Annotated in this window: 42 protein-coding genes and 2 tRNA genes (1 of these 44 running past the window's edge); 15 read left to right on the top strand and 29 right to left on the bottom strand. The window is 56.8% G+C overall.

Features of this window, described 5'->3' with window-relative positions:
- The first annotated feature begins 23 nt into the window (after nt 1-23).
- Both CSQ86_RS07820 and CSQ86_RS07825 read left to right on the top strand, forming a co-directional pair.
- A complete protein-coding gene (locus tag CSQ86_RS07820) occupies nt 24-1472 on the top strand; it encodes a flippase (RefSeq protein ID WP_100494564.1) in 1449 nt (482 codons plus the stop codon).
- Between the two features lie 128 nt (nt 1473-1600).
- Nucleotides 1601-2494: a DUF2806 domain-containing protein gene (locus CSQ86_RS07825; RefSeq protein WP_100494565.1), complete on the top strand. Its 894-nt coding sequence runs from the start codon at nt 1601-1603 to the stop codon at nt 2492-2494.
- 144 nt (nt 2495-2638) lie between these two features.
- Here the strand turns inward: CSQ86_RS07825 and CSQ86_RS07830 are convergent, their stop codons facing one another.
- Together CSQ86_RS07830 and CSQ86_RS07835 are read right to left on the bottom strand one after the other, a co-directional pair.
- Nucleotides 2639-3859 carry an ATP-binding protein gene (locus CSQ86_RS07830; protein WP_100494566.1) on the bottom strand — a complete coding sequence of 407 codons (1221 nt, stop codon included), beginning with the start codon at nt 3857-3859 and terminating at the stop codon, nt 2639-2641.
- Between the two features lie 129 nt (nt 3860-3988).
- Nucleotides 3989-5374, bottom strand: coding sequence for a hypothetical protein (locus tag CSQ86_RS07835; protein WP_100494567.1), 1386 nt, complete (start codon nt 5372-5374; stop codon nt 3989-3991).
- A 196-nt stretch (nt 5375-5570) separates the two neighbouring features.
- On the opposite strand from CSQ86_RS07835, the gene CSQ86_RS07840 reads away from it, so the two are divergent.
- The 3 genes from CSQ86_RS07840 to CSQ86_RS07850 all read left to right on the top strand — a co-directional run bounded on the left by CSQ86_RS07840 (nt 5571) and on the right by CSQ86_RS07850 (nt 9302).
- On the top strand, nt 5571-6116 hold the full coding sequence (locus CSQ86_RS07840) for an IS1/IS1595 family N-terminal zinc-binding domain-containing protein (RefSeq protein WP_100494568.1): 546 nt from the start codon (nt 5571-5573) through the stop codon (nt 6114-6116).
- Between the two features lie 511 nt (nt 6117-6627).
- Entirely contained in the window at nt 6628-6810 is a 183-nt protein-coding gene (locus CSQ86_RS07845) for a type II toxin-antitoxin system RelB/DinJ family antitoxin (RefSeq protein ID WP_100494569.1), read from the top strand.
- On the top strand, nt 6807-9302 hold the full coding sequence (locus tag CSQ86_RS07850) for an N-6 DNA methylase (protein WP_100494570.1): 2496 nt from the start codon (nt 6807-6809) through the stop codon (nt 9300-9302). The genes CSQ86_RS07845 and CSQ86_RS07850 overlap by 4 nt, the downstream gene beginning before the upstream one ends.
- Nucleotides 9303-9426: 124 nt before the next feature.
- Here the strand turns inward: CSQ86_RS07850 and CSQ86_RS07855 are convergent, their stop codons facing one another.
- On the bottom strand, nt 9427-10032 hold the full coding sequence (locus tag CSQ86_RS07855; RefSeq protein WP_100494571.1) for an arsenate reductase/protein-tyrosine-phosphatase family protein: 606 nt from the start codon (nt 10030-10032) through the stop codon (nt 9427-9429).
- Nucleotides 10033-10317: 285 nt separating this feature from the next.
- On the opposite strand from CSQ86_RS07855, the gene CSQ86_RS07860 reads away from it, so the two are divergent.
- Together CSQ86_RS07860 and CSQ86_RS07865 are read left to right on the top strand one after the other, a co-directional pair.
- Entirely contained in the window at nt 10318-11961 is a 1644-nt protein-coding gene (locus CSQ86_RS07860; RefSeq protein WP_423734813.1) for a sugar transferase, read from the top strand.
- Nucleotides 11962-12247: 286 nt separating this feature from the next.
- Nucleotides 12248-13825, top strand: a complete 1578-nt coding sequence (locus CSQ86_RS07865) for an MDR family MFS transporter (protein WP_243387754.1) — start codon at nt 12248-12250, stop codon at nt 13823-13825.
- A gap of 81 nt (nt 13826-13906) precedes the next feature.
- On the opposite strand, the gene CSQ86_RS07870 is transcribed toward CSQ86_RS07865, so the two are convergent.
- The 3 genes from CSQ86_RS07870 to CSQ86_RS07880 form a co-directional block, all read right to left on the bottom strand.
- Nucleotides 13907-15178, bottom strand: a complete 1272-nt coding sequence (locus tag CSQ86_RS07870) for an Nramp family divalent metal transporter (RefSeq protein WP_243387781.1) — start codon at nt 15176-15178, stop codon at nt 13907-13909.
- Nucleotides 15179-15571: 393 nt separating this feature from the next.
- Nucleotides 15572-16342 (bottom strand): HNH endonuclease family protein, encoded by a 771-nt coding sequence (locus CSQ86_RS07875; protein WP_165773802.1) that lies wholly within the window; start codon nt 16340-16342, stop codon nt 15572-15574.
- Between the two features lie 168 nt (nt 16343-16510).
- Nucleotides 16511-17380 carry an aldo/keto reductase gene (locus CSQ86_RS07880; RefSeq protein ID WP_100494574.1) on the bottom strand — a complete coding sequence of 290 codons (870 nt, stop codon included), beginning with the start codon at nt 17378-17380 and terminating at the stop codon, nt 16511-16513.
- Nucleotides 17381-17699: 319 nt separating this feature from the next.
- Here CSQ86_RS07880 and CSQ86_RS07885 point away from each other — a divergent pair, with 319 nt between their 5' ends.
- Nucleotides 17700-19604, top strand: a complete 1905-nt coding sequence (locus CSQ86_RS07885) for a sugar porter family MFS transporter (RefSeq protein WP_243387756.1) — start codon at nt 17700-17702, stop codon at nt 19602-19604.
- A gap of 32 nt (nt 19605-19636) precedes the next feature.
- Here CSQ86_RS07885 and CSQ86_RS07890 read toward each other — a convergent pair whose 3' ends face one another.
- The 6 genes from CSQ86_RS07890 to CSQ86_RS07915 all read right to left on the bottom strand — a co-directional run bounded on the left by CSQ86_RS07890 (nt 19637) and on the right by CSQ86_RS07915 (nt 29197).
- A complete protein-coding gene (locus CSQ86_RS07890) occupies nt 19637-23614 on the bottom strand; it encodes a thiol reductant ABC exporter subunit CydD/CydC (protein WP_100494575.1) in 3978 nt (1325 codons plus the stop codon).
- 329 nt (nt 23615-23943) lie between these two features.
- The gene (locus CSQ86_RS07895; RefSeq protein WP_100494576.1) at nt 23944-24753 is read right to left on the bottom strand and encodes an ABC transporter ATP-binding protein; all 810 of its coding nucleotides are present in this window, start codon (nt 24751-24753) and stop codon (nt 23944-23946) included.
- The gene (locus tag CSQ86_RS07900) at nt 24750-25577 is read right to left on the bottom strand and encodes an ABC transporter ATP-binding protein (protein ID WP_100494577.1); all 828 of its coding nucleotides are present in this window, start codon (nt 25575-25577) and stop codon (nt 24750-24752) included. The genes CSQ86_RS07895 and CSQ86_RS07900 overlap by 4 nt, the downstream gene beginning before the upstream one ends.
- Nucleotides 25574-26383 (bottom strand): ABC transporter permease, encoded by an 810-nt coding sequence (locus tag CSQ86_RS07905; RefSeq protein ID WP_100494578.1) that lies wholly within the window; start codon nt 26381-26383, stop codon nt 25574-25576. The genes CSQ86_RS07900 and CSQ86_RS07905 overlap by 4 nt, the downstream gene beginning before the upstream one ends.
- Nucleotides 26380-27369 (bottom strand): ABC transporter permease, encoded by a 990-nt coding sequence (locus CSQ86_RS07910; protein ID WP_207761566.1) that lies wholly within the window; start codon nt 27367-27369, stop codon nt 26380-26382. The genes CSQ86_RS07905 and CSQ86_RS07910 overlap by 4 nt, the downstream gene beginning before the upstream one ends.
- Nucleotides 27370-27622: 253 nt before the next feature.
- The gene (locus tag CSQ86_RS07915) at nt 27623-29197 is read right to left on the bottom strand and encodes an ABC transporter substrate-binding protein (RefSeq protein WP_100494579.1); all 1575 of its coding nucleotides are present in this window, start codon (nt 29195-29197) and stop codon (nt 27623-27625) included.
- Between the two features lie 389 nt (nt 29198-29586).
- Here CSQ86_RS07915 and CSQ86_RS07920 point away from each other — a divergent pair, with 389 nt between their 5' ends.
- The gene (locus CSQ86_RS07920; protein ID WP_207761567.1) at nt 29587-30756 is read left to right on the top strand and encodes an ATP-binding protein; all 1170 of its coding nucleotides are present in this window, start codon (nt 29587-29589) and stop codon (nt 30754-30756) included.
- 208 nt (nt 30757-30964) lie between these two features.
- On the opposite strand, the gene CSQ86_RS07925 is transcribed toward CSQ86_RS07920, so the two are convergent.
- On the bottom strand, nt 30965-32422 hold the full coding sequence (locus tag CSQ86_RS07925; RefSeq protein ID WP_100494580.1) for a glycoside-pentoside-hexuronide (GPH):cation symporter: 1458 nt from the start codon (nt 32420-32422) through the stop codon (nt 30965-30967).
- Between the two features lie 587 nt (nt 32423-33009).
- Between CSQ86_RS07925 and CSQ86_RS07930 the strand changes: the two genes are divergently transcribed.
- The gene (locus tag CSQ86_RS07930) at nt 33010-34833 is read left to right on the top strand and encodes an AMP-dependent synthetase/ligase (protein WP_100494581.1); all 1824 of its coding nucleotides are present in this window, start codon (nt 33010-33012) and stop codon (nt 34831-34833) included.
- Nucleotides 34834-34961: 128 nt separating this feature from the next.
- On the opposite strand, the gene araA is transcribed toward CSQ86_RS07930, so the two are convergent.
- The 12 genes from araA to CSQ86_RS07990 all read right to left on the bottom strand — a co-directional run bounded on the left by araA (nt 34962) and on the right by CSQ86_RS07990 (nt 49992).
- Nucleotides 34962-36479 carry an L-arabinose isomerase gene (gene araA / locus CSQ86_RS07935; RefSeq protein ID WP_100494582.1) on the bottom strand — a complete coding sequence of 506 codons (1518 nt, stop codon included), beginning with the start codon at nt 36477-36479 and terminating at the stop codon, nt 34962-34964.
- Nucleotides 36480-36729: 250 nt separating this feature from the next.
- Entirely contained in the window at nt 36730-37422 is a 693-nt protein-coding gene (locus CSQ86_RS07940; protein WP_033891525.1) for an L-ribulose-5-phosphate 4-epimerase, read from the bottom strand.
- Nucleotides 37423-37464: 42 nt separating this feature from the next.
- Nucleotides 37465-39111, bottom strand: a complete 1647-nt coding sequence (locus tag CSQ86_RS07945; protein WP_100494583.1) for a xylulokinase — start codon at nt 39109-39111, stop codon at nt 37465-37467.
- A 171-nt stretch (nt 39112-39282) separates the two neighbouring features.
- Entirely contained in the window at nt 39283-40398 is a 1116-nt protein-coding gene (locus tag CSQ86_RS07950) for a LacI family DNA-binding transcriptional regulator (RefSeq protein ID WP_100494584.1), read from the bottom strand.
- 152 nt (nt 40399-40550) lie between these two features.
- Nucleotides 40551-41261 carry a ribonuclease HII gene (locus CSQ86_RS07955; RefSeq protein WP_100494585.1) on the bottom strand — a complete coding sequence of 237 codons (711 nt, stop codon included), beginning with the start codon at nt 41259-41261 and terminating at the stop codon, nt 40551-40553.
- 3 nt (nt 41262-41264) lie between these two features.
- The gene (gene lepB, locus CSQ86_RS07960) at nt 41265-42176 is read right to left on the bottom strand and encodes a signal peptidase I (protein ID WP_100494586.1); all 912 of its coding nucleotides are present in this window, start codon (nt 42174-42176) and stop codon (nt 41265-41267) included.
- 179 nt (nt 42177-42355) lie between these two features.
- A complete protein-coding gene (gene rplS / locus CSQ86_RS07965; protein ID WP_033891529.1) occupies nt 42356-42721 on the bottom strand; it encodes a 50S ribosomal protein L19 in 366 nt (121 codons plus the stop codon).
- 405 nt (nt 42722-43126) lie between these two features.
- Nucleotides 43127-44455: an ABC transporter substrate-binding protein gene (locus tag CSQ86_RS07970; RefSeq protein ID WP_100494587.1), complete on the bottom strand. Its 1329-nt coding sequence runs from the start codon at nt 44453-44455 to the stop codon at nt 43127-43129.
- 159 nt (nt 44456-44614) lie between these two features.
- Nucleotides 44615-46672, bottom strand: coding sequence for a glycoside hydrolase family 43 protein (locus CSQ86_RS07975; RefSeq protein WP_100494588.1), 2058 nt, complete (start codon nt 46670-46672; stop codon nt 44615-44617).
- Nucleotides 46673-46682: 10 nt separating this feature from the next.
- Nucleotides 46683-47483 (bottom strand): carbohydrate ABC transporter permease, encoded by an 801-nt coding sequence (locus CSQ86_RS07980; protein WP_100494589.1) that lies wholly within the window; start codon nt 47481-47483, stop codon nt 46683-46685.
- A 15-nt stretch (nt 47484-47498) separates the two neighbouring features.
- Entirely contained in the window at nt 47499-48494 is a 996-nt protein-coding gene (locus CSQ86_RS07985) for a carbohydrate ABC transporter permease (protein WP_100494590.1), read from the bottom strand.
- Nucleotides 48495-48963: 469 nt separating this feature from the next.
- The gene (locus CSQ86_RS07990; RefSeq protein WP_100494591.1) at nt 48964-49992 is read right to left on the bottom strand and encodes a LacI family DNA-binding transcriptional regulator; all 1029 of its coding nucleotides are present in this window, start codon (nt 49990-49992) and stop codon (nt 48964-48966) included.
- A 403-nt stretch (nt 49993-50395) separates the two neighbouring features.
- On the opposite strand from CSQ86_RS07990, the gene CSQ86_RS07995 reads away from it, so the two are divergent.
- Both CSQ86_RS07995 and CSQ86_RS08000 read left to right on the top strand, forming a co-directional pair.
- Nucleotides 50396-51613, top strand: coding sequence for an ATP-binding protein (locus tag CSQ86_RS07995; protein ID WP_100494592.1), 1218 nt, complete (start codon nt 50396-50398; stop codon nt 51611-51613).
- 131 nt (nt 51614-51744) lie between these two features.
- Nucleotides 51745-52575, top strand: a complete 831-nt coding sequence (locus CSQ86_RS08000; RefSeq protein WP_100494593.1) for an aldo/keto reductase — start codon at nt 51745-51747, stop codon at nt 52573-52575.
- Nucleotides 52576-52593: 18 nt separating this feature from the next.
- Here the strand turns inward: CSQ86_RS08000 and CSQ86_RS08005 are convergent, their stop codons facing one another.
- The 4 genes from CSQ86_RS08005 to pgi all read right to left on the bottom strand — a co-directional run bounded on the left by CSQ86_RS08005 (nt 52594) and on the right by pgi (nt 56492).
- The gene (locus CSQ86_RS08005; protein ID WP_165773803.1) at nt 52594-53022 is read right to left on the bottom strand and encodes a DUF1893 domain-containing protein; all 429 of its coding nucleotides are present in this window, start codon (nt 53020-53022) and stop codon (nt 52594-52596) included.
- A gap of 6 nt (nt 53023-53028) precedes the next feature.
- A complete protein-coding gene (locus tag CSQ86_RS08010) occupies nt 53029-53613 on the bottom strand; it encodes an ECF transporter S component (protein ID WP_100494595.1) in 585 nt (194 codons plus the stop codon).
- 24 nt (nt 53614-53637) lie between these two features.
- Nucleotides 53638-54546: a DUF362 domain-containing protein gene (locus CSQ86_RS08015; RefSeq protein ID WP_207761568.1), complete on the bottom strand. Its 909-nt coding sequence runs from the start codon at nt 54544-54546 to the stop codon at nt 53638-53640.
- Nucleotides 54547-54791: 245 nt separating this feature from the next.
- Nucleotides 54792-56492, bottom strand: coding sequence for a glucose-6-phosphate isomerase (gene pgi / locus CSQ86_RS08020; RefSeq protein ID WP_100494596.1), 1701 nt, complete (start codon nt 56490-56492; stop codon nt 54792-54794).
- Between the two features lie 457 nt (nt 56493-56949).
- Between pgi and CSQ86_RS08025 the strand changes: the two genes are divergently transcribed.
- From CSQ86_RS08025 to CSQ86_RS08035, 3 genes are all read left to right on the top strand, one after another.
- Nucleotides 56950-57022: transfer RNA gene (locus CSQ86_RS08025), tRNA-Thr, on the top strand.
- 79 nt (nt 57023-57101) lie between these two features.
- Nucleotides 57102-57182 (top strand) — tRNA-Leu (locus CSQ86_RS08030).
- Nucleotides 57183-57485: 303 nt separating this feature from the next.
- On the top strand, nt 57486-57671 hold the beginning of the coding sequence (locus CSQ86_RS08035; protein WP_100494597.1) for an AEC family transporter. It continues 816 nt past the right edge of the window; 186 of the gene's 1002 nt are visible here — the first part of the coding sequence; its start codon is at nt 57486-57488; its stop codon lies off the right edge, out of view.

Raw genomic sequence — 57671 nt, forward strand, 5'->3', positions numbered from 1 at the left:
GCATCTAATTTCTTCTATTAAAAATGAGTACTCGTATTCGTTCTTTGAAGTTTAATGCGGTGATGAACATGATTCTCGTGTCGTCGTCGTTCATCTTCCCGCTGATCACGGTGCCCTACGTGTCCCGCGTCCTCAACCCCTCGGGCATGGGCGCGGTGGCCTTCGCCCAGAGCATCGTCTCCTACTTCTCACTGGCCGCGCTCCTGGGCATCTCCACATACGGGGTACGCGCCTGCGCCCAGGTCAGGGGCGACCCGGAGGAGCTCTCCCGCACCGTCGAGGAGCTCCTCGTCATCCTCGCCGCCTCCACCACCCTGACCTTCGCCGCATACCTGCTCGCACTGCAATTCGTGCCACGACTGGCCGGCGACAAGCCCCTCTTCCTCATCTTCGGAACCGCCCTGTGGCTCGCGTCCTTCGGCGTGGAATGGTTCTACCAGGCCATCGAGCAATACGGGTACATCACCATCCGCAGCATCGCCGTCAAACTCATCGGACTCATCCTGATGTTCGCGTTCGTCCACCAGGCATCCGACTACCACGTCTACGGCATGATCGTCGTGTTCACCGGATACGGGGCCAACATCCTCAACATGCTCCGACTGCGCGCATTCATCAGATTCACGCCGCTGAACCAGCTGAACATCACACGGCATTTCAAGCCCATGGCCTCGTTCCTCGTCTCCAGCGTCTCCTCCGGCATGTACGCGCAGGCCGACATGGTCCTCCTCGGATTCCTCGCCACCAACCACGTCGTCGGCATCTACCAACTCGTCGCCAAGATCAAGACCATGCTCGTCATGGCCATCAACTCCGTCGTCAACGTCATGCTCCCCAGACTCTCCTACTACGCCAGGAACTCCCGGGAGAAATACCACGACCTGCTCGTCAAGAACATCGACTTCGTGCTCCTGTTCGCCTCCGCCGGCATCGCCTGCGCCGCACTCTGCGCCGACGCCATCATCGACATCCTCGGCGGCAGCCAATACAGGAGCGCCGCCCTGCCCCTCCTATGCATCCTGCCAGCACTCCTGTTCGTCTCCCTGAACACCGTCCTGTCCCAATACCTCATCTCCTCCGGGCACGAGAGGCAATACGCCATCGTCAACTTCACGGGACTCGTCTCCTCGATCCTCTACTGCCTCATCCTCATCCCACCGTTCGGAGCCACGGGAGCCGCCCTCAGCTGCAGCCTCTGCGAACTCACCGCGCTGCTCATCCGCTGCTGGTACGCACGCGACTTCATCACAACCATCCGCAAGGACCTGCAAATCATCCCCGCACCCATCGCAGCTGCAACCGCCACGGGCATCATCCTCCTCATACGCATCGCATGGTGGCCGACGCGCCCCCTCCCACAGATCATCGCGACCGGAACCGTCTTCACCATCCTCTACACCGCGATGCTCCTGCTCCTCAAAGAAAGAACAACCATTTCAATCATGAGAAAAATCACCTACAAACATTATTAATCATCACACTCATGAACTTGTAGAAATCACTGCTAGTAAATCTAGTTCAGCAAACGCTATGAACAGAATCCTCCTGTCTCTTACGCGAACACCATAGCAGCACTTGGAACATCACTTATAATTATCGAATGAGTTCAAATGAAATTGATAGCATTGCCGCAGAATCCAGTAAAGCTATAAGCTCTGTTGCCCAAAGCATTAATCTATTGTTCCCCGGCATTCGTCGTTCTAGTCTACGTCGAGCCGAATCAAAGGATTATGCTTGCGGGATTGCAGATTTAAATCATGTGCTCACAGAATCTGGAATTTCAAAAGAAATTATTGACGTAATAATTCTCTCTTATACTATAAAGACAAAACACCTCGATAATCTTGCTGAAGTACTCGAATTAGCCAGCACAACACATCTTGGGGGAAAACCGACACCAGATAATACAAAATTACCAGAGTCCGATTGGTGTGACTTATTCACCGAAAAAGCCTCACACGCCTATGATGAAAAAGCAAAAATGATGTGGGCAAAATTATTGGCAGAAGAAATCAACCAGCCCGGCCTATTCTCCAAACGGACGTTACGTGTACTAGGCGATCTCAGCTCAGATGAGGCAAAATTATTCGAGCAATTATGTGCATGGAGTGTTGAACTCCCGACACCAGAGGGAACATGGCTTCCCATACCACTGCTCGCTACAAATAGTGAGGAAAAATATGCGGGAGGTCTTTCCTGGCACGATGTTGCCTCATTAGAAGATGCAGGGCTTGTCACACAATCGTCAGCACATGGTCTTATTGCACACCTTGAACCGAAGGCTGAAGGTAAGATACAAGTCAACGGACATGTAATAATGATTACAAACCATTTCGCATATGCTGTTGAGTTTCGTCCAGACTGTTCATTCACTAAAACAGGCTGTGAACTTTTAACGTTATGCGATATAGGGGTGGCACCAGTGAATTGGGCAGAACTGATAGAATCCAGAATGACCCCTTGGCGAGCAGCGCAAATGCAAACATTGCATTAACGCACTTTGCGTTCTATGTCCTATAGACAGAAACGAAATTATATCTTATCGTTCCAAGAAGTCAAAACCCAGAATTCGTTTTTTGCAAAAATCTTTTTGCCTATGTTGGTTGGCTCTTTCGTACAAGGCCAACCAACAACCCCGCTACGCACACAGCCAGTCGATTACGTTGGTGATGGTAATGCCTTCCGAGGTAACGCCACTGCTGTACCAGTCAAGCGTAAGTACAAGTCTCGGGAAAGCACTATCGAGATTCTGCAACGGCGCGAGTTCGCGTTGACGAGTATGTGCCTCCGTCATATTGAGCGTGACCTGGATATATTGTTTTTCCGCATTGCGTTGCGCAACAAAATCAATCTCTCCGCCAGGCAAAGCGCCGATACTAACTCTGTATCCACGGCGCTTCAGCTCCATGAATACAATGCCTTCCAATTGAGCACCACGATCCGATCCATTAAACCCAGAAGTCAGATTACGAAGCCCGTTATCCACCGGATAGTACTTTCGTTGCGGGCGCAGTAGTTCTTTGCCACGTATGCGAGACTGCTCCGCAGCGTATACGATGAATGCCTTCTCCAAGGCATCTATTTGGTTATCCACGGTGGCGTACGTTACATTTAACCCCGTGCTTTTCAGTGTCTTTACCACGTTGTTCACAGAAAACAGGCTTCCTGAAGTCGAGAATAAGTAACGGGAAAGCTTCTCCAAAGTCGCCAAATCACGAACGCCGTAACGCCGAGCCACGTCTTTAACCACCACGGATTCGTATACTGCAGTGAGAATTTCCGTGGCCTTTGCTTCATCCGGCAAACCTGTTGCGAACAAACCAGGCATACCACCAAACATCATGTACTGAGCAAACAGTGAATCCACCGAATCGCTTGCACCTTGGAATTGCCTATATTCTCGATATTCGGCAAAAGACAGCGGATACACCGGTATGGCAACATATCGCCCAGCCAAATATGTGGCGAGCTCCCCAGATAGCAACCATGCATTCGATCCGGTGATATACACATCTGTATCTTGTCTGGTGTGCAATCGGCGAACCACTTCTTCCCAACCCGGTACATCCTGTATCTCATCAAGGAAAACATAAAACGACCCCGGCTGGGCTTGCGCAATGGCATGGGTCAAATCGGACTGCAAATCTTTGGCCTCGTAGCCAATTGGCACGTCGAACGCATCAAATCTCTTTGCAAAGATGTTCGACTTCGGCACTCCGCTTTGTTCGACGAGCTCAGCGTATTTTGCCAACAGAGTGCTTTTGCCGCAACGCCTCACGCCTGTGAGCACCTTGACTTCAGGAGAATCACGGTGTTTCAACAATGAAGCAATTAACTTTTCACGTTTAATAAAATTCATACGCTTTCACCTCTCTGATTTCTAGTATACTCGAAATCAGAGAGGTGAAAGCATTGCGATTTTCAGTAAATCAAAAAATCGGAGCGCATTCCGGCAGACAAGGACGAATATCCACTTAGCGACCAGCTTTTACTGCGGCCCGCCCGCAATCGAACCCAGCGGCCGCACTTTAATGGCGGCCACGGCCCACAGAAGCAGCGGTAAGGCATAGAAGGCGTAGCCTTCGAACTGGATGTAGAGATACACCACGAGCAGGAACCAGCAGACGGTGGTCTTGTTCCAGGCATGGTTGCGGCTCACATGCCATAGCACCATCACCACCAGAAGCACCGAGGCGATCAAGCCGAATTCCACGAAGAAACTGGTGTAGGCGCTCATCGTGAACATGTTCATCGGCGTTACCTGCGCATACCAGCCCTTGGGAGCGGAAGCATTCAATCCCAGACGTTCCAGCGCGCGCACGGCGGCGTCGGCACCTTGATGCGTGGCATCGGAGAGGTTGCCGGCACCATAGCCGAGCAGCAACTGCTGCGGATGCTTCAACGCGCCGGCACCAGGACCGAGCGACTGCCAAAGCCTGGCGTAGAACGAACCGTCACCGTCAAAACCAAGCTCGGCGATGGAACTCAGGCGATGGTTCACGGCCACGCTCAGCGCACCCACTCCCCCGGTGACCACCAACTCACCGAATGCAATCAGCCTGCCCTTCCATGTGCGCCAACCATTCGCCTCGATAATCACAAAGACCAGCGCAATGATTGAATCGAGAATGATGCGCACACCGGCACCCATCAACACCGAACCGGCGGCGAACACAACAATCAGCACGCGCAAACGATTCACGCGTTTGCGGTCGCGCCCACGCACCAGCCAGACCAACGGCAGCAGCACACCGAACAGATGCATGCCGATGTAGCTTGGTTCGGCGAACAGGAACTGCGGGCGTCCGCCACCCCACTTGGAGGTACTGCTGATGTACTGGCGGCTCATCAAACGAATGAAGAAGTCACGAACCGTGGTCCATTCAAGCATGATGGAGAGTCGCTGCACCACGCCTACCAGGAACGCAAACCAGTAGACCAGAATCAGCAAATCCAACATGCGGCGCCACGAGAGGCGTTTGACGCTCAGAGCGATGTCCAACGAGACCAGACAGGCCAGCGCACCGAATACGCCGGAGAACGAAATCATGGCCGGCAAGCGGTGGAAACCGACCAGCTGCCAGTCAAGCAGGGAAAGCACCACGAGCAGCACGGGGAACAGGAAGAATACACGGAATCGATGCCAGACCTGCGGTAGAGCACGCCAGTTCGCCACTGCGTATGCCAGGAACAACCATGGTGAAAGCGGCGTCCAGAACGGCATATACGGGCCCGCCACCGTGCCATCAATGGGCAGCATGGCCAGTGCAGCGTAGAAGATGAAGTCGGAAGCATCGGCAAGAATCGGCCGATCATCGTCCAGCGTAACGCCTGCTTTGCTGAAGTCTGCTTGTATTATGTCTGAATTTGTCACTCGTCAGTCCCACCGTTCACAGTTGACTATCCTCAGAGAACTCGCAGGCGCCAACTATAGCGCTGGAAACGTATCACAGAGTGACGGGCTTGTGGGAGAGACGTAAAAATTAGGCTCTGTTAAACCAGCTTTGACATAGTGATTTCATGTCCAATACTGTAGTTACACTGAGATTACAGTATTGGAGGTGGTAGCGATGGGGCTCGTCGACGAAGTGCGCAACCGGCTCAGGGACATGAACCCGGTCGAGCGCGAGAACGCGGTACGTGAGCTGCGCGAGGTCATCTACGAGGACGCCTACGAGAGCATCGCCGACCACGACGATATTCTGGCGTGCCCGCGCTGCGGCTCCTTCTCCATCATGAAGAGGGGACACAATCCAAACGGCGCCCAGCGCTGGCAGTGCAGGGATTGCAAACGCACGTTCTCGCAGGTCCGTGACACGTTGATCGGACGGTCGAAGCTGCCGGTCGCCAAGTGGATGATGTACGTGGAGTGCTTCGTGGACTATCTCGCCCTGCGTGAGTGCGCGAAGCGTTGCGAAGTATCGCTGCGCACCGCATGGCTCATGCGCCGCCGCCTGCTCAAATGCCTCGAACGGTATCTGCCGAAGTTCACGGCCGGCGCGGGCGTGTCCGTCCAGTTGGACGAGACGCATCTGCGTGAGAGCTTCAAAGGCAACCACAGGAAGGGGAGGTTCGTACTGCCCATCGAGGAGGCTCCCTGCACAAGCGGGGACTGAGCAAGGAGTAGATCTGCGTGATGACCGGCGTCACCGACTCGAACACGGCGTTCGCCGTGCTGAGCGGCCGCGGCATCATCTCCAAGCGGCGAGCCATCGAATCGCTCGCCGGGCGTATCGGCCGTGGCGCTCACGTCATGGCGGACGAGGCCGCCACCTATCCCGGCGCGATGGACGTGTTGGGTGCCGTGTTTCGAGCGGGTGGATGCGAAGTCGCATCGCATCAATCGGATCAATATGCTCCACTCGAACCTCGACGGTTTCCTCGCAGGATTCAAGGGCGTGAGTACGAAGCATCTGCAAAGCTATCTGACGTGGTTCCTGTGGCGGCATTCGTTCCGCGACGACAGGGACGGCAGCATCATCCGTCAGGTGGACGCGCAGCCGTGTCCCGGCGTGACCCGCGACTGGAACGGCGTCATGCCGCCATACATGGAGTTATTGGGGCATGGCCGCATAACGATGCAAGTACACTGTACATATCCGATATCGCAAGGAAAGGAGGAACGGCATGGCGAACACACCGACCACGACCATGCGCCTCGACCCCGAATTGAAGGACCAGGCCATGAAGGTGCTGGAACCATTGGGCTTGAACATGACCGGAGCCGTCACCATCTTCCTCAAAGCCGTAGTCAGGGAGAACGGACTGCCGTTCGATATGAAGATGGGAAGCGAGGGCAAGGAAGAATGAACCGCCATCAGATAGTTGAAACGATTGGCGCGGAATATCATCGCGCGAATATAGAGGAAGACGAGTGGAGTTATGCCAAAGACGCGGGCACACTCGGTGATCTCGCTCAAGCGCTTGGTGGGCACAAACCATTACATTTCAAACTCGATCGTCGCTTCATTCTTGAAGACGATACGGGAACCTATGCCGTTCTTGTCGAGACGAAACAGAACTTCGTAAAAGACGACGAGAACCAATTACGAGCCTACGTCGAAGAAGAATATGCGCTGCATCGTGGAACCAAGGTTATAGCCATACTTGCGAACACCAATGATGATCGAATTCGCGTCTGGAAATCGGAAGTCGATGACGAACATCTCCTTTCCAACGAAACGGTACTTGATGACATGTCGCACTATCGGCACCTGTTTTCAATCGAAAGACAAAATAATCGAGAAGAAGTTATGCGTAACACCTACGCTTTGAACGAACTGCTGCACCGAAAAGGCGTGAAGGAACGCAATCGATCACAATTCGTAGGAACGTGTCTTCTTTATGTCAAAGATGAGGTGTCGAAACGTTGCCACGGTGGCCGAATCACCAAGCAAATGAATGAGGATCTTTGCAATCGATGGAACCAGTTCTCCGCAAAACAGATGCGCGAGGGAATCAGCGAGGTTCTTGGTAACTTGCTTGATGGGTCAAAAAACAAGACAAAGAAGATTCAGCTTCTTAATCGAGATGTCCTTGACGACCAACACGTAAGGTCACTATCCATTTCCGATTGGGTAGAGGTTCTGTCGTTTATTCTCATGCGGATTTACCGTTACATTGACTCTGACTCATCAGAGGGTCAGGATATTCTCAATCTGTTTTTCATTACGTTTAACAAATATGTAGGAAAAGCAGACAAGAATCAAGCCTTCACCCCAGACCACATTACTGATTTCATGACGAAGCTCACTGAAGTCACATTTAAGGACGTCGTTCTCGACGAATGTTGCGGCTCGGGTTCGTTCCTTGTACAGGCGATGGTGACGGAACTTGCCGCAGCACGACGGGGACATACCGACAAGGAATACAAGAAACTTGCCGATGATATTAAACAGAAGCATATTTTCGGTATCGAGTCTGAAGAAAAAGCCTATGGATTATCTACAACGAACATGCTTATACACGGGGATGGAAACAGCAATGTTGAATTCGGATCATGCTTCGACAAAAGACAATTCATTGCCGAAGCCCATCCGACCGTCATCCTCATGAATCCCCCTTACAACGCGCTGCCCAAAGATATCCCCGCTGAGTATAAGAACGATTGGAACGCGAAGGAGAAAAGCGGCAAGTCCGAACCCACCAAAGGGTTCGTCTTCGTGAAATATCTCTCAGATATCGCCAAAAGAGAAGACTGGGATGGTGTTCGTCTCGCGGTGTTATTGCCGATGTCAGCCGCAATCGGGACCGGCAAGCGCCTTTCAGGAATGAAGGAAACGCTTCTACATGACAACACCTTGGAAGCTGTGTTTTCACTCCCCGCGGAGATATTCTATCCGGGTGCCTCAGTGCAGGCATGCTGCATGCTATTTACACTCAACCGTTCCCATTACGATGCTGAGGGCATTCCCCGCAAGCAGACTTTCTTCGGTTATTACAAGAACGATGGATTCATCAAACGCAAGAACCTCGGACGCGTTGAACAGTTCGACGTCGAGGGGCATAGCCTATGGAAGAAGATCGAAAAAGAATGGCTCACTCTTTACCGGAATAAGACTGTGAAAATCGGACTTTCGGCTATGAAAAACGTTACTGGAGCGGATGAATGGCTTGCCGAAGCATATATGGAAACCGATTATTCGACATTAACCGAAGCTGATTTTCGTCATACCATTAACGACTATCTCTCCTATCTTGTAAAAAGTGGCCATATTTATGAAAATGCTCCAAACTGGGAATGGATGGGGAACTATATTAAGGCTCTTTGCTCCGAATTATCAAACCGCTCTCGTCGTTCATCAGTATCTTCTTTGAAAATTGATGATTGGGCCCGATTCAAGGTCAGCGACGTATTCATCATCCGCAACGGAGCCGGTATTACTCAAGATGAAATCGATGAACATCCCGGTAGTTTTCCGGCAGTGCAGAGCGGCGAAAACGACAATGGTGTGATGGGACTGATAGATGAATCATATGTTCGTCAATGCGACTATACGTATACACAACAACCTTGTTTGACAGTCGCCCGGTCCGGTACGGCTGGGTGTGTCCATTTTTTTGGATCTGGATGTGTAGTCGGAGATAGCGCCAAAATTCTGCAATTGAAAGAGAGGCAAGGAGAGTATGTATATCTCTTCTTACACACTATCCTTTCGCATCTTCGATATAAATACTCTTATGGGCGCAAAGTCACTGAAGGCAAATATGGCGATGAGATAATCTGGCTACCTGTCACACACGAAGGACACCCGGATTGGCGCACAATGGAGCAATATATCAAGGCATTATCCGAGCAATGAGCTTCATATCAGTTTATGGGCCTTTAATTCTTTCAACAGCCCATAAACTGATATGGCCATATAAATGGCGAATAGTTGCCCTGTCAATTCTGGTTTAACAGAGCCAAAAATTAAGCGAACAGGCTCACACGGTATAAGCGAACTGACGCGTGATTTGGGGACGCACGGGGGCCTCCTCCACGCGGTAATGCTTGCGCATACTGGTCAGGATCGTACGCAGCGCCTTGTTCGTCTGCTCAGCGGCAAGACGGAATTTCGCATACTCCTTACCATGCGGATCCTCGATATCATCCGGAGTGGGAAGCATCGGTCGAATAATGGACGAGGAATCGATTACCGACTGCAATCGTTCCTGGATAGTCAGACCTTTGACCAGACCATTGCGAGCGCAGTACTCGCACATATTAGCAAAATCATTGAGCAGGAACGTATAACGAACCGCAGTAGGGGCCAGCGTCACAATATCCTTGCGCTGGTCCTTTTCAAAGCACAGAATCAAATCCGCTGATTTGGCCATCTGCTGCGTAAGCCTGCGGGAGCGGAACCCGCTCGGCTCGATGTTCACACTTCGCATCAACGAGGCGCTGGAGGGGTCCATCTGATGCATGGGCAAACCGTGCGTGCCGGCGCTGGAGACCTGGACCGTGGTGCCGGCAAGGTATTTGGTCAGAAGCAGCTCTCCCATGGGGGAACGACAGATATTGCCGGTGCAGACGAACATAATATGCATGGGGTCAATCTCTCATTCTCTCGACGCCGCTTTGCGGTTTTGGTAATCGCTGTCTAACTGGCCATTCTACTCAAAAGTTACGGACGAATGGCGTGCACCCAAATCTAATGAGAAAACTATAGGGGGGAAAGGATTAAGTGATATGGTGTCAGAAGCATCGAATTGTATGTTTGGGGTGCGGTTTATCCCCGAGAGAGAAGAGAAGGAAGAGTTCTCGGTATGTCGGAAGGTACGAGCTTAGCGTCACCAAGCTTGGACGAGAACAAGGGCACGGATACCGTGAACATGTCGCAGGTAAGAATCAGCGCGAGCCGTGCATCAAATGCCCATCATGACCACATTGGTTCTGGAGCCGGCAGCGCCCCTACATTCTTTGACGGCACATATTTCTCTTCCGCACCGGAGGGGAACGTTTCTCCTTCCGATAACGCCGCGCATGTGGTGACGGGATATTCGGTTCCGGCCTGGCGCTACCTCTATAACGGCACGTTGATTGCACTGGACCTGCTGATGACCATCATCGCCACGTGTCTGGTGTTCCTTCTGAGGCCATCTTCGTATATCTACGTGCAGAATATCGGTCCGGGCCAATACGGCATGATCAGCTTCCTCGCGTTGGCTTGTGTCTCCTGGGTTATCAGCCTGTATGCAGCACGCAGCTACGAACGCCACACGATGGGCGAAGGCTACGCCTTGTACGCCAAGCTGCTCAACGCCGCATTCATCGACTTCATCATGCTGTGCACGCTGGGGTATCTCTTCCATCTCAATGTGCCCCGTTCTCTGAATGTTTTCATTCCTTTGATTTCACTGGTGCTCGTAATTCTGGAACGGTGGCTGATGCGCCGCGCTCTGCATCGCAACCACATGAAGGGTGAATTCAACTACCCGACTGTGGTGGTGGGGTCTCCCGAAGGGATTCATAAAACTCTGCAGCAGTTGGATCAGTCTCGCAACCTCGGTTACGCTCCGATTGCGGTTTGCCCAATCGAATCGGTTGAGAACGAGGAGGATCCGAATCAGCCGCAGCATCTGATTGCGGTGCCGTTCACCCCGCTCAATGATGCCGAAGCTCGTCTGAAGGTGCTGTCGCTGAATTCCCATCTGCCGCAGACCGCCAAGCGCATGAAGGCGCGTACGGTGCTCGTCACCGATGTGCTTACGCGCGACTCGGAAACAATGCGCACACTGTCTTTGGCGGTGGAATCCATGGGCATCGAGCTCGCCATGACCACTTCGGTGGCCGATCTGAGCGGCGCCGATTTGCATTTCCGCAATGACCCAAGCATACCAATCGTCACCGCGCAGCTTTCGCAGTACTCCACCATTACCCGCATCCTGAAGCGTCTGTGCGATATCGTGCTTTCCTCGGTGGCCATCATCCTGAGCTCGCCGATTATGCTGTGGGTGGCTTACAAGGTGAAGCGTGAGGATGGCGGCCCGGTGTTCTATTCGCAAACTCGCGTGGGCATTTACGGCAAGCCGTTCACCATGTACAAATTCCGTTCCATGCGCACCGACGCCGATAAGATCAAGGCTCAGCTAGCCAAGGAACGCGGCATCGAAGACCGGTTCATCTTCAAGCTCAAGGATGATCCGCGTGTGACCAAGATCGGACACTTCATTCGCAAGACCTCGCTGGATGAGTTTCCACAGTTCTTCAATGTGTTCAAGGGCGATATGAGCTTGGTGGGACCGCGCCCGCCGCTGCCGGAAGAAGTGGCGAAATACAATATGCTGTATTCCACCCGTCTGCTGGTCAAGCCCGGCATCACCGGCCCATGGCAGATTTCCGGTCGTAGTGATCTTTCGCAGGAGCAGTCGGAATATGCGGATGTCTCGTATATTCAGGATTGGTCGATCACCGGCGATATCGCGATTCTGTTCAAGACCGTGGGAGCGGTGCTGAAGGGTACTGGATCGTACTAGTCTGCGGCCTGCTATTCAGCAGTTAACAGGGAGAAAGGGATAGGGGCTTTATGTCGTGTCGGCATAAAGCCCCTTTGTGCGTCTGTTCGTCTGTTCATGCTTGGGATGCATTTCGCACCCCATATTGCGCACCGCGCACCGCTTCACCTGATCCGCATCAATCCGCATCAATCCGCATTAATCGCAGTGAGCTGAAGCCTGGAACAGACGGGGGATGGGAGTAAGCTTTCCTCGGATTGATATGCGAATCCATCGATGGATGTATCGGCAACAGAATGGGGTTTGTGTGGCCGGAACTAGCGGAATCAAGAATCGTACCAGTGAACTGCAGCGAGCGTTGAGCCAAGCGGAATCATATGTAGACGGCAAACTGAGCCGGGCCGCATTCGTATCCATCGCCATTCTTACCTTCATCACTTTCGTCGGCAATTTCGCGCAGTTGCAGTTGAGTTCGGCGCTGCCGATCATCGTCTCCGAGTTCGGTATTTCGGTGACCACTGGCCAGTGGCTCACCTCCGTGTTCCAGCTGGTGATGGGCGTTATGGTGCCGCTCACCGCGTTCCTGACCCGTAGATTCTCCACTCGCCAGATCGTGATCACCTCCATGGCGGTGTTCACGCTGGGCTCCGTCATGTCGTGGTTGGCGCCGAACTTCATCTGGGTGTTGGCCGGGCGTGTGCTCGAGGCGGCCGGCACGGGCGTGATGTGGCCGGTGCTGCAAATCACCGTGTTCTCCATTTACCCGTTGTCGCGGCGAGGCTTCGCCATGGGCACCGTGGGCATGGCCATGAGCGTGGCTCCGGCCATCGGTCCGGTTTTGGGCGGTTGGCAGACCGATGCGAACGGCTGGCGATCCATCTTCTTGTCCTTGAGCATTATCGGAGTGCTTTCGTTGCTTGCCGCCGTGTTCTGGCTGCACAATTTCGGCGCGCATGACCCGTCCGCACGTGCGGACTTCTTCTCCGTGTCGTTGTCGGTGATTGGTTTCGGTGGGCTGATGTTCGGCTTCACCAATTCGGAGGCCTACGGATTTGCGGCTCCGGTGGTGTGGGGGCCGATGATCGTTGGTCTGATTGGCATCGTGTGGTTTGTGGCGCGTAACCTGCGGCATGCCCGTCGATACCGCGAGGCCAAGGCTGCGGGCGTGAAGCCGCTCCCCCAGCCGGCGTTGCTTGACCTGCATGTGCTGAAGAACCGCTCATTCACCGTGGGCACCATCACAGCCTCGCTGGCGTTCTTCGCGTTCAGCTCGATTCTGGTGATTATGCCGCTCTACATTCAGACCGACCGTGGCTACACTGCCACGATGAGCGGCCTGATTATGCTGCCCGGCGCCATCGGGCAGTGTGTCTCTCAGTTCTTCGGCGGACGGGCGATGGATCGTTTCGGCGCTCGGCCGGTGGCGCTATTCGGCTCCAGTGTGCTCGCGCTAGGCACCATTGGCATGTCGCTGATATCCATGGACACGTGGATCTGGTGGGTGTCAATCTGCCAGTTCGTGCGCCAGATCGGCATGGGCTTCCTGCTGATGCCAATCACCACATGGTCGCTGAACTGCCTGAACGGACCGGATGAGGTTTCGGCCGGCTCGTCAGTAACCAACACCGCACGCCAGATCGCGGGCGCAGTGGGCGCTCCAGTACTTGTGATTCTGATGGAGACATTTGCCGCATGGAATCACGCTTCGGGAGCCTCCACTGTCGCCGCCTCGATTTTCGGCATTCAATGGGCATTGCGCATTTCCGCCGGCATTTGCTTCGTAATGGTGCTGATGGTGGCATTCGGCGTGCGTGGAGACGGAGCCGGGCACATGCGCGACGCCGTATCGCTCCACGTGCTGCGTCAGCGGCTGAAGCGCGGCTAGCAGAACTACTTTTATTTGCTTCTCTCCCTCAGTCAGCTTCGCTGACAGCTCCCTCATCAGAGGGAGCCAGTTGTGCACGGCCTACGCCTTGCCGAGGATGGTGAGGACGATGAGGAGCACGTTGAGCGCGATGATCAGGGCAGCCACGACGATGAAGATGGCGTGCTTGATCGGGCCGTCCACCCACTTGCCCATCAGCTCCTTGTTGTGCGTGTAGCGCATCAGCGGGATGATGGCGAATGGAATGCCCACGGAAAGAATCACCTGACCAATCACCAGAGCCTCCGTGGGGTTTGGCGCGAACCACAGCACAATCAAACCTGGCACCAGCGTCACCACGCGGCAGGCCCACATTGGTGCCTTGATGCGCAGCAGACCGTGCATGATCTCGGAACCGGCGTACGTGCCCACCGAAGTGGAGCTCAGTGAAGAGGCGAGCAAGCCGATGGAGAAGATCGTGCCGATCACCGGGCCAAGCACGGAAACAATCGCATGCTGGGCACCTTCAATCGAGTCGGTGCCTTTCATGCCATACAAAGAATTGGCGGCCAGAATCAGTAGGCTCAGATTCACCGTACCGGCAAGCACCAACGCCCAGAACACGTCAACCTTGGAGCCGTCGAGCAGGCGTTTGACGGAAGGCTTGGTCTGCCCGCCGGCGTAATGATCGTTGACCAATGTGGAATGTAGGTAAATCGCGTGGGGCATCACCGTGGCGCCCAGCATGGAAGAAGCCATCAGCACTGAGTCCGTGGTGGTGAAGTGTGGGATCAGGCCGCCTGCCACGTCAGCGGGATTCGGTGGTGCAATGAACAGGCCGGCGATGAATCCGAACGTAATCACCAGCAGCAGGGCGATTACCATTTTTTCGAATAAACGGTGGGTTTTGCCGCCTTCGAACAGCAGCAGCACAGTGGAGACCGCGCCAATCACCACGCCGCCGACGAACAGCGGCAGACCGAACAGCAGGTTCAGCGCGATGGCACCGCCGATCAGCTCAGCCAAATCAGTGGCGATGGCGATGACCTCGGCCTGCATGAAGAACATGAATCGACCGGCATCATGCATGCGTTCGCCAAGGAGTTCCGGCAAGGACTTGCCAGTCACAATGCCAAGCTTGGCGGACTGATATTGAATGAGCACGCTCATCGCGTTGGCGAGCACTAGCACCCAGACCAACAGGTAGCCGTAGCGCGCGCCTGAGGTGACGTTGGCGGCCACATTGCCGGGATCCACATAGGCCACAGCGGCCACGAACGCAGGGCCCAGAATGCCTGCGAGCGCGTGACCATGATGAGCCACCGTCTTACCGCCACGACCTTGCGCGCGGGCGGCGGCGCGTTCCTTGTCGATTTCCGCATCCCCGCGCTCGATGCTGGCCGCGGTTTCCGCATCCACGATATTGAGCTCGGGATGCTTGGCGGTGAGTCGCTCCTGTTCGGGGTGGATGGTGCGGCGCTTGTCGATGGTGTGCATACGGCCATAACCGCGGCCATGGGTGTTGCTGGCAATGGTGGGGTCGTTCGTACGCGGCATGTGTTGGTTTGTCGCATGCCTATTGCCGGATGCAGGTGATGCAGATGATGCAGATGCATTGGCGGAATCCGTGGAATTATTCGTGTTCTCGTTGGCGCTCATGTATTCGTTTGTGCCTCTCTTGTATACCGGCCCCTGTTATAGCGTCACCATGTTTCTGAGTCAATTAATAAGTCATTCGGATATATCGTCTAGACAGCAGTTCACTGACTATTCATCGGTTGGAATGGCCTGTCCGGGGCAGGTGTGGAGTACGGCGAGCATCGCGTCTTTTTCCTGGCTGGTCACGGTGAGCTTGTATTTGTCTTTGACTCCGATTTGCCGGGCCACGTAATCGCATCGATACGCGGTATTGGTGGGCAGCCAGTAGGCGGCGGAGGCGGAACCCTTCTCCTGATTGGCAGGACCGTCCACGGCGAGCAGATTGTACAGGTCGTTACCGAATTGGTGGCGTTCGGCGGTGGACCAGTCGCGTGCGCCGGATTGCCACGCGTTTTCGAGGGCGACCACATGGTCAATCTGCACTTTGGCACTGGTGGTGCGGCCGCGCACGAACTGAATGGTCTGGCCGGTGTAGGGGTCTTGCAATGTGCCGGATGCCACTTCGCATGAACCGGCGTATTTGTAGTGCACGTCGGTCAGGTCGCGGGCGAGCACGTCTTCGCGGGCATCGCAGCCGTTGCCGTCGGCATCGGTTTCGCGGAAGCCGAAGGAGTCGCGGTCGTAGCCGGCAGCGTTTTGATTGTCGTCTACGGTCAGCTGGTTCAGAGTATCCGCGGCCGAGCCAGTAGCTGTGTAATTACCGGTGATTTTGCCTGCGGTGGGGCTCACTTGGGGCAACAATAATCCTGCCGTGACGCCGACAATGGCGGCGATCACCAGCAGGATCAGGATGCGTTCCAGTGGGTTCGAAGCGTTGAATCCGCGGCGAAAATGCGCGGAACTTGGACGAGAGCGGCGGTACGAGGTGCGGCGTGGCATAGGAATAAAGGATAGTGTATGTATGAGGCGGCTCTTGTATGCGATGAGGTCTCTCCCCTAGTCAGCCCTTCGGCTGACAGCCCCCTCGTCAGAGGGGGCCGAAGCCGCAACAGAACAGCAAGACGGTCAAGAACTTCAACAGTCCTCGTCAGAGGGGCCGCCTGAAAATCAGGCGTAGGTGAAGGTGGCGGGATCGTGACCGGCGCGGGTCGGACCATCCAAAGCATCGATGGCCGCATGCTCGTCGGCGGTCAGTTCGAAACCGAAGAGGTCCAGGTTCTCCTTTTGACGAGAAGCATGCACGGACTTCGGAATGATGATCGTGCCGTTTTCGATATGCCAGCGCAGAATCACTTGGGCCGGGCTCACCTGATGCGCCTCGGCGATGCGCTCAATCGTGCCGTTGCCGGCGTTGAGGTCGGCGCCGCGGGCCATCGGCGAATAGGCTTCCACGGCGATGCCGTGTTCCTTGCAGTAGGCCACCACTTCGCGCTGCTGCCAGGTGGGATGCAGTTCGATCTGGTTTACGGCCGGCCAGGAACCGGTCTCCTCGTAGAGTCGCTTCAAATCGGCGGGCATGAAGTTGCACACGCCAAGCGTGCGGGCTCGGCCTTCCTCGCGCAGTTTCATGAACGCCTTCCAGGTGTCGGCGCTGCGCCAGTCGAACGGGGTGGGCCAGTGGATCATGTACATGTCCACGTAATCGAGCTGAAGCTTGCTCAGGGAGTCGTCGAACGCCTTGAGCGCGGAATCATAGCCCTGCTGGGAGTCGCGCAACTTGGTGGTGACCCACAAGGTCTCGCGCGCGGCGCCCTTGTTGTATCCGGTGGCGGCGAGTGCACGGCCCACGCCGGCCTCATTGTTGTACCCGGCCGCGCCATCGATGTGACGGTAGCCGGCCTCCAGCGCGGATTCAACCACTGGAGTCACGCCATCATCATCGATGCGCAGCACGCCGAGACCGACCTGCGGAATCGAATGACCGTCTTTCAATGCAATATCCGGTACGTTGGCGGGATTGATGTGCCCATTGGTCATGACGATGCTCCTTCAATTACTGATGACTACACGCCACTGTACACGGCTTGACCGCCCATCGGAAAAGATTAAACAGTTCTTCCGCGAACCCTGCAGGCCGCGCACGATATGGACATCGTCACATCCTAATAACTACGTAGTCAGTAACTGTATGTGTCATCATGCATAATGCTGCCGGCAACGCTGGAGGCGCCAACCACGCCGCGCGCGAAAATATCGTTCAATAATTATCCAATTATTTATGATATTTCCCGGCTAAAACTACGCGCTCCAACTAGTATGGGCTCATGTCCCCCACGCTGTATTGAGAGGAAGGCACATGGCGGGTCTGTTTCAGGATGCCACAAAACAATCAAATCCGCTGGGCACCGCTATCCGTACGCAAGGTTCCGGCAAATACACGTTTGGTTTGGCATTGAGCGCAGGCTTGGCAGGACTTCTCTACGGCTATGACACTGTTTCCATTTCCGGCGCAATCGAATTCCTGCGCGCACGTTACGGTTTGAGCACGGTGATGGAGGGCTTCGTGATCTCCTCCATCATGATCGGCGCCATCGCAGGCGCCGCGGCAGCCGGATTCCTTTCCGATAAGTTCGGCAGGCGACGCATTCTGATTATCGGCGGTGGGTTCTTCTTCGTGGCCGCCATCTGGAGCGCGCTGACCGTGGGCCCTATCGATTTGATTATTTCCCGTATGATCGGCGGCTACGGCATCGGCTTGACTGCGGCCTTGGCGGTGACGTACATCACCGAATCGGCACCGACCAATATTCGCGGGCTCCTGTCGTTCTCCTATCAGATGCTCGCCGTGTGCGGCATCTTTCTGACCAACGTCATCAACTACATTATCGCTTCGTATGGCTCGCATTCCTGGGATGTGAACGTCGGCTGGCGATGGATGCTTGGATTGGGCGCTATTCCCGCGGCCGCGTTCCTGCTGGCTATGCTGTGCTCCCCGGAAAGCCCTCGCTTCCTGATCCAGGTCGGCCGGACCGAGGAAGGGTTCGCCGTGCTTGAGCACATTCTCGGCACCGAACGCGCACGTCTGCGCACGGACGACATCAGCGCATCCGTGAAACTTGAACATGAGATGTCGAAGGAATTCCACGACCTGTTCCGTCCGGGGCTCCGCAAGGCACTGGTTATTGGCATTTTCCTCGCGGTGTTCAACCAGTTCATCGGCATGAACGCCATTTCCTATTACGGACCGGTGATGTTCGCCGATCTTGGCTTTGGCGGCGATACCGAATTCCTTGCCTCGGCAAGCGTGGGCGGTGTGGAGCTGGTGGCCACGGTGATCGGCATGTATCTGATCGACATGTTCGGCCGCAAACGCCTGATGGAAATCGGCACCGGACTGATGTGCATATTCGCCATGTGCATCGCCGCAGCCTATGCCATGGGCAGCTCGCTGCTCACCTTGATATTCGTGATGGCATTCACCGCATCGTTTGCGTTCTCGATGGGGCCGATTCCGTGGATTGTGATTCCCGAACTGTTCCCGACATATCTGCGCGGCCGTGCGACCGGTTTGTGCGTCATGTGCCTATTGTTCGCCAATTGGATCATCGCCCAGTTCACGCCGATGATGATCGACGGTTGGGGAGGTGGCATCTCGTTCCTTATTTTCAGCGCGCTGGATCTGGTGTGCTTGATGGGCATTATTGCGTTGGTGCCGGAGACCATGGGCCGCACGCTTGAGGAAATCGAGCATCTATGGCAGCCGAAAACCGATATGGCGGCCGCGAAATACGCGCTGAGCTCAGCGGATGCGAATATTCGCCATGCCGAGGCCACCTTGAGGCGTGTGGAGAATGAACGGTTGCAGGCCATGGGCATTATGACCATGGCCGAGCGCTCCCGTATTGCCGCACAAAAGAAGGTCTTTGAGCTCGAAGCCGAACAACGCGCACGCGAATCGCAGCGTGAAACGGCGGCCGCGGCGGCCGAAGCCGCAGCTGAAGCAGCTGAGGAACCGGAATCCGTGCGTGAGGTCGGCATGAGTGAGACGCAACTGCCGCCTGTGCCCATGCCCGATATTGCGTGGCCAATGGCCGTCAGCAGCCCGGAAACCGGCATCGCAGCCATGGAGGCATCCCCATCCATTGATGGGGTGTTGCCGACCGAACAGGGACCTGGGCAAACCTACCGGACCGAGGACGAGCGAGAGGCACAGGCAATCGACCGTGCCCTCGACTCGCTGGATTCGTTTATTAAGGAGTAGTCGGACCGGGAATTATCGGGCCACTTTGCGCCTCACACTGTAAGCACCTGATCAGCGATGCGCATGGCGGATTCCCGGTGAGACACCAGCACCACAGCGGCGGACTTAGCGGAGTTGGTGCTGAGATCATGAATCGAACGCAGGATAATCGCCTCGTTCAACGCATCCAAACGACTGGTGGGCTCATCAAAGAGAATGAGATCAGCGTCCCGTAGGAATACGCGCGCCAGTCCGATGCGCTGGCGTTCGCCTTCCGAAAGGCGATCGCCAAGCTCGCCGACCTCGGTGGCGAGTCCATTTGGCAAGGAATCAATCAGATCCAATACCGATGCTTTGCCCAGGGCCTCGCGCAGGCGGGCGTCAGAAACAGTAGCGGCTTCGGATTCCGGTAAAGCGATCAGCAGATTATCTCGAATCGTACCGTCGAACAGATGCGTGTCCTGGCTCATCATGGCCTGGATACGGCGGCGATAATGGGCATCCACTTGAGGCAATGGCGTGCCGGAAAGCAGTACTTGGCCGGATTGCGGATCCCAGTAGCGCATCAGCAGCTTCAGCATCGTGGATTTGCCGCGGCCGGATGGGCCTTGGACGCCGAGGATACCGTGGCGCGGGATTCTGAGAGAGAAGTCGGTGAGAATCGGCTTGGATGCTGCGGATGCAGGCGCTGCAGCAACACCAGGGTAGGCAAAGGTCACATGGTCGAGCCTCATGCCTTGGAAAGCCGGTGTTGCGGTACCGGTTTCGGTGATTGCGGGAGTTTCATCCATGATGCCGAAGAGTCGGCGGGCGGCGGCAAACGTTTGGGTGAGGTTCGCCGGCAGCGCACTCAGCGCCAAAGTTGGGCCGAAGGAGCTGGTGAACAGCACGAATGCCGCGATAAGAGCCGGAATCTGAATCGGTTTGGCAGCGGCAAGTGTGAGCACGATGGCGATGGCCGCTGTGTTCAGCAGGAAGACTAGCAGTCCACCGATGCCGGCGAAGCGGCCGTTGACGCGGCTCAGTTTGGCGTGGTCGCGCCAAAGTGCACGGGTACGGTCTTCGATGGCGCGAGCGCGCTCCTCGCCGCGACCGAAACGGATGATTTCGTCGATGCCGCGCATATCGTCGAGCATCACGTCATCGAGTTTACCGGCGGCTCCGCGGATGGCCGGGCCGAGATTGTGCACGCCAGTGGCGAAGAACTTCGGGATGATTACGCCGACCACCAGGTGCGCGACGATGAGTGCGAGCGCCATCCACGGGTTCAGAGTCGCGGCAATGATCGTGTAGACGATGGTGGTGGTCACCGCGATGGCCACTGGGCTGATGGTGTGTGCGAAGAAGATTTCTAGCAGTTCCACGTCGGTGGTGAGCATGGCGATGAGGTCGCCTTTGCCCTTGCCGGCGAGCTTGGCCGGGGCGAGGCGGCGAAGTGCCGCGAATGCCTTGGAACGGAAGAGCGCGAGCAGGTGGAAGGCCACGTTGTGGTTGAGGTACTGCTCAACGTATCGGGTGATGCCTCTGAGGAGCGCGCAGACAACCATACCGATGACTGCCGGGGCAACGCCCATGCCCCAGACCGGGTGGCCGGCGATGGCGAATGCGGCGACTATGCCGAACACCGGCAGGAAGGTTGCAGCCAGATGGCCGATGGAGCCGGAGACGGTGGCGGCCACCATCAAGCGGGTGAGCGGCGCGGCGACCTTGAGTAGGCGCTTGACGGTTTGGAAGGTGGTGAGCTGGGCGGTGTGCGCTGCGGGAGATTCGGATGTGGCTGAAACTGAAGAGGATTCAGGCAATGATACGGGTTGTGCATCCGTATCGCGGGAGGTCTCTCCCCTACCCGGTCTACGACCAGGAGCCCCCTCGTCAGAGGGGGCCGCAATAACTGCCGACGCAGCCGTCACCAATCCTGAGTCTTCGCCATCGGAGGGGACCGCGGTAGTTGTTGGCGCTACGCCTTCTTCTACCTCCCTCTGATGAGGGAGGTGGCTCGGCGCAGCCGGGACGGAGGGAGAGACCACGGAGTCATGTTCGGCAAAGTGCTCGATATCGGCTTGCGTGGTGAAGAGTGCGGCGTAGCGACCGTCCGCCGCCATAAGCGAGTCATGCGTGCCGGTTTCGGCAACATGAGCGTGATCGAGCACTACAACCTGGTCGGCATGCTCGGCATTGGCCATGCGATGCGTGATCATGATGACCGTCTTGCCGCGGGATTCCGCCAGTTCGCGGATGGTGGCGAGGATCAGTTCCTCGGATTCCACGTCGACGCTACTGGTGGCTTCGTCAAATACGAATACCGATGAATCGTGCAGCAGCGCACGAGCGATGGCGATGCGTTGACGCTGTCCACCGGACAGGTTGGCTGCATCCGGTTCGATCACCATGTCAAGTCCGGCCGGCTGAGTGCGCACGAAGTCGGCAATGCGCGCCTGTTCGAGGGCTCGCCACAGTTGCGATTCCACAGCATCTGGGGTACGTCCGCTATCAGCGGCACTGTCCACTGTCTGGGGCAATGCCATCATCAGGTTGTCGCGCAACGTGCCGGAGAACAGGTGGCTACTGGCACCGATCAGCGTGACGTTACGTGCGAGCGTATCGCCGGAAAGCTCGCGGACTTCTCGGCCACTCAGCGTCAGCGAACCTTGGTAGCCGGTCAATGTACCGGCGAGCAAAGCGGCGGCTGTGGATTTGCCGGAACCTGAGACACCAACGATGGCAGTGAGCTGACTTGGCCGAGCGGTAAAGGATACGTCCGCGAGCGCTTCGGTTCCGTCTTCATAGGCAAAGGATACATCGGCGAAACCAACCTCGAACGCAGCACTATCAGCCGAAGCGCTGGCCGTGTTCGGCAGTACGGCGGTGCCATGCGTCGGCTCTGGTGCATCCAGCAGTGCGAAAATACGTTTCGTGGAGGTCATTCCATTCATGGCCACATGGAAGAACGAGCCGAGCTGACGCATCGGGATGAAGAATTCGGCGGACAGCAGCACAATGAACAGCAAGCCGGTCAAGGTCAGAGGGAATCCGATACCGAACGGCAGCAGGTACTGCAGACCATAGGCAACATATTTCAGCGGATTGGGCAGTTCGCTGGCGAGGTATGCCATCGACAAACCAGTATCAAACACATGGGCATGCGCATAACGCCAAAGCGCCACACCAATGCCGGCGGCCGCGCCACCATAGGCCACCACGTCCATGGCGGTCAGCGAGCGCAGCTGAATCTGCAGCACACGCATGGTCATCACACGGAAGTTCTCGGCCTTCTTGTCCATTTCGGCGGCCGCCCGGTCGTCGGCGTCGAAGTTCTTCAGGGTTTCAAGGCCCTGGAGGTTGTCGAGGAAGGCCGCGCCCATGTCGGTGTAGCGACCCCAGTATTTCTTGAAGGCGCGGGCTGCGGTCATCGAGACCATGCCGGTCACGATGATGATCAGCGGCGCACAAATGAGCATGGTCAGCGCGGCCGGCATATCAATCGGCGCGATGGCCACGAACAATGTGAGCGGCGCAAGAATCGCATAGAACAGCTGTGGCAGGAAAAGCTCGAAGAAGCTTTGAATTTGTTCCACGCCTTCGCCGGCGGATTGCACCACGTCCGCGGTTTTGACCCGACTGGCATAGGAGGGGCCGAGCGCCAGCATCTTTCGATACAGCTTGGAGCGCAAAGCCAGTTTGACGCGTTCGGCGGCTTCGGTGCCGAGGCGTGTGGCATGCGTGGTGGTGGTGTATCGCACGGCGGCGCAGAATAGTGCGAGGAGCACGTAGAACATGATGTCACCGGCCATTGGAAGCACACTGCCGCCGGTTACGTCTTGCAGCGGCGTGGGGCATGGCCATGCGTCTGGTGATGTGTTATCACATTGGTAGAGCGGTGGATCAACCGCGGTCAACGCATTGCTGAGCAGCATGACCAGTGACAGCACGAACCCGATATTGGCAAGCAATCCCACCCACATCAGAACCACTTTGCCGGCCACGAGCTTCCCGAGACCGGGCGTTAGTTGAAATAGTCGCTTATCGAACATGCTTCCCCTCAATGTGTGTCACGCAATCCTCTTCACCGTAATGGAAAAGACCGGCACACGCCAGCCTTGCCGATAGCGAAATTGGTCACAGAGTTATTTATGTGGCTATCTCCTTTACAAGGGGTTGATTGGAGGCTTTGGAAACATCTATCTGCTTTATGAGGGGTTCCTCATTGACGTAACCGCGACTAGAAGCAACTCCTTGCCACCGTCATTTCGCCATTTTGGAGACTGGTCTACTTAGGAAGGAACCCCTCATAAAGCAGATAGATCTTCCGCCAGGTCCAAATCAACCCCTTGTAAGCGAGATAGCCATTATTGTGAACGTCTCACCCGCGCGTATGGGGTGCGATGCTGACGCTACGAGCCGCGGCAAGCAGATTCTGAGCATATTGAGGGCCGGGATTGGTGAAAAACACAGCGGTCGGCTTATGCACGATGCTGTTGCCGCCACACATCACCATGATGTCGTCACAAAGTGCGTTGGCGACTCCGAGATCATGGGTGATGAGTATCAAACTCAAGCCTTGGGATTGGCGTAGCGTTGCCAGCAGGTCCAATATTTCGTGCTGGACCGAAACGTCCAGTGCGCTGGTGGGTTCGTCGGCAATCAGCACGTCCGGATTCACAGCGAGCGCACGGGCAATGGCGATGCGTTGGCGTTGGCCGCCCGAGAACGCTTGAGGGCGGCGGGAGAGGATATCGGCATCCTCCAGCCCGACCATGCTCAGCAGTTCAAGGCAACGGCGGGTAATGATTTCACGGGAAGGCCTCGCCCCTCTTGCGCCAAGTGTGTGGTGCAACAGCATGCCTTCGGAAAGAATGCGATAGACGCTGTGACTTGGGTTCAATGAGGAATCAGGATTCTGGAACACCATTTGGATACGGCGGCGTTGTTCGCGGGTGCGTCGAATCGGTGCAAGAGGCTGCCCATCAAGTAATACTTGGCCTTCCACAGGGGCGATCAGCCCGGAGGCCACGCGTGCGAGCGTGGATTTGCCTGCGCCGGACTCCCCCACGACGCCTATGGCTCCGCCTCGCGGCAGGCTCAGTGATACATGGTCTACTGCAGTGAAATCGCCATATCGCACGGTGATATTGCGTAGCTCGAACAATGCCGGTGATGCGTGCTGTGTCATTGGTCTTGTTCTCCCGGAATCGGCAGGATAGCGTTGACCAACCGCCTGGTGTATTCCTGCTGCGGATTATTGAGAATGTCCTGAGTTGCTCCGGTTTCCACGATGCGTCCATGCTGCATCACCATCAGTCGATCACACAGGCGCGCGGCAACTCCTAGATTATGGGTGACGAACAACATAGTGAGTCCGAGACGCTGCCGCAAATCGGCGAGTAGGTCGAGGATCTGCAGCTGCACGGTGACGTCCAATGCGGTGGTCGGTTCGTCACACAGCAGAATATCCGGCTTGGTGGCGAGTGCGATGGCGATGCCGACGCGCTGGCATTGTCCTCCGGAAAGCTGGCCCGGATAACGATCGGATGAGCGCAAGGACTCCGGTAAGCCGAGGCTGATTAAGAGGTCGGCGGCTCGGGTTTTCGACTCACGGCTGGGTATGCGCTGGTTATATCGCAATACTTCGGCCACTTGTTTGACCACTCCAGTCAACGGGTCGAGCGAAAACACTGGATCCTGGAAAATCATGGCGAGACGCGGATTGTGAGAATCGTCTCGGAGAGGTACTCCCTCAGTCCGTGCAGCGGCATCAACGGGTGCGATGGCGATGGCCTTTGCATCGTCTAAGTCCACACCTTCAGGGAGCAGGCCCATAATCGCGCGCAACGTGAGGCTTTTGCCGGAACCGGATTCGCCGACGAGCCCCACGGTCTCGCCGGGATTCGCATCGAAAGAGACACCATCGACAAGCGTACGGCCGCTGGCCGAAGCATGAATACGGAGATTATTGACCCGGATAATCGGGCCGGTATTGGAGTTGGCTTCGCTCATGCCCGTCTCCTTGCGTCATTGAGGCCGTCGCCGATGAGTGCCAATGCGATGCCGACCAGTACCACAGCGGCACCAGGCAACGTGGATACCCACCAACGAGTAGCGAGGAAGGACTGACCATCCGCGATCATCGTGCCCCAATCCGGGGTGGGTGGCGTGACGCCGAGGCCCAGATAGCCAAGCGTCACGATGGCCACGAGTAGAGCCACCATATCGCTGACCAGTACGATCACCGCTTGGGAAAGCACATTCGGCAGCATTTGGCGCAACAGAATCGATGTGTTGGAAAAGCCCATCACGCGAGCGCTTTCCACCCATTCCTCCTCGGCAAGCGAAGCTGTGGCACCTTTGACCGTGCGCGCGAAAATAATCCATCCCATAATCAGGAAGGTCAGGAAAATACCAGTGATTCCGGTGCCGGTCACGAATGCGACTACAGCCACCAGCAGATAGAACGGGAATGCGATCAGCGCATCAGAAAATAAAGTAATAATACGGTTCGGCCAACCGCCGTAGTACCCGGCGATAAGACCGGCGAGCGTACCGATAACGAATGGCAGCAGTTCCACGCCAACCATCAAAGCCAAATCGACTCGGCCTGCTGCCGCCACGCGTACCAAGAGGTCGCGGCCGAGCTGGTCGGTGCCAAACGGGTGCGCAAATGACGGCGGTTGCAGCATGGAGGAGATATCCTCTGCCGTGGGATCATACGGGGAGAGCAACGGAATGATCAGTACTGCCAGCACGATGGCGGCGAGTAGTGCGATACCGGCAATCAATGTGCGGGGTAAGCGCGATTGCTTCATGCCATTCCCCCAGCCGATGCATGTTCAGCTCTGCCGCGCACACGGTAGTCGATGAGTCCACCAGCGATTTCAACAATCACGGAGATCAGCACCACGCCGAGCGCGCAATAGATGGCTATGGCTTGAATCAGTGGAAAATCACGGGCGGTGATGGCGCCGAACAAGAGCGAACCCACGCCTTTCAATCCGAATACCTGCTCGACCACCAACGTGCCGCCGACGAGGAATGAGATTTTCATGCCATAGAGTTGCAGTGCCGGCAATAACGCATTGCGGAGCACATGCCGTCGAATCACGCGCTCGGGCAAGTGGGCGGCATGAAGCGTCACTACGAAGTCGGCACCGAGTACCTCCAGAATCCGGGTGCGCAGCGAGCGGACGATAAACGGGGTTTGCGCGAGTGCGATAGTCAACGATGGTAATGCCATCGAGTACAGCATGCCGTCGATTCCGGGCTGTGTGCCGCCGACCGGAAAGATTTTGAACGTCACCGCGAAGAGCAGCACGAACACCAGTCCCACCCAGAATTCCGGCATGCCAAGGGTGATGGTGGGCACGATGCGCACGAGTTGATCGACCCAGCTGCCCTTGTGCATGGCGGCGGTCATGGCGAGGGGCAGGGAAATCGCCACGACCAGTATGGCAGAGCAGCAAATCAGCCATAGGGAGACCGGTAGACGGTCGAGCACCAGCGCCCGCGAGGAGACGTTATAGGCGATGGATTGGCCGGTGTCGCCGGTGGTGAGCAGGGTGGCGATGAACGAGGTGAACTGCTTGCCGATGGGTTGGTCGAGACCGAGGCGATGATGTATGTCCGCGATTTGCTCGGGGCGGGCTTTGATGCCCAACACCATTTGCGCGGGGTCGCCGGGCACGAGGCGGACGATCAGGAAGACGCCTATGGTGACGAGCACCAGTACGAGGATCATATGAACGACAATGCCGCCCAGCCATTTGGCTAAGGCGGCAGGTCGTGATGTGGTCATAGTGGTTATTATGTCACCGTTTGAGGCTTATTTTTTCGAAATGTATCCCGGCTTCGTGAAAATAAGCCACTGACGCTGGCTCAGCGGCCCAAAATTTCGAAATAAACCCTAACTTCGTGAATCTGAACCACTGACCGACTCTCAGTGGCGTATATTTTCGAAATATCCTCTAATCCCGTGAAAATAAGCCACTGAGTCGGTGTCAGTGGCTTATTTTCACGAACTATGGGTTTCCTCCGAAAATATCGGACGCTCAGCCGATCTTGACATCCTGGAAGCGCACGGAGTTGTTCGGCAGCACTTCGAGACCGGTCACGTTCTTGCGAACGGCCTTGACGATCTGCGGGGAGTACAACGGAATGTACGGCACTTCGTCCGCCAGGGTCTGTTGGATCTTCTCGTAGAGGGCGGCGCGCTCGTCACCGTCCGGCGTCACCTGGGCCTTCTTGAGCTCAGCGGTGACTTCCGGGTTGGAGTAGCTGGTCCAGTAGGACTTGCTGAAGCCGTCCGGGTCGGCCTGGAAGTCGATGATCGAATCGGCATCCGGGTAGTCGGCCTGTGCGGAGTTAATCATGATCTGGTAGTCGAATGCCTTGAAGCGTGAGCGGAAGGTGGCGATGTCCACGGACTCGATCTCGAGCTTCACGCCGATCTTGGCGGCTGCGGACTGCAGCAGCTGAGCGGCCTGGGAGTAGGCGTTGTTGCCGGAGGCGAGCAGAATCTTGGCATCGAAGCCGCTCGGATACTTGGACTGAGAGAGCTCTTCCTTGGCCTTGGCGAGGTCGTTGTCCACCGGCTTGATGGAATCCTGGGTGCTGTATTCGATGGCCTTCGGCAGCACGGTCTTGGCAGTGTCGGCGTGGCCGAAGGAGACGGCCTTGGTCACGTCGGAGCGGTTCAGGGCGTAGGCCAGAGCACGGCGCACGTGGACGTCGGAGAAGTGCTCGTCGGCGGTGTTGAAGAAGAAGGTGTGGGTCACCCAGCTGCCGGCGGTCTCGACCTTGGTGTCGTTGCCGTTTTCGAGTTCGTCGAGGTTCTCGAGGGCTGGATCTTCGATGCCGTCCACTTGGCCGGTCTTGAGCTGGTTGACGGCCTGGGTGCCGTCTTCCACGAGTTTGTAGACGAGCTTGGTGATGCCCGGCTTGCCCTTCTGCCAGTAGTTCTCGTTCTTGGTGAAGGTCAGGTCGCCGGACTTGTCCCATTTGGAGACGACGAACGGACCAGTGCCCACCGGGTTAGCGAAGAAATCGTCTTCGGACTTACCACCGAAGTCCTTCGGCACGATGCCGTTGGAGAAGTTGGCGAGCTCGGCGAGCAGCGGGGTGTACGGGCTGTTGAGCTTAATCTCCACGGTCTTATCGTCCGGAGCGGTGACGGATGCGATGTCTGCGGTGAGCGGCAGGGCGGCGTCCTTCTCGGCCTGGTGCTGTTCGATGGAGAACACGGCGTCTTCAGCGGTGACGTTCTTGCCGTTGGAGAACTTGAGGCCGTCGCGCAGGGTGAAGGTGTAGGTCAAGCCATCGTCGGAGATCTTGTGGGACTTGGCCAGCCAGTCGATGATCTTGCCGTTCTTGTCGAAGCTGACGAGCGGCTCGAAGATCTTGTCGATGGCGAACGCGTTGTTGGAGGTGATTTCGGTCCACAGGTTGAGCGAGGTCACGGCTGCGGAGCGCGCGTAGGTGAATGTGGTCTGGTCGCCGGAAGCGCTGGTGCCAGCCGTGGTGGAGCCGCCGGTCTGCGAGCAGGCGGCGAGCGAGATGGCGAGCACGGCGGCGGTTGCGGCCGTCAGAGCCGTGCGAAGGGCACTGAACGTGCGAGTCTTCTTCATTTCGATGTTCCTCTTCTTGAATCCTCTGTTTTGCCTGTTATGGCTCAGGCATTGGTGCGATTACGCGAACGAGCGCGTGCAGCTGACGCATCAACCTGAAATACAAAAGCGCAGTCCATCCTAGGATGGGCTGCGCTCTGCCGCAATCGCCGTCTTATGTAGAGGCTATCGGCATTGGTTACTACCGGTTATTAGGCAGGTAGTTTGCGGATTACTACTTCGTCGACTCGACCGCCGTACGCGACATAGTCGATGCCGCAAAAGGGCTTGGAAGATGATTTATGGCGACGATGATGCGTAATCAGGAATCGGAGTGTCGAAAATCCGGAATAGTAATAGTAAAATCTCGGAATAGGAATGTAGAAAATCCGGAATAGAGGGAAACGGCTATGCTGATCAACCGCACGATGTCAACGAAAATACGGTCTCTTGCCACGCAATTCCCCATCATTACTCTGACAGGCGCCCGGCAGAGCGGCAAGACTACGCTTTCGCAAGAACTGTTCAAGGATTTTGAGCATGTCACGCTCGAAGATCCAGCCATGCGGGATCTCGCTACCCACGATATGCGTTCGTTCCTCAACCGATACAACAACCATGTCATCTTTGATGAGGCACAACGAGTTCCCGAATTATTCTCAGCATTGCAAGGCATAGTGGACGACCGCAATGAAAACGGCCAATTTGTGCTTACAGGTTCGCAGAATTTCTTACTGATGAAGACCATTTCGCAATCCTTGGCGGGCAGGGTGGCCGTCATGTATCTGCTGCCGCTTTCTTACTCCGAGCTGACCGACGCTGGGCTGAAGCCAGGCAGCATGGATGATTGGATATGGCGCGGTGGATATCCGCGTGTGTACGCCAATGGCATCAGCCCGCTCGATTTCTATCCCAGCTATATCGACACCTACGTCGAGCGCGATGTGCGCAACGAGTTAGGCGTGCGCAAGCTCAGTCTCTTTCGTCGCTTTCTTACGCAATGCGCCACACGCGTTGGAGAGGTGGTCAACTATGAGAGTCTTGCACGCGATAGTGGCGTCGACGGCAAGACCGCTGAGGAATGGCTGTCGATTCTGGAAACCAGTTTCATTGCCTTTCGCCTATACCCGTATTACAACAACTTCGGCAAGCGAATGGTCAAAAGCCCGAAGCTGTACTTTTATGACACCGGCCTCGCGGCGAATCTTCTCGAGCTCGAATCTGCCGATGAGATCATGACCAGCGCATATCGCGGCAACCTATTCGAGAACGCGGTCGCAGTCGAAATCATCAAGCAATACCATGCGCGTGGTCGTAGACCGCGCCTGTATTATTGGCGGGACTACACCAAGCAAGAAATTGACTTCATTGTAGAAAAAGGCGGCAGAATCCGATACGCAATCGAGGTCAAGGCTTCGGCGAGTTTTGACTCGCATGCTTTCGCAACCATGGATAAGTTATCGCCGGTATTAGGTCTGACAAAGGAGCAGCGCGTCGTCATCTACGGAGGAGATGAGATGTATGACACACGATTTGGCAGAACAATGCCAATAAGCGAACTGAATGGACTTGTCGCCTGAACACACGGGGGTATCCGCCTGGACGACTGTTCAGCCAATAGAGTCCACGAAACGGCGTCCTTGCTACAGGATGTACACGCCGACCATGGCTACGCGGTTCGCTGCAATACAAGTGAAGTGCCGCACCTATTATGAGTACGGCACTTCACATACCTACTTTATTTGTGTATCAGCTATTGCACTCAAGCAATAGTCTCTTTTCATCACTTCACGCCACGGCGGCGTCGGCGATGGCACGGCGCTTGGCCAGCTCAGCGCGAATAGCAGGCTCGTTCTTCTCGAAGCGACGGTAGAAGAGCATGATGAAGATGCAGATCGCGTAGACGATGATCGGCAGCCAGATGAAGCAGAACTGGATGGCGCTCAGAGCCTGGGCGCTCTGCTGCTGGTTGGCGACATAGCCTGCGGCGGCCATGATCTTGGAAGGAATCAGGTTGCCGAGGCCGGAGCCGAACTGGATGCAGAAGGAGGCACCGACTGCGGAGAGCAGACCGGCGGCGCGGATGCCATTCTTCCATTCGCCGTAATCAACCGTATCGGCCAGCATGGCGAACGGCATGGCGAGGGCCATGGCGGCACCGAGGATGGAGATGGCCCAGAACACCACGAACAGGGCGAAGCTGTGGGATGCGGTGAGCAACAGGAGCTGGCCGATGATGGCCATGACCATGCCGAGGATCATAGTGTCGGTCTTGCCGGCCTTGCCGAAGCGCTTGGAGATAATCGGGATGAGGAAGGTGGTCACAAGGCCGAGGATCTGCATGCCGTTGAGCACGGTGGCGAGGTTCTCATTGTTCAGGTTGTACTTGGCGTAGTACACGGCCACGGACATGCGGTCTTCCTGGGCGATCCAGAAGATCACGAAGGCGATGATCAGCGTGATCCACGGCCAGTTGCCCTTGATGGCGTGCAGGCTTTCCTTGAACGGCAGTGGGTTCTGGGTCTTCGGATCGTAGTTGTGCTCGCGGATGTTGCGGAAGGCGAACCAGAGCAGTGCCACGGCGATGATGCCATAGACGGCGAAGGTGAACATGAAGCCGACCTTCTGGTTGGCGTGACCGGTGATGGCCTTGCCGGCCCAGTTGACCAGCGGCAGGGTGCACACGGCGGTGATGAAGGTGCCGAACAGGCCACCGGACAGACGGAAGGTGTTGGCCTTCACACGCTCGGCCGGGTCAGGGGTGAGGTTGGAGAGAATGGCGGTAATAGGAGTCTGGATGCCGGTGTACACGAGGCCTGCGGCCAGGATGTAGGTGATGGTGGCGTAGACGACCTTGCCGAACGGCGGCAAATCAGGAGCGGTGAACGCCAGGAACACGGTGATGGCGAACGGCACAGCCATCCACAGGAAGAACGGACGGGACTGGCCCCACTTGGTCTTGGTGTGGTCGACGATGGAGCCCCACACCGGAGCGGAGATGCAGTCGCCGATACGGGCGATCAGCAAAATCCAGCCTGCTGCGGCCGCGGTGATGCCGAACACATCGGTGTAGAAGAACATGATGTAGGTGCCGAGCGAGGAATACAGCAGGTTGCCTGCCATATCGGTGCTCAGGTAGGAGACCTTCTCCTTGAGCGGCAGCGTGCCGTCGAAGGCTTCCTCGGCTTCGGTTTCTTTCGCCCTGCCGGCGGCGGTGGCCACCTGGCCAGTCAAAGCAACAGACATAACTCTTCCTCTCTTACGCCTGTTCGGATGTGTGCATGTTCGCAATTGTTTGGATTGTTTGCTTTATCGGTAATGTTTGCGCTATCACCGATTGCCGAATGGTATGTTACGACGACATTTTTGATAAAAACGCTGAAAATTTTCGGTTTGCGCGAATCGTTGCAGAACCGTTATCGATAAGCCCGAAAATGGCTTAATCGTTATCATTGCGAGACCGTTTTGTTATTAAATCGTATCTTTTCTCAACGGATTTTATCCATACAATCATGCGAAAAATTTCGCTTATCTGAACCTGACCGCACCCATCACATGATGTGTGACATGCGCTACACCTTGTAGACAACCCACAAAAGAGAGCGCACGACTTTTCTATCGCGCACAACGCACCTTACACTACGCCAGCGTAACCTCAACTAACAGAATGACAGGAAATGTCAACGTACTATGACTTTTCCGATGGCCGTCCACCCATGGCACTGCCGAGTTGCGGCTCGGCAGCAGCCAACGAAACCCAAGACTTAGCCAACCGCAAGGCACTTTTAGCAGCACGCCGGGCCCACCGGCACGGCATGAAAGAACAGGTACCAATGCTCACCGAATACACCACCCCCGGCGAATCCATTGCATTACGCGACAATCAGACCATCTATTCGCTACTCACCGACCGCATCGCCCGTACCGGCGAGGATACGGTCATTGCCGCCAAGAAACTGGGCCCTGGCCGCTGGCAGGATGTAACCACCGGCGAGTTCCATAAGCGCGTGGTCTCCGCCGCCAAAGGCCTGATTGCCCTCGGCATCAACAAGGGTGACGCCGTGACCATCTTCTCCTCCACCCGCCTCGAGTGGGGCATTCTCGACTTTGCCCTGGCCGCCGTGGGTGCGGTGAGTGTGCCGATCTACGACACCGATTCCGCGTCCCAGGCTCAGCGCATTATGAATGACTCCGCGGTCAAACTTGCCGTAGCCGATAATCGCGAGCGCTTCGACCGCCTTGATTCCGTCAAGGACCACTGCCCCACGCTCCGCCAGATCCTGATGTTCGACGGCAATGCGCTTGGCGCTTTGGAGGGCTTGGGCGTCACCGTGTCCGATGAGGAGCTCGAGGAACGCGTGGCTTCGGTGCATATCGACGATCTGGCCACGATTGTGTATACGTCCGGCTCCACCGGCAACCCGAAGGGCGCTGAGCTGACGCATAAGAACTTCGTTTCCATTACGATTGCGGCTTCTCAGGCGTTGCATGAGGTGATTCTTGACGATCATCCGCGTCTGCTGCTGTTCCTGCCGCTCGCCCACTGCTTCGCCCGCTTCATCCAGTACGCTTCCGTTGCATCCGATGATGGCGTGGTCGGCTATCTACCGGATACCAAGTCCCTGCTTCCCGACCTGCGTTCCTTTGAACCGACCTATTTGCTTGGTGTACCGCGCGTATTCGAAAAGGTGTACAACGCGGCATCCCGCAAGGCCGGTACCGGCTGGAAGGGCCGTCTGTTCCTGAAGGCCGCCGAAGCCGCACGTGATTGGAGCCGCAAGGAGCAGGCCGGCGAAAAGCATACGCTGGCTGAGATCGCCGAACATGCCAAGTATGAGACGCTGGTCTACCGCACGGTTCGTGGCGCTCTAGGCCCGAAAATCAAGTACGTGGCCTGCGGTGGTGCTCCGTTGTCTTTGGACTTGGCGCACTTCTACAACGGCATTGGCCTGCCGATGATCCAGGGCTATGGCATGACCGAGACCGCCGCACCGTTCGCCGCCACACGTGTGACCGACAATGCGATCGGCACGGTTGGTCAACCGGCACCTGGCTCTTCGGTTCGCATTTCCGATGAGGGTGAGCTGCAGGTCAAGGGCCCGAATGTGTTCCGCGGCTACCATAATCTGCCGGAGAAGACCGCTGAGGCGTTCACCGCTGACGGCTGGCTCAGGACGGGCGACTTGGCTGAGATTGACGATGAGGGTCGCATTGTCATCACCGGCCGTATCAAGGACATCATTATTACGGCCGGCGGCAAGAACGTCTCCCCGATTCCGCTTGAGGAGGAGATTACCAAATGCCCGATTGTGGAGCATTGTGTGGTGGTGGGCGATCGTCGCCCGTTCATCGGTGCGTTGGTGACGCTCGACCCGGAGTCGCTGGCGGCTTGGCTGCCGGCTCACGGCTTGTCCGCCGATACGCCGGTGGATCGCTTGGCTGTGAACGCGGCGGTGCGCGAGGAGATTCAGCAGTACGTGGATAAGGCGAACTCTACGGTCTCCCGTGCTGAATCCGTGCGCAAGTTCGCAGTGCTCGATACGCAGTTCACGCAGGAAAACAAGTGCCTGACCCCGTCTTTGAAAGTGGTACGTCCGGCGGTAAACCGCGTGTTCGCCGATGTGATTGACCGCGAAATCTACAACGGCAAGCGCTGATTGCAGCATACATGATCTTGGGGCTCTTCGGAGCCCCTTTTTGTTTGCCATGATGCAAAGTAATGCAAAACGCAAAAAGACCGCTCCGGTTTCCCGAAGCGGCCCTAGGCAGTTTCACTGGTTAAGAATCAGTGACGGTTGTCGAGGCGGTGATACATCTCGGACAGCTGCAGTTCCTTCTCGAACTGGCGAGCGGTGGTCTTGTCGTCGATGACGGCGAGCTCGACACCGGCGATGCGGGCGAAGTCTTCCCAAGCCTCGCGACCAACGGAGGTGGTCATGCAGGTGTGGTGAGAGCCACCGGCGGTGATCCAGCACTGGACAGCGGTCTTCAGGTCAGGCTGCGGCTTCCAGACGGCGCGAGCGCACGGAAGCTCCTTCAGGGAGCCCTGCGGCTCGACAACGTCGACGACGTCCATGAGCAGGCGGAAGCGTTCGCGCTCGTCGGCCATGGAGACCACGACGGCGTCCTTCTTCGGCTTGCCGGAGAAGACCAGGCGGACCGGGTCGGCTTTGCCGCCGATGCCCAGCGGGTGAATCTCCAACTTCGGCTTGGCGATGGTGCCGATGGCCGGGGAGACCTCGAGCATGTGGGAGCCCATGTCGAGCTCGTTGCCCTCGGTGAAGTTGTAGGAGTAGTCCTCCATCAGGGAGGCGCCACCCTCGAGGCCGTAGCCCATCACAGCGCCGATGCGGACGAGGACGGCGGTCTTCCAATCGCCTTCAGCGGAGAAGCCCCAGCCGTACTCGGACGGGAAGCGCTGCGGGCCAACGCCCGGCAGCTGCGGCAGAGCGCCGAGGTCTTCGAAGTTGTCGACGCCGGCGGTGCAGCCGTTGGCGCGCATCATGTTGACCATGGCAGCCTCTTCCTTGGCTGCGATGAACAGGGAGTCGTACTTGGCATCCAGCAGAGCCGGGTCAACGTCGTACTTGGCCTTGTAGTCCTCGATGATTTCCTTAACCTGATCGTCCTTGACGGCGTCGTATGCGGCGACGAGCTCGTTGACGGCCCAGGTGTTGATGGAAGCGCCGAACACGCGCTCGGCTTCGGTCTTGTCGCCTTCGGTGACGGCAACGTTACGCATGTTGTCGCCCCAGCGCATGACCTTCATGTTGTTGGAGGCATCCCAGCCGGCGCAAGCGCGAGCCCAGGTGCCGACCTTCTCAGCGACTTCCGGATCGGTGTAGTGGCCGACGACAATCTTGCGCGGAATGCCGAGGCGGGAGACGATGTAACCGAACTCACGGTCGCCGTGTGCGGCCTGGTTCAGGTTCATGAAGTCCATGTCGATGGTCTCCCACGGAATCTCCTTGTGGTGCTGGGTGGCCAGCTGCAACAGCGGCTTGGTCAGCACTTCGAGGCCACGGATCCACATCTTGGCCGGGGAGAAGGTGTGGCACCAGGTGATGACGCCGATAACATTCGGGTTGGCGGAGGCTTCGACCATGAACTGCTTGACGCCGTCGGAGGACTTCAGGGTCGGCTTCAGGACGATCTTGGCCGGGATCTTGCCGGTCTTGTTCAGGTAGTCGACCATTTCAGCGGAGTGCTCAGCGACCTGACGCAGAGCTTCCTCGCCGTACAGGTCCTGGGAACCGACGCCGAACCAGATTTCCTTGCCCTCAAAGGGGTTTTCCATTGCCATAATGGCTCCTTTTATTTACTTCGTTGTGTACGAGGATTTGGATGTAAGTTTTGGGAGGCTTCTTACGAAGCCTGCTGTTTTTCCACTTCTCTCCCTCAGTCAGCCTTCGGCTGCCAGCTCCCTCATCAGAGGGAGCCGAGAGAAGCAGTGCTGGAAGCACTGGGCCGGCGTGTGTGTCCGCAAGGCGCACCGAGGGAAGGCGTACAAAGGTACGTCGACCGAGGAGCAACGCCGCGGACACTCCGCCGGATCAGTGCTGACCGTAGACGTTCTGGTAGCGGTCGTTCAGCTTATCGATATCGGCCTGGTCGATCTCGATGATGTCGCCGAGCTGCTTGGCGGCCCACATGGTGTGAGCGACTTCCTCGGTCATGGCAGCGGCCTTGACAGCGCCTTCTGCATCCTTGCCGATGGTGAAGGGTCCGTGGTTCTGCATGAGGACAGCCGGAGACTTCGGGTACTTCTTGAGGGTCTCGACAACGCCCTTGCCGATGGCCTCAGAGCCGATGAGGCGGAACGGACCAACCGGGACCGGGCCACCGAACTCGTCGCCCATCATGGTCAGGCCGCAAGGAATGTTCTGGCCGGTAGCAGCCCATGCGGTGGCGTAGGTGGAGTGGGTGTGCACAACACCGTAGACGTCAGGCATGTTGCGGTAGATGTAGGCGTGGGAAGCGGTGTCGGAGGACGGGGCTTCGGTGCCGTCGACAACGTTGCCGTCAAGATCAACGACGACCATGGAGTTCGGGGTCAGGTTCTCGTAGCGAACGCCAGAGGGCTTGATGACGAACAGGTCGGCGGTGTGCAGGCGCTGGGAGACGTTGCCTGCGGTCCAGACGACCAGGTTCCACTTGATCAGCTGCTGGTGCAGGTTGGAGACGACCTCACGAACCTGCTTGACCTCGGCGCGAACCTCGGGGCCGTAATCAGCCAAAGTTGCCATTGTTGGTTTTCCTTTCCACTTAGTTGGAAGCTTGTTGCAAACTTACTTGTCTTCGAGGTTGATGGACTCGATGGCGGTGTGCTCGATCGGCAGACCCTTGGAGAAGCGAGCGAAGAAGTCCTCGAAGCCGATGACGTCGGAGGCCACCGGGGTCTCGGTGACAGACTGGGCGTCCTTGAAGACGCAACCATCGAGGTAGTCGGCCAGGTTGGAGTGGTCTTCGTTGGTGTTCCACAGGTAGTTGGCGAGCACTGCCATGCCCCATGCGCCGCCTTCCGCAGCGGTGGACATGACCTTAATCGGGGTGTTGAAGGCGGCGGCCAGAATCTTCTGGGCGACCTTCGGGGTAGTGAAGATGCCGCCGTGACCCACGAGGGAATCAATCTGCACGTGCTCCTGCTTGGTCATCACATCCATACCGATCTTGACCGGGGAGAATGCGGAGAAGAGCTGTGCGCGCATGAAGTTGCCAAGGGTCATGTGAGCCTCAGGGCTGCGGGCGAACAGCGGGCGGCCTTCGGGCAGACCGGCCAGAAACTCGCCGGAACGGAACGGGTAGTTCAGCAGGCCGCCGCAGTTGGCGTCAACATCGTCGGCAATGGCTGCACGGAACAGGGTGCCGTACAGGGTGCCGGCGTCGACCGGCTGGCCGATGGCCTTGGCGAACTGGCCGAACAGACCAACCCAAGCGTTCAGGTCGGAGGTGAAGTTGTTGGCATGGCTCATGCCGGCTAAATCGCCGGCTGGGGTGGTGACCAGGTCGACTTCCGGGTGCAGGGCCTTGAGCTTGTGCTCGAGCACGACCATGGCGAAGATGGAGGTACCGGCGGAGACGTTACCAGTGCGCACGCGCACGGAGTTGGTGGCCACCATGCCGGTGCCAGCGTCGCCTTCCGGCGGTGCAAGCACGATACCGGGCTTCAGGGTGCCGGACGGATCGAGCAATTTGGCGCCTTCTTCGGTCAGCTCGCCAGCCGGGGTGCCGGCCACAAGCGGGGTCGGCAGCAGGTTCTCGAGCTTCCAAGGCTGTGCGGCAACCTCAGGCAGGGCGTCGAACTTCTCGATGAATTCGGTTTCGTAGGTGTGGGTGGTCGGGTCGATCGGGAACATGCCGGAGGCATCGCCGACGCCAAGCACCTTCTTGCCGGTGAGCTTCCAGTGCACGTAACCGGCCAAAGTGGTGAAGTAGGCGACCTTGCCGACGTGCTCTTCCTTGTTGAGCACGGCCTGGTAGAGGTGAGCAATGGACCAACGCTCAGGAATGTTGTACTGGAACAGCTCGGAAAGCTTCTGGTGAGCTTCGGAGGTGTTGGTGTTCTGCCACGTGCGGAACGGGACGAGCAGCTCGCCGTTCTCGTCGAAGGCGAGGTAGCCGTGCATCATGGCGGAGAAGCCGATGTGGCCGATGTGGGTGAGCTTCTCACCGTATGCGGTCTCGACATCGTTGGCCATGGATGCGTAAGCGTGCTGCAAACCACCCCAGATCTCTTCGGTGGAGTAGCTCCACAGGCCATCCTCGAGGTGGGAAGCCCAGCTGTAGTCGCCGGAAGCGATGGTGTGGAAGGTGTCGTCAATCAGAACGGCCTTGATTCGGGTGGAACCGAACTCAATGCCCAGCGTGGTCTTACCCGCGCGGATCTTCTCGGCGATGCTAGCGACCTGCTCGGCCGCATTGTCGATAACTGCCATATCTATCCTTACCCTGTGGAGCGCCGGGGTTTGCTCCCCTTCCTTGGGGCGTTTTTGTTAGCGCTCACAATTTCCGAAAATCATTGTACCTATAACCGAGGTTCGACACAACTTATAGCGTTGCTCGCTTTATAACGAATCGATAACAGCGAGCGAAATGCCGGTCTACGGTTACCTGCGCGGGGCTGGACCCAGGGAGCTGCGGCTCATCACTTTGGCGGGAATCAGGCCCACGCCATGCTGATTCGTCAGGAATACCGGCTCGGAGCCCTCCCCCAGCAGCCGCAGCGTCTCGCGCATCGCCACGCCGCCCAGCGCCTCGAAATCAGGGTGCACGGTGGTCAGCGGCGGGTAGAGATTATCCATGCCCGGCATGTCGTCGAAGCCCACCACGCTGATATCCTGCGGAATCCGCAGCTTATGCTCGTGCAGTGAGCGGATGATGCCGACCGCCTGGCTATCGTTGGCAGATACCACTGCGGTAGGCAATGGCGCGCCCTTCATACCGTATTCATCCAGCAGATGATTCATCTGCGCGTACGATTCGTCCGAATCCCAGGTATGGCAGCGCACGATCTGGGAATCGATGGAATGCATGGCAGAGAGTTTGCGCCACGCATCCAGACGGGTGTGCGCGTCGCGCCATTCGTTCGGACCGGCGAAATACAAGGCTGACTTATGCCCGTATTCGCTCATCAGCCCCACGACTTTGGCCATCGCATCCCACTGGTCGATGCCCACGATGGCGGTGCGGCGCTTGTTGTCCGCGGAAATCAGGCTCAGCCCCTCGCGCACGGTCATCTGCCCGTGCGTGGAGGTGACGATGACGCGCGGCTGGCTGACCTTGGCCCGGCAGGCAGCGGCGAACATCACATCCGTGGGGGTCAGGAAGATAAAGGCGTCCACGTTCTGTTCGATGAACGTATCACAAAGGTTATCGAATTCGGCTTGGGTGCACAGCGCCTCGTGCACCATCATCACGCTCATGAACAAGCCGTGTTCGCGTGCGATGGATTCGATGGACGCGATGGCGGAGATCGGGCCGAAGAATTTCATGCCGCCCGCGATAAGTCCAATCGTGCGGGAGCGGCGGGAAGCCAAGGCACGCGCGGAATTGGACGGGCGGTAACCAAGCTGATCGACCGCGGCCTGCACTTTGGCTCGAGTGGCGTCGGAGACATCGGGGGAATTGTTGATGACACGGGAAACGGTCTGGTGGCTGACACCCGCCAGCTTGGCCACTTCAAACATGGACGGACGTTTACTTGGTCTGCGGCTGTTCACCATACCACCTGAACCTTTCCGCTTGCGGTCGGCATCCGTTGCCAGACCGTTGAATGAACTCCTTTACCATTGACTTTAGCGCGTTTTTGCAAACCGGCGTTAACGCTCACATCGCCGTGTCGCAATGATTCTTGATTGGCAAAAGCGCGACGCAATCAGGTCAGATGCCAGCTGATGCGATGCAGCGGGCTCGGGCCATGCTCGGCAATGGCTGCGCGATGCGTCGCGGAGCCATACCCCTTGTTATGCTCCCATTCATATGGTGCATATGCCGGATTGCTGCCGGCGAGGTCGACCATCAGTCGGTCTCGGGTGACTTTGGCGATTACCGCGGCGGTGGCTACAGTGGCGCAATGCTGGTCACCTTTGACTTTGGTGGTAACCGCGGCCGGAATCGGCACATCTGGGGCATCAAAAGTACCTAATGCTTTGGTGATGTAGTCGCTTGGACCATCGAGGATTGCGCCGACGCGCAGCTGCCCGGCACCGTCCAAACCGAGTTGTCGTTCGACTTGGTCGAGCGCGCGTAAGGCCGCAATGCCGAGGGCATAGGAAATGCCCCAATCGTCGATTTCGGCATTGCTTGCCTGGCCGACCGCCCAGGCGGCGCACCAATCGCACAGTTCATCGTAAATGGCTTCACGGCGATACTCGGTGAGCATCTTGGAATCAGCCACGCCTGCGGGCACATCGAGCGCGTCAACAGCACCGTCCGCAGACAGGTCATGAGCCCAGATCGCAGCGCATCCGACCATCACCGGTCCGGCGAGCGCGCCGCGGCCGACCTCGTCGAATCCGACGATCAGGTCATAGCCTTGGGAGGCAAGGCTTCGTTCAAGGTCGAGTGTTGGTGTGATTTTCGGCATGATTCAAGAGGCGGAGGCGTTGCGGTTGGGAACATTGGCGAAGACGTCATGGTGGGCGTCGAGCACACCGATGCGATCCAGCGGCCAGTACGTGACCAGACCTGTACCGACGATATCGGAAATAGGCACCAGACCGTGGTCACCATCGTCTTGATGGTAGCGGGAATCGGCTGAATTGGCGCGATTGTCGCCCATCACGAACACATGGCCTTCGGTCACGGTCACCGAGAACGGGAAGGCGCTGGGATCGACGCCAGGGCGAATGTACGAGGACTCATTGATCGCCACGCCATTGATGGTGATGGGCTGGCCCGCACCTTTGCATTCCACAACATCGCCGGGCAGTCCAATCAGACGTTTGATGAGGAATCCGCCGCCGAGTCCACTGCTTTGTTCGGCGCTCAGCCAATTGTTCGGATCTTTGAAGACCACCACATCACCGCGCTGCAAATCAAAGTATTTCGGCGTGAGTTTGCTGGCCACCACGCGGTCCCCGGGCACAATCGTATCCATCATGGAGCGTGAGGGGATTTCATAGAATCCCAGAAGGAATATGCGAACCAGTATCACGATCAGGACCGGTACACCGCACCAGAGGAAGAAATCGCGCACAGTGAAGCGGTCGTTGGATTGTTCGTTTCGTCTGGCATGCCGTTTTGCCGCCGTACCGCCTGCAACTGCCGAAGTAGTGGCCGCAACCGCGGCAATCGGAGCGGCGGGAGGTACGGGAGTCACGTCAACCCCATGATCAGCGACCTGCACGGTGCGCAAATCGCGTGCCGAGGATTCGGCATTCGCATCGGCGTCGGCAGTGGCGCGGCCGCCATCGACTTCAGCGAGCTGCTGCGATCCGACCTCGGGAACTTCAGCAATTACGGAAATCGGAAGTGGTTCGTTCTCCTGATCATCCTGCATTTGCGTATCCTCCGTGGTTCAGACTGCTGCCTGCATAGTCTGCGGCCGACATATAAACGGGCTCCATCTTACTTGCCCAATACGAATTCAGCCCGGAACCACGAATGATTCCGGGCTGAATTTCACGGTTTATTCGCGCGACCTTACAGTCGCAAGCTGCAACAAACCTACCGACGAACTCACTTAGCGGAGTTGTCGCGGCGCTCGACGATACGAGCGGCCTTGCCGCGCAGAGCACGCAGGTAGTACAGCTTGGCGCGGCGCACACGGCCCTTACGCACGAGCTTGATGGACTCGATGGACGGGGAGTGAACCGGGAAACGACGCTCCACACCGGTGCCGAAGCTGATCTTGCGGACCACGAAGGTCTCACGAACGCCAGCACCCTGACGAGCGATCACCACGCCGGTGAAGGTCTGGATACGGGAGTTGTTGCCTTCCTTGATCTTCACGTTCACGTCGACGGTGTCGCCGGGACGGAAGGCCGGGATTTCCTCAGCCGGCTTCATGTGCTTGGCGTCAAAAGCCTCAATAGCGTTAACCATTGTTGTTCCTTCAGTGCTGCCGCATATCAGCCCCAGGTCAAGGATCACTGCCCGTGTTGTTGCATTGCCGGGCGTAATCGCTCACGTATATCCCTTGGGTTTGCCCTTGGGAAGCCTGTCAATCCGCCGAAAGTCAAGTCCGGCTGGACCCTTGGAGAAGCCGGCTTATGCGGCGGCCTGCTTCTCGACACAGCAAAGCAAAAGTCTACGGCAGCTTATGGACGTGCGTCCATCCCCGCACAGTTCGGCGGCGGTGCTCGAACTGTGCGGGATAATCGCACATAATCACTCAAACAAACAATGGCGAAATCATTGCGATTCCGCCATTTGTTCTATCCCGCTGTGCGATTTACCGTCTACAATCCGCGCACGATTCTTATTGAGAACCGTTCGCTGCGGAGTTGGTTATCGTTCAATCGACTCATTGACCTGCTGGATGGACTTCAGAGCGGATTCCACCGTGGCATCGCCGGTGTAGATGTTCTGCATCTGCACGCCAATCTCATCATTCAGCTCCTGGGAAGTGAGCTTGCGTTGGAGCTTGGATTCGGCCTGGCCCTTGGTTACCAAATCAATGCTGGTCTTCGCGGATTCGGTGGCGTCAGACGGCACTTCGACCTTCATATCCTTATCTACCGGCGCACCCTGCAGAGTATTGATCCATTCCTGCTGGCCCTCACCAGTGGTCATGAACTCGATGAACTTCATCGCGGCCTCCTGCTTCTTGGAGTCCTTGTTCACCGCCAAGCCAAAGTCCACGCCGGTGGTCGGACCGGTGGCCTTGTCGCCGACTGTCGGGAATTCCATCATGCCCAGCTCATCCTTCTCTACTGCGGTACCTTTGGTTTCATCGTTGGGCAGTACGGCGGAAACATGCCAGGAGCCAGTCGGGAAGAACGCGGTCTTACGAGCGTAGAAGTAGTTATCGCGGGCATCCGGGTAGGTGGCCGTTCCCACGGCACCATCCTGGAACAGACCATCATCGATCATCTGCTTCCAGGCCTTCATGGTCTTGACGAAGGTCTCATCAGTGAACTTGGCCTTGCCGTCGGCAGCCTTGTACACATCACCTTCCCCATACTGATTGGATAGCCACACGAAGATATCATCCAAATGCCAGCCATCCTTCGCGCCGAGTGCCATTGGCATCAGCCCCTTAGAAACCAGCGTCTTGTTGGCCTCCACCAGCTCGTCGTAGGTGGTCGGCACCTTGACGCCGTTCTCGTCCAGCAAGGTCTTGTTGTACAGAATGTACTCGGAGCCGGAGGTGATGGTCGGCATGGCCACCATCTTGCCATCCGAGTTGGTGGTCTGCTCGACAGCACCTTCAGCGACCTTGGAGTCCCAGCCTGGCATGTATTTGTCGGCCAGATCCTTCATATCCTCGGCGAATCGGCCGTACTGTTCCACTGTGGATCCAGCCTGCACACCGAACACATCCGGGCCTTCGCCACCAGCCATCGAAGTCTGCAGCTTCTTCTGGTAATCAGCCATTTCGGAAGTACGCCACCAATCAATCTTGATGTTCGGATACTTCTTCTCGAATGCGGCGTAAATGCTCTTCCACTGAGCATCAGTGGGCTGCCAAGTCCAGAAAGTCAGGGTTACCGGATTGTCTGCAGTGCCCAATCCTTCGTCGGAACTGGAACCCGAACCGGAGCCGCAACCTGCCAGCAGACCTGCTGACATAGCCAGCGCACCTATTGCAGCGATTGTCTTCTTCATGTTGAACATGATGTTCTCCTTATTTCTCTTGTTTCACACCGTTGTGGAAAGCGGAATTGATGATGTTTGTTGTAATGACGAGTTGAAGGAATAGAGGGACGTATCACGGCTGACGCTTAGGCGAGGAGGAACCCGACCAGCCGTGATGCGATGATTTAAGCGATGGCTTTACGCTCCTTTCCTATTAGCGGACACGAGAGCGGTCCTCGTATATCCGGTCAAAGCAGTGCGGTCAAGCGTGATGCAAGCCTGCTGCAATCCATCTTCGCCAAGCGGCACTTGCCAGCTCTTGCCACGGACATGAATGCGCAGCAGGCTGTTCAGTGATTCGATGCGAACAGTGACTATCGCTCGACCAAACTGGTCGCGGCGAATCTGATCGTTCAGCTCACGCAAGCGTTCCGGCTGAACGACGGCATCCAACGCGGTGCCATCATGCATGAGCTCGACTCCGGCCGTGGTGATGGACAGGCGGTAATCGCCCATGGCGATCAGTGTCTGGCCTCGATCCGTTTGCGAAGCGAAATCCAGAACGAAACGATTGCCATGCAGCGGTGCGCGCAGCGTGATATCGGCGGGTTTGACGCCGTGCGGTCGCACGCCATCGCTGATGGTCAGCAATCCGCTCGACTGAATCTCACGACCGAAGTCGCGCAAGCGGGCGCCCCACAGATCCACGTGTTCGGTGGCCACATATGCGCTGAACGCCGCAGCCGTACGCAAGGCGAACAGGCCAGCACGCCCGGGCCGGTCACTTATCGTGCAGGATTCGAAGACACGACCGTCGATGGTGACATCCAGCCGGCAGTAACGCCGTTCAACGCGGTAGTCATGCCAGGCTACGAAATCGAACCCCTCGAACCCAGTACGAACAACACGTTCGGAAGCGACACCACCAATCACATCAATGACTGAGACAAGGCGGCGACCCGCATCAATTTCGACTTTGGTGAGATTGTGGTCATCCGTATAACGGACTATGAGACCGAACCTGGCACCCAGCGGAGTCACTGGCGCTTTGGCCCATACATCCAACACCTGCGTGGCGGATGGCTCACCGGCCACCGCAAGGAATGTACCGGATTCGTCGGCGATCAGGGCTGCGGAGGCGGCCTCATCTGAACTTGCACCGGCCGAGGCATGCGCGGCACCGGAAATCAAGGTCCACTGATCCGCCAGCCCCTGCGCAAAGTCATCCTGTATGTTGCCGCTCAGTGGAGCATCCTGCTCATCAGCGGTAGGACCAAGCGTGTCAAGCCCGTTTTCCGCGTAATAGAGCGGATCGATACGCATCACACGCTGTTCAGTGCCCACATACAGCTCATCAGCGGCATTGCGGCCGTGGTACACAATCCAATCATCAATGGCGTTGGGAGCTTTGACGATGGAATTATGCCCGGTGCCTTCCACTTGCGGGCTGCGAATCAGCAGTGGGTCAAAACTGGAACTGTTGAGATGTTTGGTCCAATCGAGGGTATCGACGTGCGCTTGTGCTGGATCGGAAGGCAGCGGAGCGGTGGAGTAGCCGACAAAGTAATCCTCGTGCTCATAGGCATTGGCGGAATAGGTGATGAAGGCGCGGTCGCGGTAGGTGAAATACGTGGCGCCTTCCACGGTATGCCAATCGCGGCCATCACCGAAACGGTTGCGGGCGAAGATCTCCTCATCCATCGTGGGCACAATAAGCGGACGCGGCTTATCTTCACGAACAAACGGGGTGACCAGTCGATCAATCATCACCGAGGTACCTGGCCGGTCCTCGGATAGGCCAGTGACCTGATTGTCTGCGTAGAGCAGATACAGTTGGCCATCATCGCCCCAGACTACCTGGGAATCGATGGCGAAGGTGTTGAACAGCTCCGCGCGCTTCTCGAATGGGCCAAGCGGATCGACGCTGGTGGCCACGCGCATGATTTCGTTGTGGGTGTCCACCTCGTTCTCTGGCATGTTCGAGAAATACATGTGGAATACGCCGTTGATGAGAATTACGGAGGGTGCCCAATAGTTTTTGCGCCCGACCTCGGTGTAGCAATACCCACGTGAGGTCCAGTGAACAAGATCGGGAGAAGTGGAAACCAAGATACCGTGCTCGTCGGTGGCATAGCAGTAATACAGACTGCGATAGCGAATGACGAACGGGTCCGGGGCGGTATGGATGTTGCCATCCGCATACGGAGTCGGGTTCACATATGTGCGACCGGTCAGCGGGGCGATTGTTGCGAACATCTTACTCACCTCAGCTCTTGACGGCGCCGGCGGTGATGCCGGACTGCAGCCATTTCTGGCTAATCAGGTAGACGATGATGGATGGGATGGTCATGAGAATCAGGGCCGCGTATTCCTGCGCCACCATCTCCGGAGTCTGGCTGCGGGTTTCCATGAAGTAGGTGGAGGCCAGCGTGACCGTGTACTTGGATTCATCGCGGATGAGCAGCAACGGAATCAGGTACTCGTTCCAGGAGTAGACGAATGTGAGCACGCCTGTGGTGGCGATCATTGGGGTGGAGATCGGCATCAGGATGCGCAGGTAGATGCGCCAGGTGGAGCAGCCATCCACTCGTGCAGCTTCGATGATCTCGTTGGGGATACCGTCGAAGTAGTTGCGCCAGAGCAAGAGCATCTGCAGGGCGTTGAAGGCCACAAGCGGAATGATCATGCCGAGGTAGGTGTTCGTCAGGCCGAAGGTCTTGATGGTGAAGAACAACGGCATGGTCACCGATGCGATTGGTACCGCCATGCAGGCGAGCATCAGTACGTAGATAACGTTCTGACCGATGAACTTCATCTTCGAGAAGGCGAAGCCTGCAAGCGAGGTGATGAACACTACAACGATTGCGGTGACCAGTGCGATGAACAACGAGTTGAACACCACACGGAAATAATGCACATCCGGATTGGCGATTACCGAATGGTAGCTGGCGAAACCACCGACCTGCAGTGACTTGGTGATAGCCGTAACGATGGGGAACAGCCAGATGGCCAGGAAGAAGAAGAGGACCACGTACATGATGATCGTGGTGCTGAGTTTGCGCTTCATGGTACCGTCCTTTCTTTACTTGTTGGCCTTGTTGTTGACGATGACTTGGATGATGGAAAGCACCACGGCGATGATGAGCACCATAACGCCGATGGCTGCGGACAGACCGCCATTGAATTGCTGCACGCCGGCCTTGTACAGGTAGGTGTTCAGGAACTCGGTGGATCGACCAGGGCCGCCGCCGGTGGTCTGGATGACGATATCGAATGTCTTCAGCGAACCGACGATGCCAAGCAGAATCAAGGTGTTGGTGGTGCCGGACAGGTTCGGAATGGTGATGCGGAAAAGCGTGTTCCAGAATCCGCAGCCATCGATTTTTGCGGCTTCATAGATGTCTTCGGATATGGACATGAGGCCGGCGTAGTAGATGATCATCGAGAAGCCCATCCATTCGAAGATGTTGATGGCGCAGATCGAGTACAACGCGATTTTCGGGTCACCCAGCCAGCTTTGCGCGAGGAAATCCAGATGCAGGAAGCGGAAAGCCTCATTGATGGCGCCGACATTCGGATCCATGATGATGCGGAAGATGGCTGCGATGATGACAGGTGCCATAGCGATAGGCATGAAGAAAATGGCTTTGAAGAGGTTCGAGCCACGTAAGCGCTCTTTAAGAATCACTGCGAGGAGCAGACCCAGGCCGGCCTGGATGACCACAGTGACCACCATGAAGATGATGTTGTTCTTCAAGGCTGTCCAGAACACCGAACCGGGAGCAAGCAGCTTCGCATAATTTTTCAGTCCGATGAAGTCCATCTCGTCAGAGATGCCATCCCAGTCGGTAAATGAAGTAGCCACGGTGAAACCGATGCAGTAGTAGATGAATACACCGGACAGAATGACCAGTGGCGCGATGAACAGGTATGGACGTAGCTTGCTTTGCCAGGAGTTCATGGATTCGCCGCTCTTTGAGGCGCGGCGCCGCTCCGACTTCGCTGCGTTCACCGCCTCTCCCCTGCGGCTTGTTGCCGTTCCCGCTTTCACGGAAACGCTTTCAGCGCTTGCCGTCATAGTAACCTCCCTTGGTTCTCTCACAGGCTTTGTGAAACGTTTCAGAAAATGCGCGAAATAAACGCCGCAACAACCTCGCGGCCCTATCTCGCGAAACCTATCCGACGCTTCTGCGCACCGGTTTTCTAGAACGTTTCAGATTTCTTTGTTGGTAACGATTCTATAACAATTCAGAAGATTGTCAATTTACCGGTTTTCACACCCTTGGACACATTGGAATTGTTGGCGACACGCCGCACTGCGTCTCTCTTATTCAGCGTCTCATCCGTGCATTACAGGCAACCCGGTCTACGTAAACAGGCTCGAAATTTCAGGGAGCCGCGCATCTTTACATTACAGGCGTCCTAGTCTGCGCGAACCGACCAGGAATTTCGGGAACCACGAATCTTTGGTGACCTCGCCAACCGCTGCGTCTGCGGAAGAAGACCCACATGCCACAGCATGCGTCGCCTCACCGTGCCGTGAACCGCTACACCTGCGGAGAAGATGCGCGATATTTCAGCTGGAACCCCACATCGATACGACTCCTCGGCGCACGTGCCCTATTGTTGAGCTGATCAAGAATCGATTCAATCGCCAACTTGGCGATTTTCGCACGCCCCGGATCCACTGTGGTCAATGACGGAATGGTGTACTTTGCTTCATCAATATCATCGAAGCCCACCACACGAACGCTTTCCGGCACGCGCACGCGCATCTCGCGCAGCTGACTAATCACACCCATGGCAAGCAAATCATTCAACGCGAAAATACCATCCGGCCGAATGCCTTGCGCATACATGTCACGTACGGCTTTGGCCCCTTCCGCACTGGTCCATTCACCGATTTCGCGAACCAGTTCACCCCGCACGGACTGGCCATGATCGGCCAACGCATTCACATAACCTTTGGTACGCATCGAGCGGGATGACGGAACGGAATCATCCAAAGTTCCACCGACTACCGCAATCGTGCGGCAGCCCGCCTTCAGCAAATGCTCAGTTGCCGCCCTGGCTGCGGTCTCATTAGCCATCACCACATGCGGAGCCGGAGCACCGAACAGACGCTCGCCCAATACCACCAGAGGATAATCACCCTCAAGTTCGGGAATATCCTCCGTGCGTAACTGCGTGGGGCTCAGAATCAGACCATCGGTCATATTGCTGGCCATGGCACGAGCACTCTCGATTTCCCGCTGGCGATCATTACCCGTCGATTCGATAATCACCCGATATCCGTATTCGCGGGCCTGCTTGATGGTCTCTTCCGCGAGTTCAGCAAAATAAATCTGATTCAAATCAGGCAATGATAGCGAGATCAATCCAGTACGCCCGGAACGCAGGTTTCGAGCCTGTTGGTTGGTTACATAACCCAACTCATCTATGGCCTTCTGGATCCGCTCACGCGTGGACGGCCTCATATATGGGTAATCATTGAGATAATTCGAGACCGACGCCACCGAAACATGCGCGCACTTCGCCACATCATGAAGCGTCGCTTTGCGTGAGCCTGCGACCATCGAACTACCCCTTCACCCGGTTTCTGAAATATTTCAGATGCGGTTCCAGCATAGCCTATGGCATCGCGCCCGTACACAGTTCGGTGGCATCACTCGAACTGTGCGCGGAAAACGCACATAAGCAATCAAACGAACAATGGCGGAATCATTGCGATCCCGCCATTTTCTTATGTTCTGCTGTGCAATCGCCGCCTAACTCTAACGTTTCAATCAATCTTAGGGTTCACCACGATCGGTGAATATTCTGCTTATGTAAATCAAAGATTTTGATCTATGTAAATCGATGAGTATAATGTATGTAAATCATCAATTAGAACTTATGCAAATCGACTACTAACAATGCGTCGATTATGCTCGCCCTCCACAGCTCAATGTCACTAGGAGGCGGATATAGGAGCAGTCCATGATTCCTCGCGCACTTACTGCAAAACTGCTTTCCTTGGCGAAGCTTTTCCACGCGATCACGTTGACTGGGCCACGGCAAAGCGGTAAATCCACCCTTGTAAAAGAGACGTTCCCGGATTACCGTTACGTCTCGCTCGAGAATGAGGATATACGCGAGCTCGCATTGGATGATCCACGAGCTTTCCTCTCCAGATACGACAATCATGTGATTCTGGACGAAGTACAACGCGTCCCCGAACTATTTTCCTATCTTCAAGGCGTGATTGATCAACGCAATGAGCCCGGCCAATACATCCTTTCCGGATCACAGAATTTCCTACTCATGCAACGTGTCTCCCAATCGCTGGCCGGACGCGTCGCCGTGCTTCATCTGCTTCCTTTGTCCTATGCGGAAATCACCGCCTCCGGGCAAATTCCGGATACCATCGATAACTTTCTCTTCAACGGCTGCTATCCCCGTCCCGTGTCAATGGGCATTGATCCGGCCGACTTCTTCCCCAGCTATGTGGAGACCTATATAGACCGTGATGTCCGTACCGAACTCGGAGTCAGGAAAATACCTGAGTTCAACACGTTCCTCACGCTGTGCGCCACCCGCGTTGGCGAAGTCCTCAACATCACCAGCCTCGCCAATGATTGCGGAATCAGCGTCGAAACCGCCCGAGATTGGCTATCCGTTTTGGAAACAAGCTTCATCATCTTTCGACTGCACCCTTACCACAGAAACTACGGGAAGCGACTCATCAAAGCACCGAAACTCTACTTCTACGACACCGGACTCGCCGCGAACCTGCTGGGCATGGACTCCTCCAGCCAACTGCTCACCAGCCAATATCGAGGTAACCTGTACGAGAACGTCATCGCCGTCGAAATCATCAAACAGTACCAAGCAATCGGTCGCGAACCGAAACTCTTCTACTGGAGGGACAGCAATCAGAAGGAAATCGATTTCATCATTGAAAAGGGCGGACATCCCCAGTACGCCATCGAAGTGAAATCATCCACTACCTACAAGCCGAAGGCATTTGAAAACCTCGAGGACCTCGCCCCAGCAATGGGACTCGACTCCGACCACCGATACGTTGTCTACGGAGGCAACGAGACTTTCAGCACCCGGCACGGTCAAGTCATCGGCATCAGCGACATCGACAGGCTTGTCCCGGAGCCTGCACAGTTTGGCGGCGGTGCTCAAACTGTGCGGGGAAATCGCACATAAGCAATCAAACGAACAATGGCGAAATCATTGCGATTCCGCCATTTTTTTATGCTCTGCTGTGCGGTTCGCCGCCTAAAATCCCCGCACATTTCTTAATGAGAATGATTCGCTGCGGGGTCTATCCTTAAATCATGAACACACCAATGCCCCGGCTCGGTATGGGCACATGGCACTTAGCCGAAGGCCGGCACCCAGAAACCCAGGAGATCGCCGCGCTTCGCGCTGGTCTTGATGCAGGCATCACTCTGATTGATACCGCGGAAATGTATGCCGATGGGCGCGCGGAATCGCTGGTAGGCCGCGCGATTGCCGGCTACGACCGCTCCCGACTGTTCATCGTCTCCAAGGTATATCCGCATAACGCAGGCCGGCGGCATCTGCGCCGCAGTCTGGAGGCGTCGCTCAAGCGGCTCGGCACGGATTATTTGGACATGTATCTGCTGCATTGGCGCGGCTCGGTGCCGCTGGCAGAAACCGTAGAATGCATGGAACAGGCCAAGGACGATGGTCTCATTCGCAACTGGGGCGTATCCAACTTCGATACGAACGATATGCGCGAACTGTTCGCAACACCGGGCGGCGAGGCCTGTGCGGTCAATCAGGATCTCTATCATCTCGGTTCGCGCGGCGTGGAATACGACCTGCTGCCTTGGATGGACGCGCATGGCTTGCCGCTGATGGCATATTGCCCGTTGGCGCAGGCCGGCACATTGCGCCGCGGTCTGCTGGAATCGCCGGCTGTACGTACCGTCGCGTCCGACCACGGTGTCGAGCCAATCCAAGTGCTGCTGGCGTTCGTGCTGCACCGGCCCGACACCATCGCGATTCCTTGCAGCGGCAATGCCGAGCATGTGCGGGCCAACCTTCAGGCCCGCGATCTCAAGCTTTCCGCCGACGAGCTTGCATTGCTCGATCAGGCTTTCCCCGCCCCCACCAGCAAGCAACCGCTTGATATGGAGTAGGCGGCGGAGATCAAAGAATCAGCTCTGCATCAGCTTAACTACAGCTGCGCGGATAGCCGGCTCGGCGACGACTGGATCGCTAATGGTTGTCACCGACTGTTCGATTGGGCACATGCCGGTGCCGGTTCGATTGAGAATCATCGGCACTAGGGTGCCGTACGAAGCTTCGATACCGTTGCCCTGCAAGGTCGCTAGCCCTGCTTCGCTCATTGTCTCGGCATAGACGGCTTTAGCTCCGAGTTTGGCGTAGAGCAGTGCGGCGCCTTTGCCGACCACGCGGTCGGCGGCAGAGTAGCCAGCCAAGCTTTGCCCGGAGGCAAGCCATTGCAGCAGTGGACGCACTCCTCTGCCAGTGCCGGTCAGGGTTTCGGCGTCACTGCGGCAGGCCACGCATCCAAGTGCCGGGTCAGATTGCAGCAAAGCTTTCGCACGTTCAATATCAGACATCATTAATCAGTCGTGTCTGCGATCCACGACGAACATAATCACCGGGATTGCAATCCACTGCAGGACCAAGCCCGGCAGACCGGTCACAACTGCGGCTGCAACCGAGGCAACGGACATCTGGGCATTGCCGAGCAGATAAACAGCCACAGCAATCGCAATGGCATCAACCACACGGCCGGCAACCTGCGCACCGAGCAGTTTCATCAGCCAAGCGATGGGCGAAGGAATGGAGTTTGGCAGAGCCACTCCGCGCAATATTCCCGCGAACAGACCGTACGCTGCAAGCTCGATGACCATGAACGGCACCATCGGCGCCATTGGCATGCCGGTCAAGGCAAAGCTGATGATTGGAGCAAAAGCACCGGTTGCCGCGCCGGCATAAGGGCCAGCGAGCAATCCGACCAGCAGCACCGGCAGATGCATTGGCAACAGCGTCTGGCCAAGCGCAGTTCCCAAACCAAGCGCGGCACCGGCTACATGGAAAATCTGCGGCAACGCCACAGCGGCGATGACGGCGAGCGCGGCGGCTGCGGATTGGAATCTGACGGATGGCAGTGCGTAGGTGCGTACTGCAGTTGCATTGGTTTGCATAATGAAAACTCCTTTTTAGCGCTCTTACCGCTGATCAAGATCGATGAGATGGTAGTCACGCGAACCGAGGCCCATCTCCACGGCATGCTCGATGGTGTGGATACCGTGGCGGGATTCGATGCGTTCGATGAGCGGTTCCTTGTTGTCATGAGAAACGTAGACCATGTCCACGCAGGCCTGATCCACGGCCACCGGGTCGAGCGAGGCGCAGATGCCGATATCTGCCATGACGGGCGGGTGCGGGTTGCCATCGCAGTCGCAGTCCACAGAGAGATTGTTCATCACATTGATGAAGAACATATTGCCTTTGAGCGCATTGAACACGGCGGTTGCGGCTTCGGCCATTGCCTCGAGGAAGGAGTCCTGATCACCGCTGAACGGGTTAGGCAAGATCTCATCCTGACCGGAGTGCAGACGTTTCTTGCCGTTCGAGGAGGCCATGCCAATGGAGATGTTTTTGAGTGCGCCGCCGAAGCCGCCCATCATATGGCCTTTGAAGTGGGAGAGCACGGCGTAGTAGTCGTAGTTCGGGAAATGGGAGCCGACGATGTCACCGGTGATGCGCTTGCCGCCCTCGACTGGGATGGTGATTTCGCCTTCCTCGTCTTGGATGTCGCAAGGGGCGATGTCAAGGAAACCGTGGTCTTTGATGGTCTGCCAATGGTGTGCGGAGATATCGCGCGTGCCAGGATAGGCGGTGTTGCACTCCACAATGGTGCCGTTCAGATGCTGTACCAGGTCCTTGATGAGCGCCGGCTGGAGGTAGTGCGTATTGCCGCCTTCGCCGGAGCTGAGTTTGACGGCAACTTTGCCTTGCGGGCGAGCGCCGAGCGCCTCGTACACGCGCATCAGGCCGGCCGGGCTGATATCTCGCGTGAAATAGACGTTGGCCGCCATCGGATAGTCGGTATCGTGATTATGCGTGTCCACCATGTACTGCCTCCTTGCAGGTATGTTTTCAAGGGTACACCTCGCATATAAAAAGCCCGGCAGCATGACACTGCCGGGCTTGGTCTCTCCCTCAGTCACCTATCGGTGACAGCTCCCTCATCTTCAGGGAGCCAAAAAGGAGCACAGCGAAATCAGAACTCGCGACGTGAGCAGTCGCAAGACTGCTCACCAAACAACACAGCTGCGGTCGCAAGAACCGTGAGTTCTGATTGGAACGCAAGTGGAGATCAGAACTCACGGTTCTTGCGGTAGAACTCAATCAGGGACTGGGTGGAGGCATCCTGGGCGGCCAGAGCCTCGTCATCCTTGGAGATGGCCGGGGTGATCTGCTTGGCCAGCTGCTTGCCGAGCTCGACGCCCCACTGATCGTAGGAGTCGAGGCCCCACACGGTGCCCTCAACGAAGGTGATGTGCTCGTACAGGGCGATCAGCTCACCGAGGGAGAACGGGGTCAGAGCAACGCCGAAGATGGAGGTGGTCGGACGGTTGCCGGTGAACACGCGGGCCGGGACGATCTCTTCCGGAGTGCCCTCAGCGCGGACCTCATCGGCGGTCTTGCCGAAGGCGAGGGCCTTGGTCTGAGCCAGGTAGTTGCCGAGGAACAGCTCGTGCACGTCCTGGTCGCCGTCCTTGGTCGGGTTCGGGGTGTTGACGAACGCGATGAAGTCGGCCGGGATGAGCTGAGTACCCTGGTGAATCAGCTGGTAGAAGGCGTGCTGGCCGTTGGTGCCGGGCTCGCCCCAGAAGATCTCACCGGTTTCGGTGGTGACCGGGGTGCCGTCCCAACGCACGGACTTGCCGTTGGATTCCATGGTCAGCTGCTGCAGGTAGGCCGGGAAGCGGTGCAGGTACTGGTCGTACGGCAGCACGGCGTGGGAAGCGGCCTTGAAGAAGTTGCGGTACCAAACGTTCAGCATGCCGAGCAGCACGACGACGTTCTTCTCGAACGGGGTCTTGGCGAAGTATTCGTCGATCTCGTGGAAGCCGTGCAGGAACTCCTCAAAGCGAGCCGGGCCGAAGACCACAGCCAGGGAGGTGCCGACGGCGGAGTCGACGGAGTAACGGCCGCCGACCCAGTTCCAGAAGCCAAAAGCGTTGGCCGGGTCGATGCCGAACTCCTCAACCTTCTCCAGGTTGGTGGAGACGGCCACAAAGTGCTTCTTGATGGCCTCAGCACGCTGAGCCTCGTCGCCCTCGGCGATGGCGCCATTGGCGGTGAGCTCCTCGAGCAGCCAGGTGCGGGCTTCGCGAGCGTTGGTCAGGGTCTCCAGAGTGGTGAAGGTCTTGGAGACGATGATGAACAGGGTGGTCTCCGGGTCGAGGCCCTTGGTCTTCTCAGCCAGATCGTTCGGATCGATGTTGGAGATGTAACGGGCGGAGATGCCGGCGTCGGCGTACGGCTTCAAGGCTTCGTAAGCCATGACGGGGCCCAGGTCGGAGCCACCGATGCCGATGTTGACCACGGTCTCGATCTTGCGGCCGGTCACGCCGGTCCACTTGCCGGAGCGAACGTCGTCGGCGAAAGCGTAGATCTTGTCGAGGGTCTCGCGCACGTCCTTGACGGTGTCCTGACCGTCGACGATGTACTTGCCCTCGTCCTCAACCGGACGGCGCAGTGCGGTGTGCAGCACGGCACGGTCTTCGGTGTTGTTGATGTGCACGCCGGTGTACATGGCCTTGATGCGGTCGCCGAGCTTGACCTCGTCGGCGAGGAAGGTGAACAGGCGCAGGGTTTCCGGCTTGATCAGGTTCTTGGACAGGTCGAAGTGCAGGTCGCCTGCGTCGAAGCTCAGCTCCTTGACGCGGTCGGGATCTTCAGCGAACCACTTCTTGAGGTCGATGCCTTCGGCCTGAAGTTCGTCATAATGCTTCTGCAGCGCAACCCATGCAGGGGTCTTGGTGGCGTCAACAGGAGGATTGATTGCCATTGGAATTTTCCTTTCCTCGGTGACTGGAGCACCCTCGCACACAGTTCGGATATGCCCCGTATCACCAAACAGAATACTCACAAATTCGGACATGAACAGAACAAAAACAGTCAGTGTCGCAGAGTCGAACTACGTTGCCCACTCCAGAAACCTACTTATAGTTACCATCCGGTCACTCTCCGGCCGCGATTCGCTCGGCGTTTCTCGAATCACCTTATCCACACATCAAGCACGCCAGCCATCAGCACGGAACCCTACAAAAACCCTACAGTTTTCCAGAGAACCTTCACTCAGCTCGATATAACTCAATACGGGAACCGGCATCAAGCTGACGCCGATTCCCGACGTTCTTGACGTTCATGACGTCGCACAAACACGTCCGATTGGCGTTTTTCCACAGCGTGCTTTATACTCATTATCTTGTGCGCGCGGTTAGCGAATGCTTTCCGCGAGACAAGCCACTTTAGCTCAGTCGGTAGAGCGGCTCACTCGTAATGAGCAGGTCGTCAGTTCGATTCTGACAAGTGGCTCGACTGCCCTAGGTAGGTTCGTCCGCCTAGGGTTTTGCATATCGGGTTGTTTCAATCGATGCATGCGATATGCAATAACGCGCGAGTGGCGGAATTGGTAGACGCGCAGGATTTAGGTTCCTGTGTCTTTGACGTGTGGGTTCAAGTCCCATCTCGCGCACCCTCTTATACGGCTCGAAACGGCTTGATACCAACGTTTATGAGCCGCTTCCCACGCCGAAGGCTCGGGAAAATATACCAAAAATACGACGGAATACACCACACAGCAATCCACTCAGGCATTCCCGTATACCCCATATGACTGTAGGTTTTTTAACGAAATATGTTGAAAAACCTACAGTCAACGTCAAAGAACCTACAGTTGAGCACTGTCCGCGGTGTGAGAAATTCCTCGACACCATATCTTCCACGTCCGGCACGGCGAGGATAGTAAAACCCGTACGCGAATCGAGGGAGAGAAGCTGTGTCTGCCATACTTACGCCAGTCGGCCTGCTACTGATCATTCTTGCCGGCTACCTGTTTCGGCGTTTTGGCCTCTTCGGACAGAAGGATTACCGGGTCCTGCAAACCGCGGAATTCAACATCGTGCTGCCCGGCGCCATCGTCTACTCGTTCGCCACGAATCCGCATGACATTTCACTGCTGTGG

Origin of the sequence: Bifidobacterium felsineum, assembly GCF_002802915.1 — a bacterium.
Classification (GTDB): domain Bacteria; phylum Actinomycetota; class Actinomycetes; order Actinomycetales; family Bifidobacteriaceae; genus Bifidobacterium; species Bifidobacterium felsineum.

What these genes read in the sequence shown, in the direction of transcription:
- CSQ86_RS07820 (WP_100494564.1), top strand. Translation starts at nt 24, where the DNA reads ATGAGTACTCGTATTCGTTCTTTGAAGTTTAATGCGGTGATGAACATG.
- CSQ86_RS07825 (WP_100494565.1), top strand. Translation starts at nt 1,601, where the DNA reads ATGAGTTCAAATGAAATTGATAGCATTGCCGCAGAATCCAGTAAAGCT.
- CSQ86_RS07830 (WP_100494566.1), bottom strand. Translation starts at nt 3,859, where the DNA reads ATGAATTTTATTAAACGTGAAAAGTTAATTGCTTCATTGTTGAAACAC.
- CSQ86_RS07840 (WP_100494568.1), top strand. Translation starts at nt 5,571, where the DNA reads ATGGGGCTCGTCGACGAAGTGCGCAACCGGCTCAGGGACATGAACCCG.
- CSQ86_RS07845 (WP_100494569.1), top strand. Translation starts at nt 6,628, where the DNA reads ATGGCGAACACACCGACCACGACCATGCGCCTCGACCCCGAATTGAAG.
- CSQ86_RS07850 (WP_100494570.1), top strand. Translation starts at nt 6,807, where the DNA reads ATGAACCGCCATCAGATAGTTGAAACGATTGGCGCGGAATATCATCGC.
- CSQ86_RS07855 (WP_100494571.1), bottom strand. Translation starts at nt 10,032, where the DNA reads ATGCATATTATGTTCGTCTGCACCGGCAATATCTGTCGTTCCCCCATG.
- CSQ86_RS07860 (WP_423734813.1), top strand. Translation starts at nt 10,318, where the DNA reads ATGTCGCAGGTAAGAATCAGCGCGAGCCGTGCATCAAATGCCCATCAT.
- CSQ86_RS07875 (WP_165773802.1), bottom strand. Translation starts at nt 16,342, where the DNA reads ATGCCACGCCGCACCTCGTACCGCCGCTCTCGTCCAAGTTCCGCGCAT.
- CSQ86_RS07880 (WP_100494574.1), bottom strand. Translation starts at nt 17,380, where the DNA reads ATGACCAATGGGCACATCAATCCCGCCAACGTACCGGATATTGCATTG.
- CSQ86_RS07885 (WP_243387756.1), top strand. Translation starts at nt 17,700, where the DNA reads ATGGCGGGTCTGTTTCAGGATGCCACAAAACAATCAAATCCGCTGGGC.
- CSQ86_RS07890 (WP_100494575.1), bottom strand. Translation starts at nt 23,614, where the DNA reads ATGTTCGATAAGCGACTATTTCAACTAACGCCCGGTCTCGGGAAGCTC.
- CSQ86_RS07895 (WP_100494576.1), bottom strand. Translation starts at nt 24,753, where the DNA reads ATGACACAGCACGCATCACCGGCATTGTTCGAGCTACGCAATATCACC.
- CSQ86_RS07900 (WP_100494577.1), bottom strand. Translation starts at nt 25,577, where the DNA reads ATGAGCGAAGCCAACTCCAATACCGGCCCGATTATCCGGGTCAATAAT.
- CSQ86_RS07905 (WP_100494578.1), bottom strand. Translation starts at nt 26,383, where the DNA reads ATGAAGCAATCGCGCTTACCCCGCACATTGATTGCCGGTATCGCACTA.
- CSQ86_RS07910 (WP_207761566.1), bottom strand. Translation starts at nt 27,369, where the DNA reads ATGACCACATCACGACCTGCCGCCTTAGCCAAATGGCTGGGCGGCATT.
- CSQ86_RS07915 (WP_100494579.1), bottom strand. Translation starts at nt 29,197, where the DNA reads ATGAAGAAGACTCGCACGTTCAGTGCCCTTCGCACGGCTCTGACGGCC.
- CSQ86_RS07920 (WP_207761567.1), top strand. Translation starts at nt 29,587, where the DNA reads ATGCTGATCAACCGCACGATGTCAACGAAAATACGGTCTCTTGCCACG.
- CSQ86_RS07925 (WP_100494580.1), bottom strand. Translation starts at nt 32,422, where the DNA reads ATGTCTGTTGCTTTGACTGGCCAGGTGGCCACCGCCGCCGGCAGGGCG.
- CSQ86_RS07930 (WP_100494581.1), top strand. Translation starts at nt 33,010, where the DNA reads ATGCTCACCGAATACACCACCCCCGGCGAATCCATTGCATTACGCGAC.
- araA (WP_100494582.1), bottom strand. Translation starts at nt 36,479, where the DNA reads ATGGCAATGGAAAACCCCTTTGAGGGCAAGGAAATCTGGTTCGGCGTC.
- CSQ86_RS07940 (WP_033891525.1), bottom strand. Translation starts at nt 37,422, where the DNA reads ATGGCAACTTTGGCTGATTACGGCCCCGAGGTTCGCGCCGAGGTCAAG.
- CSQ86_RS07945 (WP_100494583.1), bottom strand. Translation starts at nt 39,111, where the DNA reads ATGGCAGTTATCGACAATGCGGCCGAGCAGGTCGCTAGCATCGCCGAG.
- CSQ86_RS07950 (WP_100494584.1), bottom strand. Translation starts at nt 40,398, where the DNA reads ATGGTGAACAGCCGCAGACCAAGTAAACGTCCGTCCATGTTTGAAGTG.
- CSQ86_RS07955 (WP_100494585.1), bottom strand. Translation starts at nt 41,261, where the DNA reads ATGCCGAAAATCACACCAACACTCGACCTTGAACGAAGCCTTGCCTCC.
- lepB (WP_100494586.1), bottom strand. Translation starts at nt 42,176, where the DNA reads ATGCAGGATGATCAGGAGAACGAACCACTTCCGATTTCCGTAATTGCT.
- rplS (WP_033891529.1), bottom strand. Translation starts at nt 42,721, where the DNA reads ATGGTTAACGCTATTGAGGCTTTTGACGCCAAGCACATGAAGCCGGCT.
- CSQ86_RS07970 (WP_100494587.1), bottom strand. Translation starts at nt 44,455, where the DNA reads ATGTTCAACATGAAGAAGACAATCGCTGCAATAGGTGCGCTGGCTATG.
- CSQ86_RS07975 (WP_100494588.1), bottom strand. Translation starts at nt 46,672, where the DNA reads ATGTTCGCAACAATCGCCCCGCTGACCGGTCGCACATATGTGAACCCG.
- CSQ86_RS07980 (WP_100494589.1), bottom strand. Translation starts at nt 47,483, where the DNA reads ATGAAGCGCAAACTCAGCACCACGATCATCATGTACGTGGTCCTCTTC.
- CSQ86_RS07985 (WP_100494590.1), bottom strand. Translation starts at nt 48,494, where the DNA reads ATGACGGCAAGCGCTGAAAGCGTTTCCGTGAAAGCGGGAACGGCAACA.
- CSQ86_RS07990 (WP_100494591.1), bottom strand. Translation starts at nt 49,992, where the DNA reads ATGGTCGCAGGCTCACGCAAAGCGACGCTTCATGATGTGGCGAAGTGC.
- CSQ86_RS07995 (WP_100494592.1), top strand. Translation starts at nt 50,396, where the DNA reads ATGATTCCTCGCGCACTTACTGCAAAACTGCTTTCCTTGGCGAAGCTT.
- CSQ86_RS08000 (WP_100494593.1), top strand. Translation starts at nt 51,745, where the DNA reads ATGAACACACCAATGCCCCGGCTCGGTATGGGCACATGGCACTTAGCC.
- CSQ86_RS08005 (WP_165773803.1), bottom strand. Translation starts at nt 53,022, where the DNA reads ATGTCTGATATTGAACGTGCGAAAGCTTTGCTGCAATCTGACCCGGCA.
- CSQ86_RS08010 (WP_100494595.1), bottom strand. Translation starts at nt 53,613, where the DNA reads ATGCAAACCAATGCAACTGCAGTACGCACCTACGCACTGCCATCCGTC.
- CSQ86_RS08015 (WP_207761568.1), bottom strand. Translation starts at nt 54,546, where the DNA reads ATGGTGGACACGCATAATCACGATACCGACTATCCGATGGCGGCCAAC.
- pgi (WP_100494596.1), bottom strand. Translation starts at nt 56,492, where the DNA reads ATGGCAATCAATCCTCCTGTTGACGCCACCAAGACCCCTGCATGGGTT.